40 protein-coding genes are annotated in these 42,985 nt (G+C 40.6%); 19 read left to right on the forward strand and 21 right to left on the reverse strand.

Annotated elements, in window-relative coordinates; genetic code table 11:
* Positions 1-168 precede the first annotated feature (168 nt).
* The 8 genes from hisIE to hisG all read right to left on the reverse strand — a co-directional run bounded on the left by hisIE (position 169) and on the right by hisG (position 7,519).
* Entirely contained in the window at positions 169-789 is a 621-nt protein-coding gene (gene hisIE / locus ACWXWT_RS06060; RefSeq protein WP_456040720.1) for a bifunctional phosphoribosyl-AMP cyclohydrolase/phosphoribosyl-ATP diphosphatase HisIE, read from the reverse strand.
* Positions 790-847: 58 nt separating this feature from the next.
* Positions 848-1,621: an imidazole glycerol phosphate synthase subunit HisF gene (hisF, locus tag ACWXWT_RS06065; RefSeq protein ID WP_456040721.1), complete on the reverse strand. Its 774-nt coding sequence runs from the start codon at positions 1,619-1,621 to the stop codon at positions 848-850.
* Positions 1,603-2,340 (reverse strand): 1-(5-phosphoribosyl)-5-[(5-phosphoribosylamino)methylideneamino]imidazole-4-carboxamide isomerase, encoded by a 738-nt coding sequence (gene hisA, locus ACWXWT_RS06070; RefSeq protein ID WP_456040722.1) that lies wholly within the window; start codon positions 2,338-2,340, stop codon positions 1,603-1,605. Before hisA ends, hisF begins: the two co-directional genes overlap by 19 nt.
* Positions 2,337-2,999: an imidazole glycerol phosphate synthase subunit HisH gene (gene hisH, locus ACWXWT_RS06075; RefSeq protein ID WP_456040723.1), complete on the reverse strand. Its 663-nt coding sequence runs from the start codon at positions 2,997-2,999 to the stop codon at positions 2,337-2,339. Before hisH ends, hisA begins: the two co-directional genes overlap by 4 nt.
* Before the next feature lie 9 nt (positions 3,000-3,008).
* Entirely contained in the window at positions 3,009-4,076 is a 1,068-nt protein-coding gene (gene hisB / locus ACWXWT_RS06080; RefSeq protein ID WP_456040724.1) for a bifunctional histidinol-phosphatase/imidazoleglycerol-phosphate dehydratase HisB, read from the reverse strand.
* Between the two features lie 96 nt (positions 4,077-4,172).
* Positions 4,173-5,246 (reverse strand): histidinol-phosphate transaminase, encoded by a 1,074-nt coding sequence (gene hisC / locus ACWXWT_RS06085; RefSeq protein WP_456040725.1) that lies wholly within the window; start codon positions 5,244-5,246, stop codon positions 4,173-4,175.
* Positions 5,247-5,324: 78 nt separating this feature from the next.
* On the reverse strand, positions 5,325-6,614 hold the full coding sequence (gene hisD, locus ACWXWT_RS06090; RefSeq protein ID WP_456040726.1) for a histidinol dehydrogenase: 1,290 nt from the start codon (positions 6,612-6,614) through the stop codon (positions 5,325-5,327).
* Between the two features lie 5 nt (positions 6,615-6,619).
* Entirely contained in the window at positions 6,620-7,519 is a 900-nt protein-coding gene (gene hisG / locus ACWXWT_RS06095; RefSeq protein ID WP_456040727.1) for an ATP phosphoribosyltransferase, read from the reverse strand.
* 758 nt (positions 7,520-8,277) lie between these two features.
* On the opposite strand from hisG, the gene ACWXWT_RS06100 reads away from it, so the two are divergent.
* Positions 8,278-9,153: a diguanylate cyclase domain-containing protein gene (locus ACWXWT_RS06100; RefSeq protein ID WP_456040728.1), complete on the forward strand. Its 876-nt coding sequence runs from the start codon at positions 8,278-8,280 to the stop codon at positions 9,151-9,153.
* 67 nt (positions 9,154-9,220) lie between these two features.
* On the opposite strand, the gene ACWXWT_RS06105 is transcribed toward ACWXWT_RS06100, so the two are convergent.
* Both ACWXWT_RS06105 and ACWXWT_RS06110 read right to left on the reverse strand, forming a co-directional pair.
* Entirely contained in the window at positions 9,221-11,698 is a 2,478-nt protein-coding gene (locus ACWXWT_RS06105; protein WP_456040729.1) for an alpha/beta hydrolase family protein, read from the reverse strand.
* 735 nt (positions 11,699-12,433) lie between these two features.
* Positions 12,434-13,783, reverse strand: a complete 1,350-nt coding sequence (locus ACWXWT_RS06110) for a hypothetical protein (RefSeq protein ID WP_456040730.1) — start codon at positions 13,781-13,783, stop codon at positions 12,434-12,436.
* Between the two features lie 182 nt (positions 13,784-13,965).
* Here ACWXWT_RS06110 and ACWXWT_RS06115 point away from each other — a divergent pair, with 182 nt between their 5' ends.
* Complete coding sequence (locus ACWXWT_RS06115) at positions 13,966-14,250, forward strand: Fis family transcriptional regulator (protein WP_456040731.1); 285 nt, start codon at positions 13,966-13,968, stop codon at positions 14,248-14,250.
* 90 nt (positions 14,251-14,340) lie between these two features.
* Here the strand turns inward: ACWXWT_RS06115 and ACWXWT_RS06120 are convergent, their stop codons facing one another.
* On the reverse strand, positions 14,341-14,892 hold the full coding sequence (locus ACWXWT_RS06120; RefSeq protein WP_456040732.1) for a DUF1569 domain-containing protein: 552 nt from the start codon (positions 14,890-14,892) through the stop codon (positions 14,341-14,343).
* 284 nt (positions 14,893-15,176) lie between these two features.
* Here ACWXWT_RS06120 and ACWXWT_RS06125 point away from each other — a divergent pair, with 284 nt between their 5' ends.
* The 12 genes from ACWXWT_RS06125 to rnd all read left to right on the forward strand — a co-directional run bounded on the left by ACWXWT_RS06125 (position 15,177) and on the right by rnd (position 27,273).
* Positions 15,177-16,169, forward strand: coding sequence for a permease (locus tag ACWXWT_RS06125; protein ID WP_456040733.1), 993 nt, complete (start codon positions 15,177-15,179; stop codon positions 16,167-16,169).
* 30 nt (positions 16,170-16,199) lie between these two features.
* Positions 16,200-16,430, forward strand: a complete 231-nt coding sequence (locus ACWXWT_RS06130) for a thioredoxin family protein (protein WP_456040734.1) — start codon at positions 16,200-16,202, stop codon at positions 16,428-16,430.
* Positions 16,431-16,840: 410 nt separating this feature from the next.
* Complete coding sequence (locus ACWXWT_RS06135; RefSeq protein ID WP_456040735.1) at positions 16,841-17,866, forward strand: YHYH protein; 1,026 nt, start codon at positions 16,841-16,843, stop codon at positions 17,864-17,866.
* Between the two features lie 34 nt (positions 17,867-17,900).
* The gene (locus tag ACWXWT_RS06140; RefSeq protein ID WP_456040736.1) at positions 17,901-18,428 is read left to right on the forward strand and encodes a hypothetical protein; all 528 of its coding nucleotides are present in this window, start codon (positions 17,901-17,903) and stop codon (positions 18,426-18,428) included.
* Positions 18,429-18,662: 234 nt separating this feature from the next.
* Positions 18,663-20,588 (forward strand): ATP-dependent DNA helicase, encoded by a 1,926-nt coding sequence (locus ACWXWT_RS06145; protein WP_456040737.1) that lies wholly within the window; start codon positions 18,663-18,665, stop codon positions 20,586-20,588.
* A gap of 73 nt (positions 20,589-20,661) precedes the next feature.
* Complete coding sequence (gene tsaB / locus ACWXWT_RS06150; protein ID WP_456040738.1) at positions 20,662-21,363, forward strand: tRNA (adenosine(37)-N6)-threonylcarbamoyltransferase complex dimerization subunit type 1 TsaB; 702 nt, start codon at positions 20,662-20,664, stop codon at positions 21,361-21,363.
* Between the two features lie 59 nt (positions 21,364-21,422).
* Positions 21,423-21,752: a hypothetical protein gene (locus tag ACWXWT_RS06155; RefSeq protein ID WP_456040739.1), complete on the forward strand. Its 330-nt coding sequence runs from the start codon at positions 21,423-21,425 to the stop codon at positions 21,750-21,752.
* A complete protein-coding gene (locus tag ACWXWT_RS06160) occupies positions 21,745-22,422 on the forward strand; it encodes a M50 family metallopeptidase (RefSeq protein ID WP_456040740.1) in 678 nt (225 codons plus the stop codon). The genes ACWXWT_RS06155 and ACWXWT_RS06160 overlap by 8 nt, the downstream gene beginning before the upstream one ends.
* Complete coding sequence (locus ACWXWT_RS06165; RefSeq protein WP_456040741.1) at positions 22,419-23,282, forward strand: class I SAM-dependent methyltransferase; 864 nt, start codon at positions 22,419-22,421, stop codon at positions 23,280-23,282. The genes ACWXWT_RS06160 and ACWXWT_RS06165 overlap by 4 nt, the downstream gene beginning before the upstream one ends.
* A gap of 23 nt (positions 23,283-23,305) precedes the next feature.
* The gene (locus ACWXWT_RS06170; protein WP_456040742.1) at positions 23,306-24,193 is read left to right on the forward strand and encodes an alpha/beta hydrolase; all 888 of its coding nucleotides are present in this window, start codon (positions 23,306-23,308) and stop codon (positions 24,191-24,193) included.
* Positions 24,194-24,396: 203 nt separating this feature from the next.
* Positions 24,397-26,070 (forward strand): long-chain-fatty-acid--CoA ligase FadD, encoded by a 1,674-nt coding sequence (gene fadD, locus ACWXWT_RS06175; protein ID WP_456040743.1) that lies wholly within the window; start codon positions 24,397-24,399, stop codon positions 26,068-26,070.
* 90 nt (positions 26,071-26,160) lie between these two features.
* Positions 26,161-27,273: a ribonuclease D gene (rnd, locus tag ACWXWT_RS06180; protein ID WP_456040744.1), complete on the forward strand. Its 1,113-nt coding sequence runs from the start codon at positions 26,161-26,163 to the stop codon at positions 27,271-27,273.
* Positions 27,274-27,347: 74 nt separating this feature from the next.
* Here rnd and minE read toward each other — a convergent pair whose 3' ends face one another.
* Genes minE through minC form a run of 3 tightly spaced genes read right to left on the reverse strand, consistent with a single transcriptional unit; the run spans position 27,348 to position 29,113 of the window.
* Positions 27,348-27,608, reverse strand: a complete 261-nt coding sequence (minE, locus tag ACWXWT_RS06185) for a cell division topological specificity factor MinE (RefSeq protein ID WP_456040745.1) — start codon at positions 27,606-27,608, stop codon at positions 27,348-27,350.
* Between the two features lie 2 nt (positions 27,609-27,610).
* The gene (gene minD / locus ACWXWT_RS06190; RefSeq protein ID WP_456040746.1) at positions 27,611-28,420 is read right to left on the reverse strand and encodes a septum site-determining protein MinD; all 810 of its coding nucleotides are present in this window, start codon (positions 28,418-28,420) and stop codon (positions 27,611-27,613) included.
* 27 nt (positions 28,421-28,447) lie between these two features.
* Positions 28,448-29,113 (reverse strand): septum site-determining protein MinC, encoded by a 666-nt coding sequence (gene minC / locus ACWXWT_RS06195; RefSeq protein ID WP_456040747.1) that lies wholly within the window; start codon positions 29,111-29,113, stop codon positions 28,448-28,450.
* A 119-nt stretch (positions 29,114-29,232) separates the two neighbouring features.
* On the opposite strand from minC, the gene ACWXWT_RS06200 reads away from it, so the two are divergent.
* The 3 genes from ACWXWT_RS06200 to ACWXWT_RS06210 are packed head-to-tail and all read left to right on the forward strand — an operon-like array spanning position 29,233 to position 31,016.
* A complete protein-coding gene (locus tag ACWXWT_RS06200) occupies positions 29,233-29,511 on the forward strand; it encodes a YcgL domain-containing protein (protein ID WP_456040748.1) in 279 nt (92 codons plus the stop codon).
* Between the two features lie 33 nt (positions 29,512-29,544).
* Positions 29,545-30,513, forward strand: coding sequence for a lytic murein transglycosylase (locus ACWXWT_RS06205; protein WP_456040749.1), 969 nt, complete (start codon positions 29,545-29,547; stop codon positions 30,511-30,513).
* Positions 30,514-30,569: 56 nt separating this feature from the next.
* Positions 30,570-31,016, forward strand: coding sequence for a YcgN family cysteine cluster protein (locus ACWXWT_RS06210; RefSeq protein WP_456040750.1), 447 nt, complete (start codon positions 30,570-30,572; stop codon positions 31,014-31,016).
* Between the two features lie 70 nt (positions 31,017-31,086).
* Here the strand turns inward: ACWXWT_RS06210 and dsbB are convergent, their stop codons facing one another.
* Together dsbB and nhaB are read right to left on the reverse strand one after the other, a co-directional pair.
* A complete protein-coding gene (gene dsbB / locus ACWXWT_RS06215; protein ID WP_456040751.1) occupies positions 31,087-31,596 on the reverse strand; it encodes a disulfide bond formation protein DsbB in 510 nt (169 codons plus the stop codon).
* Positions 31,597-31,746: 150 nt separating this feature from the next.
* Entirely contained in the window at positions 31,747-33,339 is a 1,593-nt protein-coding gene (gene nhaB, locus ACWXWT_RS06220; RefSeq protein ID WP_456040752.1) for a sodium/proton antiporter NhaB, read from the reverse strand.
* A gap of 593 nt (positions 33,340-33,932) precedes the next feature.
* Between nhaB and fadR the strand changes: the two genes are divergently transcribed.
* Entirely contained in the window at positions 33,933-34,652 is a 720-nt protein-coding gene (fadR, locus tag ACWXWT_RS06225) for a fatty acid metabolism transcriptional regulator FadR (protein WP_456040753.1), read from the forward strand.
* A 78-nt stretch (positions 34,653-34,730) separates the two neighbouring features.
* Here fadR and ACWXWT_RS06230 read toward each other — a convergent pair whose 3' ends face one another.
* The 4 genes from ACWXWT_RS06230 to sodB form a co-directional block, all read right to left on the reverse strand.
* Positions 34,731-36,272, reverse strand: a complete 1,542-nt coding sequence (locus ACWXWT_RS06230) for a SpoVR family protein (RefSeq protein ID WP_456040754.1) — start codon at positions 36,270-36,272, stop codon at positions 34,731-34,733.
* Between the two features lie 9 nt (positions 36,273-36,281).
* Positions 36,282-37,547, reverse strand: coding sequence for a YeaH/YhbH family protein (locus tag ACWXWT_RS06235; protein WP_456040755.1), 1,266 nt, complete (start codon positions 37,545-37,547; stop codon positions 36,282-36,284).
* Positions 37,548-37,610: 63 nt separating this feature from the next.
* Entirely contained in the window at positions 37,611-39,545 is a 1,935-nt protein-coding gene (locus ACWXWT_RS06240) for a PrkA family serine protein kinase (protein ID WP_456040756.1), read from the reverse strand.
* A gap of 295 nt (positions 39,546-39,840) precedes the next feature.
* Positions 39,841-40,425: a superoxide dismutase [Fe] gene (sodB, locus tag ACWXWT_RS06245; RefSeq protein ID WP_456040757.1), complete on the reverse strand. Its 585-nt coding sequence runs from the start codon at positions 40,423-40,425 to the stop codon at positions 39,841-39,843.
* 235 nt (positions 40,426-40,660) lie between these two features.
* Between sodB and grxD the strand changes: the two genes are divergently transcribed.
* Entirely contained in the window at positions 40,661-41,002 is a 342-nt protein-coding gene (grxD, locus tag ACWXWT_RS06250) for a Grx4 family monothiol glutaredoxin (protein ID WP_011637214.1), read from the forward strand.
* 95 nt (positions 41,003-41,097) lie between these two features.
* Here the strand turns inward: grxD and ACWXWT_RS06255 are convergent, their stop codons facing one another.
* On the reverse strand, positions 41,098-42,327 hold the full coding sequence (locus tag ACWXWT_RS06255) for a uracil-xanthine permease family protein (RefSeq protein ID WP_456040758.1): 1,230 nt from the start codon (positions 42,325-42,327) through the stop codon (positions 41,098-41,100).
* Positions 42,328-42,985 lie beyond the last annotated feature (658 nt).

Genomic DNA, 42,985 nt, shown 5'->3' on the forward strand with positions numbered 1-42,985 from the left:
AAATGCCAAACAATTTAAGTTAGAAGGCAAGCGAGAGAGGAGTTATCCACGCTGCTTAAAAGTCAGTAAAAACAAGTATCCGGTAGCAAAAAGAAAAAGTGCCGCTCACCTTAAGTGAACGGCATTACGCATTAGCGTCTTTTTTATTGTGCGATTAAAGCGTCAAAGCTATTTGGCTTTATTATGGCGATCTAACAAGTTTTTATTAATATCTGCCATCGATAAACCTTGATCTTCAAGTAGCACGATTAAGTGGTACATTAAATCAGAGGCTTCATTAATAAGCTCTTCTTTATCATGGGTTGCTGCAGCAAGGGCGGTTTCTAAGCCTTCTTCACCGACTTTTTGGGCCATACGTTTAGTACCACGCTCAAAGAGCGATGCGGTATAGCTTGAATCTGCACTTTGGCCTTTACGAGAAATAATCAACTTGGTCAGATTATCAATAAAAGGATGCGCGTTGCCATCTGACCAGCAGCTTTCAGTACCAGTATGGCAAGTTGGGCCGTTAGGGATAACTTGCACTAAAAAGCTGTCGTTATCACAGTCTTTGTCGATAGCAATGAGATCAAGTGTGTTACCAGAGGTTTCGCCTTTGGTCCATAAACGTTGTTTAGATCGACTAAAAAAGGTGACTTGTTTAGTGGCTAAGGTTTTTTCTAATGCGGCTTGATCCATGTAGCCTAGCATGAGGACCTTGCCCGTTAGGTGGTGCTGTACAACCGCTGGGATTAACCCTTGTTGCTTGTCCCAATCTACGCTTGTGCTATCAAATGTAATGCTTGTCATGTGTAATCTCTTATTGGGTGAGGCTATATTTTTTGGGTTTCGTCGTTAAAGCCTAAGCTTATAAACGAATCGCAATGTGATTGGCGTGCAAATATTGCTTTAGCTCACCAATATCTATAATGCCTTTATGAAATACGCTTGCAGCTAATGCTGCATCAACTTTGGCGAGTTCAAACACGTCTTTAAAGTGTTCCATAGTGCCCGCACCGCCTGAGGCTATTAACGGTACATCGCAAATGGCGCGTACTATGCTGAGTTGTTTGATGTCATATCCGCCGCGCACGCCGTCTTGGTTCATGACGTTTAATACTATCTCACCACAACCGCGTTTTTGCACTTCTTCGACCCAATCTTGGGTATACCATTGGGTGTCTTTAGTCGCCGTTTCATCACCGGTAAACTGTTTTACTTTATAGCTATCACTGGCGGCGTCGTAAAATGAGTCAATGCCAATAACAATACATTGGCGGCCAAACTCATCTTGTAGGCGTGATATTAAACTTGGGTCGCTTAATGCAGGCGAGTTAATTGATATTTTATCAGCGCCAAAGGCCAATTTTTCACGGGCTTGCTCAATGGTTTTAATGCCTCCGGCAACACAAAATGGAATATCAATTTGTTCTGCAACGCGGCTAACCCAAGACTTATCAATGACTCTATCGTGAGCACTGGCGGTAATGTCATAAAACACTAATTCATCAGCACCTTCTTCGGCATAACGGGCGGCGAGGGGAACGATATCTCCAACAATTTCGTGATTGCGAAACTGCACGCCTTTAACCACTTTACCTTCGCGTACATCAAGACACGGAACTATGCGTTTGGCCAGCATTGTATTGCCTCCTCAACGGTAAATTGATTAATCAATAAAGCTTTGCCAATGATAATGCCTGAGGCTTTACTGTCGCGTACCGCAGCGACGTTGTCGAGGGTTGCAATACCGCCAGAGGCTTGCCACAGAATGTTTGGATAACTTGCCGCTAACTCAGTGTAAAGTTCGGTGTTAGCGCCAGTTAAAGTGCCGTCACGGCTAATATCGGTCACTAAAGCATGCTTAAGGCCGACCGTTTCAAATTCGGCGACTAATGACTCTAGTGATTTACCGCCACCAGATTGCCAGCCTGATACTGCGACAATTTTTTCGCCTTCATCGTTAATGTTGACGTCCAGCGCTAAACAGATTGCATCACTGCCGTATTTTACAAACCAACTTTTAACCAGTTCAGGCTCTTTAACGGCAAGCGAGCCTATAACCACACGTTTAACACCAATATTGAGGAGCTCGGCAACTTGCTCTTCGCTACGAATACCACCACCGACTTGAATGTCAACATCCAGTCCAGCGGTAAGTTCAGCAATTAATTGGGTTTGACGTTTATTAGGATCTTTAGCACCGGTTAAGTCGACGATATGCAGCAGTTTTGCCCCTTGGGCTTGGTAAGATTGCAACTGGACAAGCGGGCTTAAGTCAAAGGTGGTTTGTTTGTCGTAGTCACCTTGGTACAAACGCACCACTTGGCCGTCAATTAAATCAATGGCAGGAATAATCACTGTGGTGTCCTCATGTTTAACCCCATCTGTAAAAAGTTCTGTAAAATTTGCGCACCCACTTTGGCACTTTTTTCTGGGTGGAATTGCACCCCAAAAAAATTGCCTTTACCAATGGCGGCACTGAATGATTCTCCATATGTGCTACTGGCTAAAGTATATTCGCTGATTGGCGCACGGTAACTGTGAACAAAATACACGTAGCTGCCATTTTCTATGCCGACAAATAATGGGTGATCGCTCACCTCAATTTGATTCCAGCCCATGTGGGGCAAAGGTAAGCCTTTGCTGTCTAAGTCGCCAATGTCAGTGGGCACTAGCCCTAAGCAGGTGATGTTTTGCTCGCTACGGCCGCCATGTTCATTAGACAAAGATGCCAGCATTTGCATGCCTAAACATACGCCCATAACGGGCTGCGTTAAGCTTTTAATTAGCTCAATGAGGTTCTTTTGTTTTAGGGCGTCCATAGCCGCACCAGCGGTGCCAACACCAGGCAGTACTACTCTTGCTGCGCTGCGAATAACATCAAAGTCAGCGCTGACAATCACATTGGCTTTTAGGCGCTCAAAAGCAAACCGTACTGAGCTTAAATTGGCACAACCGGTGTCAATAATCACAGTAAGATCATTGGCAGTGTTTGAAGCATTTGATATTTGTGTCACATGAACTCCTTACAGCACACCTTTGCTTGATGGCAATATGTCACCTTCAACTTTCACCGCTTGGCGAAGTGTACGGCCTAGCACTTTAAATAAGGCTTCTACTTTGTGGTGATCGTTATCGCCTTGTGAGCCAATGTGCAATGTGCAGCGCAGACCATCTGCAAATGAACGGAAGAAATGTGGCACCATTTCAGTGGCCATCTCTCCGACCATTTGACGGTCGAAATCAGCATTGAACTTAATGAATGGACGACCAGAAATGTCCATGAGACATTCACCGCTGGCTTCATCCATTGGTAAGCTAAAACCAAAACGGGCAATACCACGTTTATCACCTAAAGCTTGGCGAATGGCATCACCGATAGCCAATGCCGTGTCTTCTACGCTGTGGTGGTCGTCGATTTCTAGATCGCCGTCGACATTCACATCCATTCTAAAGTTACCGTGGGTTTGAATTTGATCAAGCATGTGGTCAAAGAAACCAATTCCGGTTTCAATTTCACCTTTGGTTTGACTATCAAGATCGATGGTGACTTTGATATTGGTTTCTTTAGTGGTGCGAACAACAGTCGCAATACGGCCTTTGCTGAGTAAAGCATTGGCAATATTGTCCCAGTTTAAGCTGTCACGTTGGTATTTAAAGCTTTTAATGCCCATGGCATTGGCGAGTTCAACGTCAGTGTCGCGATCGCCAATGACAGCCGAAGTCGTAAAGTCGACTTTGCCTTGGGTTAAATAGTCTTTTACTAGACCTAGCTTCGGTTTACGGCAGCTGCAGTTTTCATCATTAAAGTGAGGACATATCAACACATCATCAAATTTAACCCCTTGGCTTTCGAATATTTGCATCATCATGTTGTGTGGTGCATCAAAGTCTTCTTTTGGAAAAGAAGGCGTGCCCAAACCATCCTGATTACTGACCATTACGAGGCGAAAGCCTGCTTTTTGTAATTTAAGTAACGCTGGAATAACTTGTGGTTCAAAAACCAATTTAGCCAAACTGTCTAACTGCTTATCGATTGCAGGTTCTTCAACTAAGGTGCCATCGCGGTCGATGAATAATATGCTCTGTTTCATGTTTACTGCCTTAAATAGGGTGTAATTTTATTAGTATTAATTTAAGCGTTTATCAATCTGTTGTTCACTCTGTCTGTTGAAGCGATTTATTGCACGCTATGCTACTGACTCAGAGAGACTTTTTTCAAACAAAGCGATAATCAAATTTGTTTGTTGTTCATTGGTAAAGCTAAAGCGAATTGCGTCAGCAAGACGCGGATCTTTATAGGCGCGAGCGACAACACCTGAATCACTTAAGCGTTTAGCGGCAGCACCGACATCGTCAAATTTAGCTAGCACGTAGTTGCCATTTGCTGGTAACACTTTGGCACCATAAGCCTGTAGTGCATCACTTAAACGTTTGCCTTGTGCAACTAACGTCGCGACTTGAGTTTGCATGGTGTCAATACCATCTTGGCTTAAGGCTTTAGTCGCAAGCTCTGATACTGGTAACGGCACTGGGTACGGCGCGATTACTCGCATCACTAAATCTATAATCTCATCATTAGCGAGCATAAAACCACAACGAGCACCGGCCAACGCAAACGCTTTAGATAAGGTGCGTAACACAACGAGGTTAGGGTACTTACCCAATAAATCTGCCACGCTGTAGTCAGGGCAAAATTCAATATAGGCTTCATCTACCACTACAATTGAATTTGGTGCCGCTTGTATCGCTTGTTCAATTTTATCTTTAGCAATAACGGTTCCGGTTGGATTATTTGGGTTACAAATAAACACAATTTTGGCATTGTCTATTTGAGTTGACCAGGCATCCGGTAATTGATACTCATCGGTTAAACTTAGCGCCGTAACCGCGACATTAAAAGTTGCTGCGCTAATTGAATACATACCATAGGTCGGGCCAAAACAAGCAATACTGTCGACTCCAGGGATACAAAATGTACGAATGAGTAATTCAATCGCTTCGTCTGCACCGCGGCTGGCAATAATGTTACTCGTCTTTACGCCGGAATAACGGCTGTAAGCATTGATGAGTTCAGGAGGCTGGCATTCTGGGTAACGATTAACTTTATCAAGATCGCTATTATTAAATGGCGATTCGTTAGCATTGACCCAAATATCACCTCTACCACCGATACGTCTGGCACTTTCATAGGGTGTTAACGTCAGTAATTCGGGTCTTGCTAACGTGTTTGGATTAAAAGGCGCTGCTAGGGTCTGACTCATGGCTATGCTCTCTACTTTTATTCTATATAAGGTGTTAACTCATCACTTCAGTTTCAGCTTAAAGCTCAACAATATTCCCTATTGCAAACTGGCTAAACGAATGGCAATGGCATTTTTATGCGCATCTAACAGTTCGTTTTCAGCTAATACCATGACACTTTGACCTAAGGTTTGCAGTCCTTGTTTGCTGAGTTCTTGCACCGTAAACCGACGACTGAAATCGGCCAATGACAAGCTTGATACCGAACGGCTATAACCATACGTTGGTAAAACGTGGTTGGTCCCACTCGCGTAATCGCCAACAGACTCTGGTGTATAAGCGCCTAAAAACACCGAACCTGCGCCGCGCACTTGCTTAAGTACTTCACGAGGCGCCGCTGTTTGAATAATTAAATGTTCTGGGCCATATAAGTTAGATACTTTAGCGGCTTGCTCCATATTACTGACAATAATGCTACGGCTGCATTCTAGCGCTGATGCGGCAATATCTTTACGGCTCAATTGTGCTAATTGCTCCGTTAAGGCTTGGTTTACTTGCTCTGCTAGTGCTAATGAGTCAGTGACTAACATCACTTGTGAGTCAACGCCGTGTTCAGCTTGTGACAGTAGATCGGATGCCACAAAAGCAGGGTTGGCCTCTTTGTCGGCAATAACGAGTACTTCCGACGGACCGGCTGGCATGTCTATAGATACGCTAACACGGCTGTCTTGTGAGACTAAACGCTTTGCTTCTGTCACGTAGCGATTACCTGGGCCAAATATTTTGTCTACGTTGGGTACTGATTCGGTACCAAAAGCCAGTGCCGCGATGGCTTGTGCTCCACCAACTTGGAAAATATCGGTAATACCACAAACATTAGCGGCATAAATAATCGCATCATTAATCGGTGGTGGACTGACTAATACCCGTTTGCCGCAGCCAGCTATTCTTGCCGGTAAAGCCAACATCATTACTGTAGAAATTAATGGTGCGGTGCCACCGGGAATATATAATCCGACACGTTCGATAGGCTCGCTTCTGAGTTCACAACGAATTCCCGCTTGAGTTTCGATATCTACACCCTGAAACACCTGCGCTTTATGAAAGGTTTCAATGTTAGCTACTGCTTGTGCTACCGCTTGCTTCACGTCGCTACTGACTCGTGAACATGCAGCACTAATTTGCTCTGCAGTTAATGCCAATTCAGTGAGATCAACGCCATCAAATTGCTGGTTAAATTTCAGTAAGGCTGTATCGCCTTGACTGTTAACTTGCTCAATAATGTCGCGAACACCTTGCAAGGCACTGGCATCCCCAATGAGTGGAGAACGCGCTAACGTTTGTCGTTGTTTTACGGTTGATAAAGAAGCCCAATCGAGGATTTGCATTTGTGTTACCCCATCATTTTTTCAATAGGCATGACCAGAATTGAGCTTGCACCTAATACGGTCAACTCTTCCATTGTGTCCCAGAACAAATCTTCTGTACTCACAACATGAATAGCCACACGATTAGTGTCGTCATTAAGTGGTAATACTGTTGGGTTTTCAGCACCAGGAAGTAGGGCAACGATTTGGTCTAAGGTTTCAAGTGGTGCGTGCAATAAGATGTATTTACTTTCACGAGCACGGATAACACCATTCATTCGAGATAAGATTTTGTTGATGAGCGCTTGTTTTTCAGTTGATTGAGTTTGATTTGATTGAATGATGCACGCCATTGAGCGGTAAATCACTTCTGTTTCATATAGGCCATTCGCTTCAAGAGTGGCGCCTGTAGACACTAAATCACAAATACCGTCTGATAAACCTGCGCGAGGTGCGACTTCTACTGAACCTTTAAGCATACAATCGCTGTAGTTAATGCCTTTTTCTTGCATAAAGCGGCGTAGCAAGTTCGGGTAAGAAGTGGCGATACGAAGTCCTTCAAGAGATGTTGCATCTTTATACGCAAACTCATTGGGTACCGCTAATGATAAACGGCAAGAACCAAAATCTAACTCACGTAATTTAGTACATTCAGCTGGTTTGCCAGCTAGCTGACGCTCAATTTGCTCTTCTTCAAGTACGTTTTCACCAATAATACCTAGGTCAACAACACCGTCCATAACTAAGCCTGGAATATCATCATCACGCACGCGTAATAAGTCGATTGGCATGTTGTCTGCGTGTGCAATCAAGCGTTGCTCATTAACGTTAAATTTAACGCCACAGCTTTTCAGTAACTGTTGAGACTCTTTTGATAAACGGCCTGATTTCTGGATGGCAATACGTAAACGCTTTGATTCACTCATGTGATACTTCCTTATGGTTTAAATATAAAATGTGTAAATTTAAAAGTTGAAATAAAATATAATTTAGAAAACAAAAAACCCCTGAAATTCCTTCCAGGGGTTTATGTGAAATATTGTTCACCACCAGAAGGATAACGTCCTTCGGCAGTAAGCATCCGAAGGCTACCGCATATGGTGATGATGATGGATTGTAGTCACTTGGATGTTCATGATTATTCTCTTTACTATAATATTGTTAATCAATTTAAATGAGGTTTTATGCACTCATTAAATTTGAATTAATTTGCTTGCAGTTAACTTAACCGCATTTAAACTCGTTTGCAAGGGCTGATAAAGCATTAATGTGATTTTATTACGAATTTTTTTGCATAAGATGTGAATTGTTGTTTGTTGTAGTTAATAGCCCTAGAACAATAAAATGGGTTAACAGTTGAGCTGTTATTGGTCTTGCGGATTGGCCTAGGGTTGTTGAGGTCTAAAACCTTTTAACAGAATGACGCCCTTTATTTATCATCCAGCATTCATTAAGGTAAAGATATTAATTAATCGGTTGATTTTTATGCAACTAAAGCCGTGGGGAAGTCATTTTTTTAATGGATAAACTATGCTTTGGTATGATTAAGCGTATTACCACAGCTTTTACGCATCGAATGGTTCAACCATATCGTTATTAAGGCATTGAGTTTATTTAACGCCACATATGAGCTGACGTGTATTATGTTTTATTAATTTAGCTGACGTCTCGAGGTGTGAATAGTATGAAAACCTTTGATTTAGTGGCACTTAGAGCGGTTATCGATTTAATGTTAGATGCAGTTTGTGTTGTTGATAAAAAAGGATATTTTGTTTTTGTTAGTGCTGCATTTGAAGATATTTTTGGATATTCTCCTGATGAGGTGATTGGCCGATCCATGATAGATTTTGTTTACCCCGAAGATAGTGTAAAAACACTGAAAGTAGTTGAAAGCTTGCTGGACGGAAAACTTCAACCGCGTTTTGAAAATCGCTGGGTCCGTAAAGACGGAAATGTCATCGATATTCTTTGGTCGGCACGATGGTCTGAAGACCATCAATTTAGAATTGCAATCGCTCACGATATTACCGAAAGAAAATTGATGGAGAAGCAACTTCATTATATTGCAGGACATGATCCATTAACTGAACTCCCCAATAGAGCTTTATTATTTGGTCGTTTACAAACATCGATTGGATTAGCGCGCCGCGAAAACACGCATCTTTCATTGTTATTTATTGATATTGATGGGTTTAAAAATGTAAATGATAGTTACGGACATCTTGTTGGTGACAAACTACTTAAGAATATTGCCCAACGTTTGCGTGATTGTATTCGCAAATCCGATACCGTTGGACGTTTTGGTGGTGATGAGTTTGTCGTGGTGTTAAATGGCATTGATTTATATACCAATATACTTGTGATTGCTGAAAATATTCGCGCTGAACTTGAGAAGCCTTATCTCTTCGATAATATGACTCTCCATCTTTCGCCGAGTATTGGCATTGCGCGTTATCCAGATGACGGCGATGATGAACAAGAATTACTTAAACATGCAGATCAAGCAATGTATCGAGCAAAAAATGCTGGCGGCAATCGCGTTGATATTGGAAAAAAGTGAAGTGATTTATAAAAGGGGCTGAAAAATAATCGAGTATAATTCAACCCTAGGCTTATCTTATAAATAACTACTGCTGTTTGGTTTCAGGATAAAGGTTATTCCACCATTCAGGCTGATTTTTTAACTTTAAGTCAAACCAAGCCATGGTAGTATTCCACCAATCAAAGCGAGCTTGACGGCTGTTGATGTGATGGTTTTGACCATTAAACTCAACCAATTCTACCTCTTTGCCTAACAGCTTGAGTGCGGTGTACATGTAATGGCTTTCACCGACAGGCACGTTAGTATCGGCATTACCGTGGATCAACAATAATGGCGTAGTGATTTTATCTGCATGATATAACGGACTTTGTTCTACATACAGCTGAGGGTTATTCCACGGAAAACTGCCACGACTCGCCACACCAGAATAACCATAACCCCACCAGCCATGGCCCCAGTAAGATGATAAATTACTGATCCCAGCATGAGACATTGACGCAGCAAAAATATCAGTTTTGGTAGCTAAATACAGGGTCATAAAGCCGCCGTATGATGCGCCCATGTTGCCCACTCGTTTAGGGTCGACAAAACTATGCGCGTTTAAGAAGGCTTTAGTCCCTTCAATAATGTCATCGGCACTGTATTTCCCCCATGCATTCACGTGGCGACCACTAAACGCTTGGCCATAACCGGTAGCGCCATTGGGTTGCAGTACATACACTACGTACCCCTGGGCAGCCCATAAATTAAATGGCCAACGACCAGTAAAGTGACGCCCAACAGGAGAAGTACCGCCATAGTAATACACTAATGCCGGATACTTTTTATTGGCATCAAAGTCTGCTGGTAAATACACCCGACCATCGATATTTTGGCCAAGCTTATTGGTAAAATCGAAATCTTGGATCTCACCCAAACGGGTATTGGCATAACTGAGTTTTTGGCTGTCGAACAACAACTCTTTACGGCTAGCATTCAATGCCATTTTATATGCTTTTTGTGGCACTGTGGCCGACGTACCCGCAAACACTATGGTTGGGGTAGATTGTTCTGTGGCGACACTAAAGTGAGTTACCATATCAACACTTGTGTCGATTTTACTAAATCGACTTTTACTTTTATCAAATACATACAGCGGTGAGCGGTCGCCTTCAGATACGGTCAGTATCACATCATTATTTTTAAGCTTAGTCATATTGCCGATAGCAGGGTCAAAGTCTTTGCTTAATGCACTCACATTACCTTTGTCATCTCGCCAATATAATTGACCATCATAATCATTCACTTCAATGGATTTGTCCTGAATACCGACACCATCCATAAAGCGAGGACCTGCGGTGATGTACATACCATCATCAGCGTATAACGCACCGCTAAAGCTACGATATTCACCAATCATGGTTTCGGTTAAGTCTTTTAGATCCAATTCAATTAACTGAGTTAATCCATGGGCAGGCTCAGCATAATCAACCGGCGAGCGAGTCAATAACAGCGTATTTTTATCGACATTGCTGTCGACAAAATCGGTGCTAATCTTGTCATCAGTTAACTGACGAATAAAGCCTGAAGCCACATCTAGTTGGTAAAGTTGGCTATTGTCGCGCCAATAACTCCAGCGGTCTTCTAATGCCCTAAAACGCTTTGAGGTCGCTTTTTCATCGGCTTCAAATGGTTTTTGCCAATTAAATAACAGGCTGTCGTCGTACCAATGTAAGCCTGATACATTCTCAATATCGGCTGCGACGACTTCAATAACTAAGTCAGCCACATTGAGTAACTGAATTTGTTTATTGGCCACAAACGCCAATTGTTGACTATCACTCGACCATACAGCGCTGTTTGGGCGGTTATCTTGCCAACGATATACCACACTGTTGTCCGACACCTTGTGTAACTCGGTCACTTGAATGGGGGTATCACCTTGGCTTGGTTGGTATTCGATAGTCGATTGCAATAAGTACTTACCATTAGGTGATAGGGTTAAGTCGTTAATTACTTTGGCATCAAATAGCTGCTCAGCAGAGACTCGTTGCGTTTTTTTCTCAGAAAAAGCGAGACTATCGATATCGCTTTTACCCTGCCAATCAACGCTAAAAGGGACATTTTTTTGTTGACCGTCGGCCAAGATGACAATTTGGTAGTCCCCACTAGTTAGCTTTAAGCTGACTTCATTTGCAGATTTTACTCGTTGATCATTGAGATACACCTGCGGATCTTCAAGTCCGTTAATGGTTAATGTGCCTTGGGTAAAACGATCAGTCGATATAGGTAGTTGATAGACTAACCAGCCTTCACCTTTTATATTTGATGATGCTGCTTTCCAGGTCATTTGTTGATTAAATATTTGAACAGTTTTATTTTTTTTGTAACTTGATTGCTCAATTATACGCCTGACTATATTAGTACGCAGTGTATCTGCATGAGCACTTTTCGACAATGGCGCTGCGGTTAGCTGGTTTACTGGGCCTAAACGTTGAATGTGGTTGAGATCAATTTCCGCCCCGTGTGTCATGGCAGAAATCGCCATAGTTAAACTGGTTAACACCAGTGAAAAACCTTTCATGAAAAGTCCTTGTTGTCGTTATTGTATTGATATTTTATGCTATTTCACCTAAAGACTGTTTAATTATTCAAATATACAGGCCTTAGACGAAAAGAAAACGATTTATTTAACTAACGTATTTAGAAGGCGCGCAAACCGTTTTGATGCTTTTTGAACACGAGCGCCCAGAGTGTATAAAGAAGCTAAAGTGCTTAGTACACTACAATCCAGAATGTGGTGCACTAAGCACCTATTATTGTCAGTTGAATATATTCATTCATTTTTTCGAGTGACTATTTTTAGTAAATTTGAGCATGTTGACGATGTCAATTTATACCAATCCTATTAAATATGTGGTCTTTCAGCGGGCGTTCAAAGTGCTGTAGGCAAGGCAGATGATTGAAGCGAATAGTGATCCTCGGTAACAAGCTCCTGCGTTACTCTACCTCCAGCATCTGACCGCCATGGATGGTGGGAATGTCTTATTTTTTTGGAAAAAAATAGACCATGCCGTCGTATTTTGAAAGCATCTAACGAAGCATAAAGGACTTTGAACCCCACCAGAATGGAGTCTCTCAGGTATTCCACTTCTGTGTTACATCGATTTAAAAGGGAACAACCATTTCTACATCAATGTGCCTTGAATTGAAAAACCTGAGAGACTCTGAACTGATCAGATATTTAATGAGATTGGTATTATTCAATGCCATCAATATCTGTTGCCAGTATTTTAATATGAATACCGCTGCAAATGTACTAAGGGTAAATAATATTTGATGATGTTAACTGTAATTGAATTTGATTAATTATCTTGGCTTTTTGATTGGTAGTTAATTGGGTTGAGTTATCAATCGCCGTTAATGCGGCTTGTTTATTAAAACCACTCCATACATTCACAGTACGAATAATCGATTCTTCACGAATTGTGGCGTCGTTTATACGTTCGGCAATCGTAAATGCCTGTTGGGGAGCAGTTTGATTGAGCAGATTGGCTCGTTGGCGAAATGCGATGTCTTTGTTGTCATCAGACAATGAATCGATTATTTGCAAGAAATTGGACTCTGTATGCTCTGTCAGGGCATAACTGGCATTGATCATAATATCTCGTTGCACATTGGCTTCGTAATTGTCTATTCTCGCTATCATCATCTTTGGTTCAACACTGGCTATTTCTGCAAGTGCACTGTTGAAATAATCTTGATTTAAATCGTAAGCTTGTTTCTGGTCGTTTAAAAATACTAAGGCAGCTTCGGGATCAGTTTCTGCCATTTTACGAGAAATAATGAACACGCCACTGGCGCGCTGTTCGACCGAAATACCGTCTAACCAATCAACCGCATCTTGAATGTTCTTTTCAACTAAATGATAAACCATTGAGGTGATCAAATAATTAGAAGATTCATTTAACGGCAACGATGAAATTAAATTTGCAGCTTCATTTGGTGATTGTTCAATGAAGTAATACATAGTATTCAAATACATCTTTAATGTTGATGGGGTTTCAGGTTGTTGTTTTAACCATTCAAATGTGCTTATTGCATCTGTACTGGCCCAAGAGTCGACAATAGAGATCATGATAGATGATTTCATTGGATCTATTGCCAGTAGTTCGATGTCATTTAATGCCTGTTGTGGGTTGACTGAAGCTAAACCACGCAAGTAACTGTCGAGTAACGATTCGTAATGTTCTGATACTTTTTGTTGCTCAAGCCATGACATTACGCTGGAAAACTGCTTTTTTCCGGCTATCTCTAAAATAAAACCATATAAGTCTTCATGTTGGGTTTCTTGGGCAATCAATAGTGCTTCTAATGGGTCTTGTTCTGCCAATTGCATAAGCTGAAAAATGGACATATAGGGTGTGTCATCATTGTTTAATGATGCTTTTATTGTTTCACGATCATGTTGTGTGGGAGGTAAACTGTTGATTGTGCTAAGCATCAATTGTCCTGAGGATGTAGGTTCTGATTGTATAGGACTGATTGACGGTGTTTGATGAGATAAAACCTGGAATGGTGTTGTATTGTCGGTGTTATTAGCTCCAAGCAGGGGATAACTTATATAGCCAATACACCAACTGAGTACCACAACAATTATCCATTTCATTATTGCTTTTCCTTAAGCCCAATACTTGTGTTAGAAATCTGTATGTTTACGGTATTATGATGTTGTTAATATAGCAATAAAATGTTCGAGAATCACATGATAGACTATCAGTGGGTTCATCAATATTGCTCATGAATAGGTTTGTTGATTGGCTATCACATTGTTTAATATGGTGAATTATTATGCGGAAAACTGACAAGAAAATCGATAATCAACTTAGGCTGGGGCTCACGGCTGTATGCGATTATGCAATGGCAACTTACCCTGGGTTTGTATGGATTACGCATTTAGTTAATTATGGGGCCTTTCCAAGTAGTTTACGCATCATTTGTGTGTTCGATACCGATGCACAACTCAGGACATTTAACCAAAGCGGCCATAAAGCCGGATTATTAAGCGTAATTAAAGACACTCTTGCCAAGGAGCATATTGAGGATAAAAAATATCGAACAACATGTAAGCTTTGATACCGAAACCGCGTGTAAACAGCAACATAATGGTAATTGGGCATCGCGACTCGGTAGTTAATGCCTGTGGTTAGCAAACGATGTTCCTCGTTAACTTATGTGCTTGAAGGTGTCTAAGTGATTATAAAAATGTAACACATGGGCCAATTCATAATCTGCTTTGTTGAGTTCACCATAGGCAAAATGTGGTGATAATGAGCCGTTAAATTTCTTAAAATCATTCAAGGATTTGATCAGTCTTGTCAGTGCTTGATTGACATCTGTATTGGGATGAATACTGGGAGCAGCAGGAATCGGTTCTGCTAAGTTATGTGACATTGCCCCTTTTGTCACAAAAGCTGAAAATGCCAATGCTCCGACAGTGTGCTTAAATAGTGTTGATTTATGTTCAGGAAATCCCGTCATTGAAAATTCAACACTTTGAGCGCAATGAGTCAACACTGTCGCGCAGTTCCATTCTCCTGTGCTTAATGTTGCAAGTTGCTCTGTCGGTAACATTTTTAATTGATCTAACTTAGCTAATAATGCTGCTAGTGTCAGGAGTTTGGGATCATTGCCTTGGCTTAACCACAAAGCACTTGCTCCTGCGACACCAACGGCGGCACCGAGTACTCCCACTTTTAAAAACTGTCTACGTTGCATTACGTGATCTCAGCAGTTGATATTAACTTACAATTTTATATGCACATCATAAACAAATTAATACATATGTGCAGCTTTGGTGTTGATGTGATGGCAGTTACACAGATGATGCTATAAGCCATTTGTCATGTTCATCGGCACAATTGTTCAAATTACCTCAATGATTACACGGGCATTATTGTTGATGTCAGCTAACGTCATGTTTAGAAAGCGAGACCTAGATCTTATATTAGAGTAGATAAAACCGCTATTTTAATAAGACCATGTTTATCGAGTATTGAGTTATGTTTCAGGTTTTCTCTGATTTTGCCTCTTGGCTTATTTTTGGTGCAATGGGCTTGTCGCCAGAAACAAAACTGGGTGATGCATTGCATTTTTTTGTTGAAGATGTGACTAAAATTTTTGCTTTACTTTTAGTGATGATTTATCTCATTGCCCTAATAAGGGCCTCGTTAAATGTTGAACGAGTGAGGGATTATTTAGCAGGAAAACACCGTGGGTTAGGTTACTTAATGGGATCTGGTTTTGGCGTGGTGACACCATTTTGCTCTTGTTCGAGTATCCCGGTGTTTTTAGGTTTCACATCAGCAGGGATCCCTTTGGGGATCACCATGAGTTTTTTGATTACTTCACCTTTAATCAACGAAGTAGCGATCTTATTACTTATGAGCTTATTGGGACTGAAATTTACGTTACTGTATGTTGCTGTTGGGATGAGTGTTGGCATGTTAGGTGGCCTGTTTCTAGACAGCATTAAGGCCGAGCGCTGGTTACAATCATTTGCCGCCGAAGCCTTAAAGCGTGGTCAACAAAAGGGGCTTGTCAATACCGATGAAAATGTGCAAAAAATGTCATTTCCACAAAGACACCAATTTGCCAAAACTGAGATGCTAGATATTTTTGGCCGAGTGTGGAAATGGGTCATTATTGGTGTGGGTTTGGGCGCAGCATTACATGGTTTTGTGCCTGACGGTTGGATTGAAACGCATTTAGGTGACGGGCAATGGTGGTCTGTTCCTGCAGCGGTGTTGCTGGGTATTCCACTTTACTCCAATGCAACAGGGGTTATTCCGGTTATGGAAAGTCTGATTATTAATGGTCTACCAATAGGCACAACATTGGCATTTTGTATGAGTACGGTTGCAGCCAGTTTTCCTGAGTTTATTTTGTTAAAACAAGTTATGCAATGGCGCTTGCTGGCGATATTATTTTGCGTGTTATTAGTCGCATTTACTCTCGTCGGTTGGATCTTTAATGCGTTAGCACCGGTATTATGATTTTTTCATCAACATCTATAAGGATAAATAATGAAGACGGTTAAAATTTTGGGTTCTGGTTGTAAAAAATGTCTTGAAACCGCAGAGCTTGCCCAAGCTGTTGCCGATGAAAAGGGTGTTGCAATAAAAATCGAAAAAGTCACAGATATGGCTAAAATTATGGCTTATGACGTTATGAGTACACCTGCTGTGGTGGTTGATGAGACAGTGGTTCACAAAGGCAGTAAACCCACTAAAGAACAGATGTCTGCGTGGATATAGTTGGCCGCTAAAGTCGTTAAGTCATTAATTTAGTGACATAGTGACATAGTGATTAAAGGGCTAAGGGTAATTAACTGTAAACAAGCCGTTATTGCCCTTGGCATTTTACTGCACAATGATTAAATTACAGAACCTTGTAGTGAAAACCTTATTGATAGACGACCCACAAGTTAATGTTAACCTTTCTACTCAAGTTTACGCGGTTCACATTTTTGGTTACCTTCTCATACCGCTGATGTTTTGCCATAAACATCAGACAGCGAATTATTCCATTAACATCTTATTTACCATATCCACCACTTTTGTGGTTTTTATGCGATTTTTCTGCACATTGTCTCTATATCATCGATAGGTAATTAAGCATTTCCTTCGTTAAACCATTTTACGATCCACTAAAAGGAATCGATGACATGACACTATTCGTAAAACATCGTCAGTTTACTCAATCTCTATTATGTACTTTGGTATTAGCAGGTTTATTAACGGCCTGTGACAGCAGTGATGATGCCACAGCGTCAACCGATGACAGTACCAGTCTGACAGTGGTAGACACTACGACAGATAATGATGTGAGCACCGACAGCAGCACCGATGGTGTGACATGTGATTATTCATACAATGAATTTAACGATTCGGAGTCAGTTGGCTATAACAGCGAATCGCAATGGACGTGTGCTGATGATATGCGTGAGTTAGTCGCCAATGGAATTCCAGACCACGAAGTGGGTACCTTTCCTAATGATGGCAATCCCAACATGATCACTGAGCAAGTGATCACAGCGAGTATAACCTTGTTGCCAGTTCAAACCGATGTGGCTACCCAATTAGGTGGACCGTCAGGGCCGCAGGGGTATGTATTAAACGGGGTGAAAATAGATGCCAGTACTGCCGGTACTTGTGACGATCCAGGTTTAATTTGTGATGCGGCTATGAATGTCGGTAATTGGAACATTGAGGCGCTGGGTCAATCTAGTTTTGATTTTGGTACTGACGACAATAACGCTCATGTTCAGCCAAGTGGCGCATATCATTACCATGGTATGCCAGAAGGTTTTATTGCGCTCCACGGCGGCAGTAGTAACACCATGACCTTAATTGCATGGGCATCTGATGGTTTCCCAATTTACGCCCGTTATGGATATAGCACAGCAGATGATGCAACTTCCGGACTTAAAGTTGTCACAGGCAGTTACCAGTTGGCCACAGAGGTAAGTGATAGCAGACCTTCAACCGATTTATATGCTTTAGGTACGTTTAAACAAGACTGGGAATATATAGAAGGCTCTGGCGATTTGGATGAATGTAATGGCCGAGTGGGGGTCACTCCAGAATTTCCTAATGGCATTTATCATTACTACGCAACAGATAGTTATCCGTTTTTTCAGCGATGTGTTAAAGGTGAAGTTGAAGCTGCTGGCCAATTGCCACCACCGTAATAATCAATCTTATTACGCTTAAAGAGGACATCAAATGTACGTTTTGAAAAACCACATAATGGTGATTGTTTTTATGATGAGTTTACTGCTGGCTACAGAGGCGCAATCGCACATGATGGTGGCTCAACACGGCACCATCAATATGGTTAACAATGGCGCTTTTATGGTGTTGTCATTACCTATTAGCGCATTTGATAATATCGATGATGACAATAGTGGCTATTTATCAACGGTTGAGTTTAATGCACATCGTGTTGAAATAATCTCTCAAATATTGGCCAATCTAAAATTTAAGGATAATAATGGTTTGCGTCCCTTAGAAGGATTAATGTTTTCATTGGGCGATGATCATCATGATTCTGGTTCGACAACGCAATTAATTCTCATGGGGCGCTTTTCGATTGATGCAAAAGCGACTGATTGGACATTGTCATTTAATTTATTTGGGCAGGCAGCGGCCGAAAAAGTCATGAGTATGAGTGTTAAGCGCAATGCTACTAATCAACGAGTGGCGCTTGAATTCACCCCAGAACACTCAATTCAAAAGGTGTTTGCTCAGTAACTGATAAAATATCTGATTGATTATACTTTATCCGCGTCAAAAAGTGCTGTGTCACGCTGGTGGTCAGCATTTTCTGTTTTCAACTCAACTCAATTTAATTAACCGGATAATCGTTATGGATATCACAGCAACCTTGACAACTTTTGATGATAAACAGTTGGATCATGATGCTGTTATCAGCATAATAGCTCAAACCATATTACATCTGCATTACGGCAATAATTTGAGGATGCTTTGAGCGCTACACTTACCCAATCAGTAATCCATGAATTTAGCGATCGCGGTGCGTTAGCGAAACATGTACATCATTATCACAACAGGCAAAGTCAAACCGATATGGCCGTTGCGGTGAGTGATGCTATTGCTAAAAAGCATAATCTGATTTTAGAAGCGGGTACGGGGGTTGGTAAAACCTATGCTTATTTGATTCCAGCGATACTCAGCGGTAAACAAGTGGTTATCAGCACTGGTAGTAAGAACCTCCAAGAACAGTTGTTTTTAAAAGACTTACCTGCTTTGTTAACCATGCTGGATTTGCGTGTGCCAATAGCGTTATTAAAAGGGCGTAATAACTATTTATGCCAGTTACGCCTAGAAAAACAAATGCAAAATGCCAGTCAGTTTGCTGAATATTATATTGATGACTTACTCAAAATTAACCAGTGGGCACATTTAAGCAAAGACGGCGATATCGGTAATCTAACCTCTGTAGCAGAACATTCTGAGGTTATTCCTAACGTCGTGAGCACTAAAGAGACATGCACTGGAAAAAAGTGCGCTCACTATGATGTGTGTTTTACTCGTAAAGCAAGAGTTCGGGCAATGGATGCAAAAGTCGTGGTGGTCAATCATCATTTATTTTTTGCCGACAGATTATTAAAGGACACTGGATTTGCGGAGTTGTTGCCAGACCCTGATGTGGTAATTTTTGATGAGGCACATTTAGTGCCCGATATTTGCATCAACTATTTTGGCAGCCATATTTCCAGTCGCGAAGTTGATCAGTTGCTTAACGGTATCATTAAAATACATAAAGAAGTGATACGCGACAGTATACAAATAGAACAATTGTCGCAACGTGGATTGGTGGCTTTAAGTGATTGGCACAATGCCATGTATGACAATCAAGTGTCGGATTGGCGTAAAGTGCTTGCTAATAAGTACTTAGCTACTGTGTCGTGGGCATTACAGCAAACATTGGCAGATCTTGCTAATATTATGCGTCATCATCTTGGCCGAGATGATCAACTTGATTTAGCGTTTGAACAATTGCATGAGCTGACGGAGAAGCTGCAGGACTATTTTGAATGCAAAGACATGCAAGCGGCTTACAGTGTTGAGTTAGGTCCGCGTTTTATCATGTTAAGGCTGAGTCCAATCAATGTGGCTAAACAATGCCAACAGTTATTTGACCCCGATACACGGTGGATCTTTACTTCGGCAACATTACAGGTTAACCGAACGCTAGCTCACTTTGCTACCGAGCTTGGCTTACTAACAGCACAACAAATTATTTTAGATAGCCCATTTGATTACCCTAATCAAGCGGTATTTTGTGTGCCGCGCCATTTAGGTAAAGTAGGGCAGTCGCAGCATACGGTGAAACAATTAGTTGATGTGTGTGTTCAAGCCATTAATGCCGCTCAGGGACGTACTTTTATTTTATTTACCAGCCACCAAATGCTTGAGCAAGTTGCATTAGCTTTACAAGGTAAAGTGGCTTATCCGTTATTGGTACAAGGCCAAGCAAGTAAACAAAGTTTATTAAATAAATTTAGACAGTTAGGTAATGCGGTATTGCTTGGTACCAGTAGTTTTTGGGAAGGGGTTGATGTTCGCGGTAAATTATTGAGCTGTGTGATTATTGATAAATTGCCGTTTGTGTCACCAGATGATGCGTTATACAAAGCTCGGGCGGCTAATGCCGAACGTCAGGGGCATGATCCCTTTAGTTATATTTCATTGCCGCAAGCTGTTATCAGTTTAAAGCAAGGCGTAGGCCGACTCATTCGTGATGAGAAAGATCGCGGTGTGTTAATTTTGTGCGATAACCGCATCGTCAATCGTGCTTATGGACAAGCATTTGTTAATTCATTGCCACCAATGCAACGCACACGAGACTTAGACCGAGCACTACAATTTTTAAAACAAATCCCTTAAGCTTTTTTATAAGGTCAGTATCAGTTATCATATTGCGCTTATTTGATGCTTTTTTACTGGGTAACCCATCATAATGCCAAAGCCGTTAACCATCCTCGCGCTTGATACTTGTACTGAAACTTGTTCTGCAGCATTAACCATTAATAATAATGTATTTTCGCTTATTGCAGATGCACCACGTGAACACAGTCAACGTTTATTACCTATGGTTGACGAAGTGTTAGCACAAGCCCAAGTAACATTGGCTGATGTTGATTTAATTGCTTATGGCCGTGGCCCGGGCAGTTTTACGGGTATTCGTATTTGTACTAGTATGACCCAAGGTTTAGCTTTAGGTTTAGATTTGCCTGTTATTGGTATTTCAACCTTAGCGGCGATGGCTCAAATAGCAATAGCAGAACAAGGTGCAACCCAAGTCTTGTGCTGTATCGATGCTCGAATGAACGAAGTGTATTGGGGGCAATATGTTGCGAAAGATGGCATAGCCACTCTAGTGGGAGAAGAGCACGTTAGCGTTCCACAAGACATTGAATTAATACTTGATACACAAAATAACATCAGTGTTTGCGGTACCGGATTTGAAACCTATCCACAATTATTGACTATTGCGCCACAGATTACTCAATGTAACCTTGCAAGGTATCCAGACGCCAAAGCCATGTTGATTCTGGCACAACAAGGCTACCAACAAGGGTTAAATACCACTGTAGATGAACTCGCACCTGTTTACCTACGCGATACCGTCACGTGGAAAAAACTTCCAGGTCGAGAATAGCCATTCAGGCCTATTTGACATAAAGTATAAGATACATATTTAGGTAAATGGTGTCGTTAATGACGATAAATGCAGCATTATCAATGGCAAATAACCAATCTGGCCCAGTCAGTTTGAGCCAGGCTGTAGCCGGAAATCGACCGATTTCACCGGCCCAAGACCCCATAGTTGTTAATCCTACCGCTTCACATATTGAACAACAAAGCCTTGAGAACAGTAAAGTAGCCATCGTTGATGATGTTATCTTATCGGCCAAGCAACAAGCCCGTGTTGAATATGACCGTGATACTCATGGCCACCGTGGTGCGATAGCCCAATATTTAACAACTCAACACTCTGCAAAAAGAGACGAAATTCAACAAATGGTTGGTATTGATTTATATGCCTAACGTGCGGTTGTCTGCAACACCCAGTCGTGGCCGTTTTATGATTGAATTACTCTTGGCTTTTTTATTGACTCGCTTGGCTTACATTTCTATTCCTTTTAAATGGTTTGAAAGCTATTTTCATGAGTTATCTCATGGTATTGCCACAATATTGACTGGCGGTTCTGTGAGTCATATTCAATTATTCCCCAATGGTGCTGGCCTTTGTTTTAGTCAAGGAGGCAGTAGCATATTGATTGCGTATGCTGGTTATTTCGGCGCTGCAATATGGGGATATGCCATATTTCTCATGGCCACTCAAAAACAGACTATTAGGTTTACCTTGTCATTATTAGGCATAACGGTAGCTGCCTCACTTCTCTTTTGGGCGAGGGATGTGTTAACTATTATTATTCTTAGTGTATTGATAATACTTTTTTTATTACCACTTAAATTAAAAAATAGTAGCCTGTTAAACACCTTACTGCGTATATTAGGCTTAATGATAATATTAAATGCCATGGCGAGTCCTATGGTGTTATTGGGATTAAACGGTCAGGGTGATGCGGTAATGTTAGCCCAACTGACGTGGATACCCGCTTGGTTATGGGTCATGACATGGCTGGTATTTAGCGGATTCATGTTGTTGCTCTGTTGGCGTAAAGTTGATCAAAAAAAGGGAATATCACAATGAAACGTAACATGATGTTAGGAGCCTTAATTGGCTTATCAAGTTTGGGTATGTCAACCGTAATCAATGCTGCTGATAGTGCGCAAGAAAACACGGTTACCGTACCGCAGATTAATGCTTCACTTGCTAAGGCTGTTGCCAGTAAATTTCGCTCTGAGGATAATAAACTGCGTGACCAATACCGCCACCCAGCAGAAACCTTAGCTTTTTTTGATATAAAACCTGATCAAACCGTTATCGAACTATGGCCCGGTGGAGGTTGGTATGCGGAAATTTTAGCGCCATATTTAGCCGAAAAGGGTCAATATGTGGCTGCCAATTTTGAAACCAAACCAAAAGAAGATAACCCTCGAACGACTTATTATAAATCTGCTGGTCTTAAATTTGAGAAGTGGGTGAGTGATAACAAAGCCAGCGTAGGTAATGTTCAATTTGTAACCCTCGATCCTCCAGCAACGTTCTCACTAGGCAAAGATAACAGTGCAGACCATGTTTTAACGTTCCGAAACTTGCATAATTGGGCTATGAAAGGTGAGTTAGAAGGTGTGTTTAAAGCTGCTCATGATGTGTTGAAAGTTGGCGGCTCATTGGGGGTTGTTGAACATCGCGCTAAGATAGGTATGCCAGCAGAAAGTGGCTATATGGATGAAAACCAAATGGTTGAGTTAGCCAATAAGTATGGTTTTGAATTATTGGCAAGCTCAGAGGTGAACGCTAATCCTAAAGATACCAAAGATTATGAAAAAGGTGTTTGGACTCTACCACCACGTTTAGCTCTGGGTGATCAAGATAAACAAAAATATCTGGATATTGGTGAAAGTGATCGTATGACACTTAAATTTATCAAAACCGCAGCTAAATAGATTTTTTGTAAAGTGAGCCAATCATGCTGAACGTTAATGTAGAACAAATTCAATTGCCATTGGCTCATATTGCACTTGCTGCTAAACGCTACGGACAAGCGGATAAACCAATCATTTTAGCGTTGCATGGTTGGCTTGATAATGCGGACAGTTTCCTTCCTTTAGCGCATGCCTTTTCTGAGCAAGCCTTGTTCGAAAAATATCAACTTCTTTGTATTGATTGGCCTGGACATGGTTTATCTGAGCATCGTCCTGGCCGTTATCCGTTAAATTTGGTTGATTACATTTATGATTTACAAGCCGTTATTGCAGAGATTACTGATGTTGACAGCCCTATTATTGTTATTGGGCATTCTTTAGGGGGGATTATCGCTTCAGCTTACAATGCTTGTTTAGGCGAAAATATTGCTAAATTGGTGTTAATAGAGGCCTTGGCACCATTGTCTGAACCTGCTGAAAATGCAAAGTCACGCTTGCGTAAAGGCTTACAGCAACAACAACGTTTTAATCGTCAATTAGCCCGTCCAATACCCACATATTCATCTATGGATGTAGCTATTCAAGCTCGTCATCAACTTACTGGATTAGCTTTGCCTTGGTGTCAATTGATCACCGAACGTAATATGCAACTCGTTGATGAAAAATATGCATGGCGCAGTGATCCAAGATTGAAACTGGACTCATTGAATCGTTTTACATTTGAACAAGTTGATGCATTAATGTCCACAAGTGATACGCGTACTTTATTTATCGCAGCAGAAGATGGGTATAAGCAGCTCACTCTGTCAGAACAACACGCAAATGCCTGGTTCAATGATATTAAAATGGTAACATTGACCGGTGATCATCATCTACACATGGGTAATGCAAAGCAGGTGGCAGAAACGATTGGAGCTTTTATTCTAAATTAGTGCTTAAGTCAGCTTAAATAGCTGTTATTTTTGATTCATTTATGTGATTATGGTCAAAATTAAAACGCTTGTATGACTTTGCTCACTACAAATACATAAAAAAAGCCTGCAATAACAATATTAATGATATGCAGTCGCTGAAAAAATTTTACCACTGACGGGGAATGCACGTCTTAGCACAGTGGAAGTATTAGGAGACATCTGTGGACCAGCCTTGGATTAATCACTTGCCAGAACATGTTCCGGCCGAAATCGACCCATCTCAATATAGTTCTTTAGTACACATGTTTGAAAATGCAGTAGCAAACTATGCTGATCAGCCTGCTTTTATTAACATGGGCGCGACAATGACGTATCGCAAACTTGAGGAGCGTAGCCGAGCGTTCGCTGCTTATTTGCAAAATGACCTTCATCTAAACAAAGGTGACCGTGTCGCCATTATGATGCCTAACTTGCTGCAATATCCAATAGCTTTGTTTGGTATTCTTCGAGCCGGAATGGTTGTGGTAAATGTTAATCCTCTCTATACGCCACGAGAATTAAAACATCAATTAGTCGATTCTGGTGCGAGAGCCATCATAGTTGTATCTAATTTTGCCAACACCTTAGAAGAAATCGTTGATCAAACACCTGTAGAATCTGTCATTATTACTAGTCTTGGTGATCAGCTTAGTGCTCCTAAGCGTACTTTAGTCAATTTTGTGGTGAAGTATATTAAAAGAATGGTACCTAAATACCATTTGCCGCATGCCTTATCATTTCGTGATGCGTTAACAAAAGGGCGACGTTTACAATATATTAAAGCCGATATTAGCGGTGATGATTTAGCCTTCTTGCAATATACCGGTGGAACAACGGGCGTGTCTAAAGGAGCAATGCTAAGCCATAAAAATGTGGTCAGTAATGTTCTGCAAGCAAATGGAGCCTATTCTCCAGCATTAAAAGATGGTGTCGAGTTTGTGGTTACTGCATTGCCGCTTTACCATATTTTTGCATTAACGGTTAACTGCTTATTGTTTTTACATAAAGGCAGCAAAAATTTATTGATCACTAACCCTCGTGACATTCCTGCATTTGTTGGTGAACTGAAAAAGTATCCATTCACAGCGCTAACGGGGGTGAATACGTTATTTAATGCCTTGGTTAATAATGACGAATTTAGCCAACTGGATTTTTCGGGGTTAAAGCTGTCTATTGGTGGCGGCATGGCGGTACAACGTGCCGTTGCTGAAAAGTGGCAAAGCATTACTAAAACACGTTTGTTGGAAGGGTACGGTTTAACTGAAGCATCACCATTAGTGACTTGTTGTCCATACGATTTAGCGGGCTATAACGGTTCGATAGGGTTTCCTGCTCCGTCAACACAGATCCAAGTTCGCGACGATGACTCGAATGTACTCGCTCAAGGTGAAACCGGTGAATTGTATGCCAAAGGCCCGCAAATTATGCAAGGTTATTGGCAACGCCCAGAAGAAACGGCTACAGTCATCGATAAAGATGGCTGGTTAGCGACCGGTGATATTGGTTACATGGATGAAAAGGGCTTGTTTTACATTGTTGACCGTAAAAAAGACATGATTTTGGTCTCTGGCTTTAATGTGTTCCCTAATGAAGTCGAAGAGGTTGTTGCACTACACCCTAACGTTATCGAAGTTGCCGCAGTTGGTGTGCCGAATGATGCCAGCGGCGAGTTAGTGAAGATTTTTGTGGTTGCAAAAGACAAGTCATTAACTGAAGAAGAGTTAATTAAGCATTGCCGACATCATTTAACGGGATATAAAGTGCCTAAGCTGATAGAATTTAGGGACGAATTACCAAAAACGAATGTGGGTAAAATTTTACGCCGACAACTTCGAGACGAAGTTAAGAAAGCATAAAATACAAGCCGGCAATTAAGCCGGCTTTTTTTATTGTGGTTATATACGTAACCCGCAATATTACCCACCCGTACTATAGCGGAGCCTATTTTGTTAACGTTTGAATATATCAATGATGAAGCCAGCCTTTTATCATTAGTTGAACAATACCAACAAAGCACTTTATTGGTGCTTGATACCGAATTTGTCCGCACTCGCACTTACTATGCAAAATTGGGCCTTATCCAAGCTTACGATGGTAAAACATTGGCCTTGATAGACCCAGTAGCCATTGCTGACCTCACCCCATTTTGGCAGTTGTTGACTGATCCAAATATTGTTAAGTTAGTTCATTCTTGTAGCGAAGATCTTGAAGTCTTTGCTCATTATGGCGAATGTCAGCCTACCCCTCTTTTTGATAGTCAAATAGCTGCTAGCTTAGCGGGCTTAGGGCATGGTTTAGGCTACGCGAAACTGGTTGAAGCTTGCTTGCAAGTTGAAATAGATAAAGGTGAATCTCGAACTGATTGGATGAAACGACCACTCACTGAAGCACAACTGCAATATGCTGCTAATGATGTGTACTACCTGTATAAATTATACCCACAATTACAACAGAAATTGTTTGAAAGTCAGCGTATTGACTGGTTATTTGAAGAAGGCAAACGTATGACTGAAGGTCGCATGTCATTGCCCGACGGCGACACGATTTATTTAAAAGTGAAAAACGCTTTTCAGTTAAATGGTCAACAACTAGCCTACTTAAAAGTATTAGCTAAATGGCGTTTGAATAAAGCCGTCAACCGTAACCTTGCGCTTGGTTTTGTGGTAAAAGATCACGCATTAATTGCGCTTGCTAAAAAGCAACCCACTACACTTGCAGAGTTAAGCCAGTTAGCTGATTTAACCGAACAAGAAAAGCGTATACATGGCAAAGATCTATTAAGTGTTATGGCTACAGCTGATTTGACAAACTTACCAGAAGAAGTTGACATTGTTGCACTTAAATCTGGCTACAAATCTGCCTTTAAAGATATTAAATCTCGATTAACAGAGTTATGTGCGCAGGAAGATGTGGCATTAGAATTTGTTGGGTCTAAACGTCATATCCATGAGTTTTTATTGTGGCTTTACCATAAAAAGCAAACACCAACGCCTTTGCTATTATCGGGTTGGAGAGGTCAGTTGATCGGTGATTTATTGGCAGATATTCGCTTTAGTTAAGCAAATAAAAAAAGGATATTTGCGTAATGCAAGTATCCTTTTCTAGCAAGTTATTACCTCAATGTTCTAGGCTACTATTTTGAATCAGGCAAGGTAACATTAAGTTCTAATACTGACAAATTATCATCGTTTTGGTCAAGTTGCACAGAGACTTGGTCATCTGATATTTGTACATACTTGCGGATGACTTCAATGATTTCTTGTTTCATCTTTGGAAAATAATCAGGTGCACCGCGCTCTCCACGCTGATGAGCCACAATGATCTGTAATCGTTCTTTTGCCAATGATGCGGTATTGGGTTTTTTCTTGCTTCTAAAATAATCAAGTAACGACATAATTAGCTCCCAAATATCCTTTTAAGGAATCCCTTTTTTTCTTCTGTAATAAATCGAACGGGTACATCATCGCCTAATAAGCGCGCGACCGTATCGCCATATGCTAAACCTGCATCACTTTCTTGATCAATAATGACGGGTATACCAGAGTTAGATGCTTTTAGAACCGATTGAGACTCAGGGATCACACCTAATAATTCAATGGCTAATATTTCCTTAACATCTTCAACACTTAGCATTTCACCCGTTTTTACTCTTGCAGGTGAATAGCGTGTTAACAATAAATACTCTTTAATTGGCTCGAGAGATTGTTCGGCACGACGTGAACGGCTTTGTAGCATGCCAAGGATGCGATCGGAATCGCGCACAGAGCTCACTTCTGGGTTGGTGGTGACAATTGCAATGTCTGCAAAGTAAAGTGCCATCATTGCCCCTTGTTCAATGCCTGCTGGAGAGTCACAAACAATGTAGTCGAAGTCTTTGGCTAAATTTTCAAGTACTTTCCCCACGCCTTCTTTTGTGAGCGCATCTTTATCTCGTGTTTGCGAGGCGGGTAAAATAAACAATTTATCGCAACGTTTATCTTTAATTAATGCTTGGTTCAAATTAGCTTCACCGTTGATGACATTGACAAAGTCATAGACAACTCTTCGTTCGCAGCCCATTATCAAATCAAGGTTACGTAATCCGATGTCAAAATCAATAACAACCGTTTTTTTTCCTTTTAAGGCTAATCCGGTGGCAATTGCTGCACTGGATGTTGTTTTACCCACACCGCCTTTGCCTGATGTGACAACAATAATTTGCGCCATTTATTTTTATATCCTTGTATTTGCCGATTATTGGGGCAATGATTCAACTGTGAGCGATGCGCCTTCAAGGCGAACACAACCTCTTTGGCTTAGATCGTATTGTTGTAAATGCTCAGTCAACCAATACTGTCCAGCAATCGATACTAATTCTGCTTCTAACGAGTTAGCAATAATCACACTTTGATTATCGCCCGCAGCACCCGCCATGGCTTTACCACGAAGCGCGCCATAAATATGAATGCTACCATCTGCGATGACTTCTGCGCCATTACCAACCGCACCAAAAATGACTAAATCAGCATTTTTTGCGTATATTTGTTGCCCAGAACGCACATTTTGTTTAACAATTTTAGTAGCCCGTTTAGGTAATTCAGCTTTAGCGGCTTGTTTTCCCGATTTTACCACGGCAATGGCAATGCGTTTTGCTTGCTCAATTTGTGTCGGACTCGCATCAGTAATGCCAACTATAATGAGGTTTCGGTCAACTAATAACTGCTTTAAAGCATTAAAATCAATATCGACATGTTGGATTGCTGATAGATTTAATACCAAGGGAGCACCCAAAAAGAACTGGGGAGCTTGAGCCAATTTGTTGTCTAACTCTGCCGCAATAATATTGAGATCATTATGATTAATATGCAACACGGATAATGTAAAAGACGTGGCTTTTAATTCGAGATTTTGTTTAGCCATCTCGGCGTGATTCTCCAATACTTCAGCGATAAACTGATTTACAATTATTTTCTTGTGGCACCATGTTATAGTGTGCTCAGTTGACTATCAAGTTTGAACCTTTGGAAATTTACACTAAAATGATATGTGCAGTATATAAAAGTGGTCGAAGAGCAGATACTTACCTTTTTGTCAAAAAACGTGATGTTTTTGATGAGGTTCCTGAGCCGTTAATGGAAATGTTTGGTATTCCAACATTAGTCATGATTGTTCCCTTATCTACACGGGAGCACTTAGGTATTGCTGATATTACTAAAGTGAAGTCTGCTTTAGTTGATCAAGGCTATTATTTACAAATACCGCCACCACAAGTCAATTTACTTGAGCAACATAAACAAGATTTAGGGATAAAAAATTAGGCCTAATCTTAAAAAGGAGTCATCAAGACGAATATGATTCAAAAAATCATTTTAAGTGCATTTGTTTACTTCTTTTGTTTCAATCTTGCGACGGCTGAAGACAGTCGTCGTGATTTTACTGACTACTTATTAGAACTCCAGCAAAAAGCCATTGCCGCAGGTGTCGACCAAGGTATCGCCGAGCGGTATATTGCAAATATTAAAATATTTAAAAAAGCTAGCCTTAATCAACCTCAAGATAAACTGACATCTCTAGAAAATTTTATTCCCCAAGTTGTTCCTGCTATTACCGTCAGTACAGCAAGGGCTATGTATCAGCAACATGAAGCACAAATACAACAATTGAGCCGTACCTATCAAATTCAGCCTCGATTTCTTGTGGCTTTATGGGGCATGAACTCCCGCTTTGGAGAGCGGCCAGGGCGTTTCCCTGCTTTATCGGTATTAGCATCACTGGCATATCAAGGTGATAATGAAGAGCTTTACATAAATGAATTTATTGCTGCTCTTACGTTAATCCAGCAGCAAAAAATGACCGAAAATGTATTACGCAGTTCGTCAACTGGTGCGATGGGGCAAATGAAAATGATGCCAAGTCAATTATTATTGTACGGTCTTGATGCGGATAAAGATGGTATTATCGATGTTTGGAGCAGCATGGAGGACGCTTTTACATCGGCAGCGAATATGCTTCATCAACAAGGGTGGCACGTCGACTCAACATGGGGAAGACAAGTGAAAACCACCATGAAAGTCACTCCTAACCTACTTGGTTTACAATCACTATACACATTTTCACAGTGGCAAGACTATGGTGTTAGGCGTTTCAATGGCAACGACTTGCCGAAACGAAATGATATGAAGGTGTCATTAATTGCCCCAGATGGAGCTAAAGGACGATTTTATTTAGTGTATGACAACTTTCACTTGTTGCATCAATTTAATGACAACGTCTATGACACTTTGGCACTAACCTATCTCTCTGAGAAAATTAAACAATAATTTCTGTGTTTTGGGTGTAAAATACAAACAAATTTACATAAAGCTACTTTACACAAATGATGACTCAGTTTTGGACAACGACCCCTTTAGACAATATGACTCCTGAACAGTGGGAGCAACTCTGTGACGGTTGTGGAAAATGTTGTTTAAACAAAATAATCGATGATGAAACAGATGAGCTATATTACACCAATGCAGCGTGTCATTTATTAGATGATACGAGTTGTGGATGTCGTCGTTATAATGAACGATTTGCTTACGTTCCCGAATGTACAGCCATCACGCCTGACAATATCAGCGAGTTGACGTGGTTACCTGACAGTTGCGCATACCGGCGTTTATATGTCGGCAAAGGATTACCTAGCTGGCACCCTTTATTAACAGGTAATAAAGATGCCATGCATGCGGCTGGTATTTCGGTACAAGGTAAAACCGTTAATGAAACCAAAGTAAAGTATTTAGAAGATTGTATTGTACTTTGGCCAATGTTGGACGTTGAGTAATTACCGTTATAATGGGATTTGTTAACCATAAAAAAGACCTCTACGAGGTCTTTTTTATGCACATTGTTTGTTATCTCGCAGGCTTAAGTGCCGGTATCAACATGAATAACCAAATAACACAATAAACAACAAAACCAATCATCATCCATTGCGCCATGCTGACAGACAACCACGACCATGGAGAGTCGCTGCACATGCCTGTTGGAGAGAATACTGAAGGCAGCCAAGTGTCTAGTGGCATAAAGCTAGGAAATTCAGGGTAAAAAGAACAAGTGGCAAAAGGGGATGGGTTAACTTGCATCTCGTTTAGATCATAGGCTAATTTAAATCCCCAAACTCCTGATACGAACCATCCCGACATACCGACTAAGCGAAATAGCCAGATATTAGGTTGGAGCATACCGACTAGGCCTGTCAGAATAATACCGAGTACAGCAACGCGAATATAAATACACATCACGCACGGTGCCAAATCCATACCGTACTGAAAAAATAGCGCGGTTAGCTCCAGTGCTATCCCCGAAAGAGCAAGAATCCCCCACGATAAACGGCCCCGACAAAATGATGTTAATTGTGACACTGTGTAGCTCCTGCATATTATTCGGGATATAAAAACACCCTCAATTGAGGGTGTTCAAGTGGGTTGCCAAGACTTTAAGATAAATCACCTTTGAAGTCCAATCGCTATTATGTTTACCACCTTAAAAAATATTTTAAAGCGGTATGACCATTAATGTCCGTTAATCATTCCACCTAAGTCTTTCGCTGAGTGATGAATAATCAATCCTGTATCATATAATGTATTGGTCATGTCGACTAAGAAACCTGTTTCAATGGCCATGACACCAACAATCGACAATACGATAGTGTAGGGTAATGCCATCCACACCATGCGGCCGTATGACAACCGAATGAGCGGAGCAATGGCAGAGGTTAACAGGAATAGGAACGCCGCTTGTCCATTAGGAGTCGCTACTGATGGGAGGTTAGTACCGGTATTAATTGCTACGGCAAGTAAGTCAAATTGGTCACGCGTAATTTGACCATTCATTAGTGCTGACTTTACTTCATTAATGTATACCGTACCCACAAATACATTATCACTCACCATTGAAAGTAGGCCATTGGCAATATAGAAAATCACTAGCTGCATATTGCCTTCATATCCCAGCGCCCAATGAATGACTGGTGCAAATAAGTGTTGATCAATGATCACGCCAACAATAGCAAAAAACACGGCTAATAAAGCAGTAAAAGGTAACGCTTCTTCAAACGCTTTACCTAATGCATGTTCGTCTGTGACGCCATTAAAAGCAGTGGCCAAGATAATAACTGATAAACCAATTAAACCTACAGAAGCTAAGTGCAATGCCAAACCGACAATGAGCCAAATACCAATTAAACCTTGGATAACCAACTTCATTTTATCTTGGTTAGTTCTGTGGGAGTCTTCATGGGAAGCGTAATCAGTTAAAATGCGGTGTACAGCATCAGGTAATTGCGCACCGTAACCAAATAGTTTGAACTTTTCAACGATAAAACAGGTCAATATTCCCGCGAACAACACGGGAATTGTAACGGGTGACATACGGAGGAAAAATTCAGCAAACTCCCAATGTGCTTGTGCCGCAATAATCAAGTTTTGCGGTTCACCAACCATAGTACAAACACCACCTAACGCAGTACCGATACCAGAATGCATTAACAAATTTCGTAAGAATGCACGAAATGATTCTAATTCATCATTGTTGAGCTGTTCAGATGTTTCAGCGGTATGATCATGACCATCATTATCGCTAAAACTCTTACCCGAGGCGACTTTGTGGTAGATAGAGTAAAAGCCAACAGCAACAGCAATGATGACAGCGATGACGGTTAATGCATCTAAAAATGCTGATAAGAATGCTGATGCGATACAAAACATCAATGACACGACAATTTTTGAACGTACTTTAGTGATCATTTTAGTAAATACATACAGCAATAGCTGTTTCATAAAGTAAATACCAGCGACCATAAACACTAAAAGTAATAACACTTCTAAATTGGCTTCGATTTCATGTAACACTTGCGTGGGTGAGGTCATGCCTATAATGACGGCCTCAATGGCCAATAAGCCCCCAGGTTGAAGTGGATAACATTTTAACGCCATAGCCAGGGTGAAAATAAATTCAACCACCAGCACCCATCCAGCGACAAATGGACTGACATAGAAAAAAAGCAGGGGATTAATGACTAAAAATGCCAAAATTGCGTATTTGTACCACTTAGGTGACTTACCTAAAAAGTTAACAAACAGCGCCTGACTTTTGGTTGCCTGCATAGCAGCCTCTCCGATATTGTGATTGTGACAGTATAGGTACCATTTTCGATAGCTAACAACACATGATTATTTTCAACAGGTTTGGGAGAATAGAGGCAAGTTCACATTGAAAACTTGATGAAAATCAACTTTTCGTTAATTGAGTTTAAAAATGCAATTCAATTAAACCGAGGGTTTTAGCCAATTATTCTCTCATTAATAAAAATATCTTGTTATAGCGAACAATGTGTTAGCAGTAGTTTGTGTGGCTGCTAACAACTCATGGCTCTTATTTTCGTCGTGTAGTGTAGCGTAAAAAAAATCGAATTGTAACGTTGTTGTTGTTGCAACAAATCAATACTCAACCCTAACAAACTAGATACATAAGTATATACTAAACCTGTTGTATTTTATTACTTTAATTGAACATATGCTGATGGTTTTAGTTGTTTAATGTGATAAGTATTCAATTATTGATATTTGAGTTAGTTTGGTCTGTTTAAAAAGTAATCGTAATGAGCGTTATAACTAAACAATGGTTTTTATTTTCTACCGCTCTGGTATGATCAGTAGTAATAGTTTCGCCATTGTTTAGCAATAGGATATGAAGGCTGATGATCATCAATGCCAAAGGGCCAGCGAGTTTTGCCGAGAAATATATTGTTCGTTCGATATGGGAAAACAAATTTCCACCCGGGTCAATTTTACCCGCTGAACGTGAACTTTCAGAACTCATAGGGGTCACTCGTACGACTCTTCGTGAAGTTCTTCAGCGACTTGCTCGTGATGGTTGGCTTAAAATTCAACATGGTAAACCAACCCAAGTGAATAATTTTTGGGAAACCTCTGGGCTTAATATTCTTGAAACGATTGCTGATTTAAATCCTGATGGTTTTCCATTATTAGTTGATCAACTTATGGCTGCCCGCGGTAATGTAAGTAATATCTACTTCCGTGCTTCAATTCGTAACAACCCTGAAAAAGTTGTTGATGTACTCAGCAGTATTCACAGTTTAGAAAATGATGCAGAAGCTTATGCTGAATTTGATTATCAACTTCATCACACATTAGCTTTCGCGTCAGGTAATCCGTTATATGTATTAATCTTAAATGGATTTAAAGGTCTTTATAATCGCGTCGGCCGCTATTACTTTTCAAGCCAAGAGGCGCGAGAGTTAACAATGCGTTTTTACGTTAAACTGGAAAAATTGGCTAAAGATAAAAATTACGCTGATGTACCCGCATTAATGCGAACGAATGGCATTGAGAGTGGCAAAATGTGGCAAAAATTACGCGACGATTTACCCGCTGAAATGGGCCATGATAATAGTTAATTTACTCATAAATAGATAATGATATTAGTTATAAGCCAATCATAATGATTGGCTTTTTCATTTTTACAATCAGCGCAATTATATTGGCGTTCCTAAACCAGATAACGGTTGTTGTGGGGATTCTGGACATGTAGATAATCTGCTTATAACGCCTAAATCATCAATTTGCTCCAAGGTCACTTTAAATCCCCAGAGTCTATGTAAATGCTTTAACATCTCTTGGTGGTTATTTGTGAGCGGAATATTGTCGAATGGTATGTAACGTAAGAGCATCGATCGGTCATCATTAATGTTGACTTGTTGCACCTGAATATTAGGTTCAATATTTGACAGGTTATATTGTTGAGATAACGTATTACGAATATCTTGATAACCTTGTTCATCGTGAATGGCTGATACTGTAAGTTGACTGCGTTTTTCGTTATCTAATATACCAAACAACTTAAAATCGCGGATCACTTTAGGTGATAAATATTGGCTAATAAAACTTTCATCTTTAAAGTGTTGCATCGCAAAATGGACTGTTGTTAGCCAATTGCTGCCAGCGATGTCTGGAAACCATTTCCGATCTTCGTCAGTGGGTTTTTCGCAGATGCGCCTGATATCTACAAACATCGCAAAACCTAAGGCGTAGGGGTTTATACCATTATAATATTGGCTGTTATAAGCTGGTTGAGCAACTACAGCCGTATGATTTTGTAAAAATTCCATCATGAAGCGGTCGGTGACTTTACCAGTATCATATAAGTGATTGAGAATAGTGTAATGCCAAAATGTTGCCCAGCCTTCATTCATGACTTGGGTTTGTTTTTGCGGGTAAAAATATTGAGCCATTTTGCGGACAATACGCACTAACTCGCGTTGCCATGGCGCCAGTAACGGTGCGTTTTTTTCAATAAAATATAAAATATTTTCTTGGGCTTCGCTGGGGAAAATAGTTTTGGTTTCAAGGCTGTCTTTTTGTGGTGATGTCGGTAATGTTCGCCATAAGTCGTTCACTTGGCTTTGTAGATAATCCTCACGCTCTTGCTGCCTTGCTTGTTCTTCCTTTAGTGACACTTCAGCAGGACGTTTATAGCGATCGACACCGTAATTCATTAATGCATGGCAAGAATCTAACGTCAGTTCAACGTGTTCAACACCATAACGCAACTCACATTCCCGAATATAGTTTTTAGCAAATACCAAGTAATCTATAATAGAACTCGCGTCTGTCCATGTGTTAAATAGATAATTATTTTTAAAAAAACTATTATGGCCATAACAAGCATGGGCCATGACCAACGCTTGCATAGTGATAGTATTTTCTTCCATTAAATAGGCAATGCATGGGTCTGAATTAATCACGATTTCATACGCCAGCCCCATTTGACCGCGCTTGTAGCTTTGCTCCGTTTGGATAAACCGTTTGCCAAATGACCAGTGAGTGTAACCAATGGGCATTCCTATGCCTGCATAGGCATCCATCATTTGTTCAGCGGTTATAATTTCTATTTGATTCGGGTAAGTCTCAAGCTTAAAAAAAGCCGCCGCCTGAGCAATTTCATGTTGATATTGTTGCAACAAATCAAATGTCCATTCGGGACCATCATCTAACGGGTTACGTTTTGTGTTAACCATGATAGCCTCCTATTTAGCTTGTTTTTTAAAAAGTTCGCGAAACACAGGGTAGATATCTTCAACTTGGTGAATTTGCTGTACTGCAATGTTGTCAAATTGCTTTTGCAGTTGCTCATATTGGTGCCACAACGTTTGATGAGCTCGATGACTGATTTCTATGTAACTAAAATAACGTACTTTAGGTAAAATATGTTTTGCTAAAATGTCATAGCACGTTGGGGAGTCATCTGCCCAATTATCACCATCAGAAGCTTGTGCCACGTAAATATTCCATTCATTTTCAGGATAACGAGCTTGTTGTATTTGGTGCATCAGTGTTAAGGCGCTAGACACAATTGTTCCACCGGTTTCTTGGGAATAGAAAAACTCGTGTTCATCGACTTCCTTTGCTTGTGTATGGTGGCGAATGTAAACGACTTCGAGATTTTGATAACTGCGGGTTAGAAAAAGATACAATAATATATAAAAACGTTTAGCCATATCTTTAGTGGCTTGATCCATTGAACCGGATACATCCATTAAGCAGAACATTACCGCTTGACTAGAAGGGACTTCACGTTTGGTATAGTTGTTATAACGTAAATCAAAGGTATCGATAAAAGGCACTTTAGCGATTTGTTGTTTGAGTAATATTATCTGTTCTTTAATGGCTAGAATTCTTTCGGCTTTAGCGCCTGGAGTATCTTCTAATAACATCTGTTCGGCTTCCAATGCCTTTAGTGTTTTCTTTTTTCCGCCACTCATGGCAATTCGTCTAGCAAGTGATGAACGAAGCGATCTCACAATATTAATATTGGCGGGTACACCATCATTGGTAAAACCTGCACGATAGGTCTGATATTCAACCAATTTATTAAGGCGATTGTTTTGTAAATTAGGTAGTTCAAGATCTTCAAACAGCAGTGCTAAGTATTCATCTTTTGAGATAGTAAATACAAAGTCGTCATTGCCTTCACCACTATTTGATGCATCGCCTTGACCTGAGCCTCCTTGTCCGCCCTTGGGACGTTGGATTTGATCGCCACGGTTAAATTGATCGTTGCCAGGATGAACTCTGTCTTTTATTCCGCCTTGTCCTTGGCTAAAAATTGGCTCACTGAGATCTCGAGTCGGAATGCTAATCTGCTCACCTTTATCAATGTCAGTAACACTGCGACGTGTTACGGCATCTCCGACGGCTTTTTTGATTTGTTTTTTATAGCGTTCAATAAAACGCTGCCTGTTAACAGTGCTTTTCCCTTTTGCGTTGAGTCGTCTATCAATAAAATTTGCCATACGCCTCTCCCAAGTCTTCTTTTTGGTCGAGTTGTTGATTGGCAACTCTACCAATATTAGTGCTTACGATGATTTACGCACGCGTAAGTACCATTCTGACAATAGTCTGACTTGTTTTTTGGTGTAGCCTTTTTCCATCATTCGATTAACAAAGTCGTCATGCTTACGTTGATCGTCATTGGATGTTTTGCCATTAAACGAAATGACCGGCAGTAAATCTTCAGTGTTGGAAAACATCTTTTTCTCAATGACGGTGCGTAATTTCTCATAGCTAGTCCACAGAGGATTATTGCCTTCATTATTGGCTCGCGCACGCAAGACAAAGTTAACAATTTCATTACGGAAATCTTTTGGATTACTGATCCCCGCTGGCTTCTCAATTTTCTCTAACTCTGCATTTAATGCACCGCGATCAAAAAGTTGCCCAGTTTCTGGATCGCGATATTCTTGATCCTGAATCCAAAAGTCTGCATAAGTAACATAACGGTCAAAGATATTTTGTCCATATTCTGAGTAGGATTCAAGGTAAGCGGTTTGAATTTCTTTACCAATAAATTCAACATACTTAGGAATTAAATAACCTTTAAGAAATTCTAAATATTTTTCACTTATGTCGTTTGGAAATTGTTCTTGCTCGATTTGCTTTTCAAGTACATAAAATAAGTGAACTGGGTTTGCGGCTATTTCTGCACTGTCAAAGTTAAATACACGCGATAGAATCTTAAAGGCAAACCGAGTTGACAGTCCTTGCATGCCTTCATCTACACCAGCGTAATCACGATATTCTTGGTAGGATTTTGCCTTAGGATCAGTATCTTTCAAGCTTTCACCGTTATAGACGCGCATTTTTGAATAAATGGACGAATTTTCGGGTACTTTCAACCGTGATAACACACTAAACTGTGCCAAGGTTTCTAAGGTGCCAGGAGCACAAGGTGCGCTGGATAATTCCGAATGGGCTAATAGTTTTTGATAAATTTCCATTTCTTCCGATACCCGTAAGCAGTAGGGCACTTTTACAATATAAACACGGTCTAAAAATGCTTCATTATTTTTATTATTTCTAAATGTTGACCATTCCGATTCATTAGAATGGGCCAAAATAATGCCGTTGTATGGCAATGCAGATAAGCCTTCTGTGCTGTTGTAATTACCTTCCTGAGTTGCGGTTAATAATGGGTGTAACACCTTAATTGGAGCCTTAAACATTTCGACAAACTCCATTAACCCTTGGTTTGCACGGCACAGGGCTCCAGAGTATGCGTACGCGTCAGCATCATCTTGTGAAAAATGTTCTAACTGACGAATATCGACTTTACCCACTAAAGCAGAAATATCTTGGTTATTTTCATCACCTGGTTCTGTTTTCGCGATACCGATTTGATCCAGCACCGATGGATAGACTTTTACAACCCTGAACTTTGAGATATCACCACCATATTGATGTAGACGTTTTACTGCCCATGGCGACATAATGGTCTTAATATAACGACTTGGGATCTTGTATTCACTATTGAGGAGTTCACCGTCTTCATCAGGGTCAAACAAACAGAAGGGATGGTCATTAACGGGACTGCGAACGCCATCTGCACTTAATATGTAAATAGGAACTTGCTGCATTAATGCTTTGAGTTTCTCTGCGAGCGAGGATTTACCGCCACCGACAGGGCCGAGTAGATATAATATTTGCTTTGATTCTTCCAAGCCTTGAGCTGAATGCTTTAAGTAAGCCACAATTTGTTCGATAGCATCTTCCATACCATAAAAGTCTTTAAAAGCCGGATACCGTGCAATCACACGATTAGAAAATATTCGGCTTAAGATAGGATCTTTGGCTGTATCGATTACCTGTGGTTCACCAATGGCTGTTAATAGTCGCTCAGCAGCTGATGTATAGGCACTTTTGTCTTGTTTACAGATATCGAGAAACTGCGCTAAGGTATATTCTTCGTCGCGTTTTTTTTCATAACGATGTTGATAATGTTCAAAAATGCCCATAATAACCCCCTCAAAACGTACCGTAGTGGACTTGAAAAGCCTGAGTGATTAATGCGATGGTCAAGTAAAGTGATGTTCAGTCTGTTTGCGCAATATTAGGCTTTACGACTAAAGTGTAGGACAGGAAAAATAACTTGGCGACGTTTTCATGAAAAATAAATCAAATAAAAACAATAACAAACAGTAGCATTTGCAATAGTTGCAAAAATAGACGGATGATGAACGACGTTTTATAAGCGGATTAAATCATAAAAAAAGGAGCCTAAGCTCCTTTAGTTTTTGCCGTTAATTGAAATTAAGCAGCAAAGTTTTTGTTAACAAATTCCCAGTTAACAAGTTGCCAGAAGTGAGCTAAATACTCTGGACGTGCATTACGGTAATCAACGTAGTATGCATGTTCCCATACATCTACAGTTAATAACGGTGTTACGGTGTCATCAGTTAATGGTGTTGCAGCATTGCTAGTGTTAACAATAGCTAATGTGCCATCAGCTTTTTTCACTAACCATGTCCAAGCACTGCCAAAGTTATTGACAGCTGAATCAGTGAATTTAGCTTTAAATTCTTCAAAAGAACCAAAAGAAGCATTGATAGCAGCAGCGATATCGCCAGTTGCTTCACCGCCAGCATTAGGTGCTAAACAGTTCCAGTAAAAAGTGTGGTTCCAAACTTGAGCCGCGTTGTTAAACATTCCGCCAGTTGAAGTTTTAACAACTTCTTCTAGTGTTTTGCCTGCAAACTCAGTTCCTTCAACTAAACCGTTAAGTTTAACCACGTATGTGTTGTGATGCTTACCATAATGGTATTCAATGGTTTCTTGAGAAATGTGTGGTTCAAGTGCGTTCTTTGCATAAGGTAATGCTGGTAGTTCGAAAGCCATTAGTATCTCTCCATGGATTCAGGTTATCGTTTTTGTTTACCAATCAGGTAACATTGCTCTAGTGCTATTGTACTGATTATTTTTGTGATGTGAATCATTGTTTAGGGAATTATGTGGATTGCGCTAATCGATTTTCTGGATTTTAAATAAACCCTACAAACTGTGGGATTTTGTTCTTTGTCTAGGTGTCGTACAATAGTAAACATATGTTCAGTCGTCGTACTTAGGAAATCAAATGGAAACTGTAGAAAAGATTAAACAGCAAATTAGCGAAAACCCAATAATTGTATACATGAAAGGTTCACCTAAATTACCAAGCTGTGGATTTTCATCTCAAGTTGCTCAAGTGATGATCAACTGTGGTGAACAATTTGCGTTCGTAGATATTTTACAGCATCCAGATATTCGTGCTGAATTACCCAAATTTGCTAACTGGCCAACATTCCCACAATTATGGGTGGAAGGTGAGTTGATTGGTGGTTGTGATATTATCACTGAAATGTTCCAAAAAGGTGAACTTCAACCAATCATCAAAGCAACTGCTGATAAATTTCGTACAGAAGACGCTGCAGAGTAGTTGTTGAGTGTTTATTGATTGCGTTATGTCATAATGAAAAAAAGCCCCAATGCGACAAGCCATTGGGGCTTTTTTATCGGTTTGTTATTTTAGAATTATGCGTCAACTTCAGGTTTTTTAACGGCAGGTAAAATCAAGTTCATCAAAATGGCGACAATACCGCATAAGCTGATGCCTGTTAGGCTAAATGAGCCGATTCCAAATGCCATACCGCCGATACCAAACACCAACGTGACTCCGACAATACTGAGATTGCGTGGCTCGGATAAATCGACTTGGTGACGGATTAACGTATTAAGACCTACCGCAGCAATTGAGCCAAACAATAAGCACATAATGCCGCCCATTACCGGTACTGGTATGGTCTGCATTACTGCACCCAGTTTACCTACAAAGGCTAGAGTGATGGCTGTGATAGCTGTCCATGTCATGATGCGCGGATCGAAACTTTTGGTGAGTGTGACAGCGCCTGTGACTTCACTGTAAGTGGTATTTGGCGGACCGCCTAAAGCAGATGCAGCAATCGTTGCAATACCATCACCTGTAAGGGTGCGGTGTAGACCAGGCTTTTTGAAATAATCTTTGCCAGTTACATTGGAAATGGCCAAAATATCACCAATGTGTTCAACTGCGGGAGCAATGGCAACAGGTATCATAAATAAAATAGCATGCCAGTTAAACTCAGGGGCAACAAAGTTTGGTATGGCTAACCAAGTCGCTTGACTCACGGGTGTAAAGTCAATAACGTTAAAGGCTAAGCTTACGCAATAACCCACAATAATCCCAGCCAGAATGGGCATTAAGCGCACCAGACCTTTGGCAAAAATTGCCACGATAATCGTTGTAATTAACGCTGAAAGTGAAATCATTAATGCTATATTTTGCTCAACGATAATCAAACTTCCATCACCACTTTTGCCTAACGCCATATTGACAGCAACAGGGGCTAAACCTAAACCAATGATCATAATCACTGGGCCAACCACTACCGGCGGCAGTAAGGTGTGAATAAACCCAGTACCACGAAGCTTGACTGTTAACCCAAGCAGCATATAAACAACACCAGCTGCCATTAACCCACCCATGGTGGCAGGAATACCCCATGTTTGTACGCCATATAAAATAGGCGCAATAAAGGCAAAGGAAGAGGCTAGGAAGACAGGGACTTGACGTTTAGTGACTAATTGAAACAGTAGAGTACCGAAACCGGCAGTAAATAAGGCGACGCTGGTGTCTAAACCGGTTAATAACGGCATGAGCACTAGCGCACCAAAAGCGACAAATAGCATTTGTGCGCCTTGAAGCGGAATTAACACGCGTTTCATATTGTTCTCCATCATTATTTAGAAAGTTAGCGTGTGGTTAAACGGTGCGAATTGTCACATAAAAGTGGTCGTATGCATAACAACTTTGAGGGCGCTGTAGCGATTATAGTTATTTGATATAGCTACAATACTGACTGCAGGATAAACGTTGGGGATGAGAGCCTGCCCGAAATAACGCCATTGATTTACCTAACAAAACGGTGCTAGATGTCATTCTATGTAATGCCGAGGGCCTGTTGATTTTTCAAGGTTGTTTTTGCAGCAAATTGTTGTTCATTATTTAAACATGAGCTATAAGGCAGAGGCTTTGTAGTGTCGTTATTCTACATTAAAAGCCGATAACGTAGGAGAAATGAACAACAAACGTGACCCGAAGGGGTCGGTTAAAAACGTTTTACTCTTTGTTGAGTGCATCTTCTCGACGTGATAGTTGCTTAGATTGCTAGGTAGCAATCTACTCGCCTCTATTAACACGTTTTTATGTTGAAAAAATTTAACCGGCAAAGGATCAGTTGGCCTCGTTATAATACTAATCTCATTAAATATCTGGTCAGTTCAGAGTCTCTCAGGTTTTTCAATTCAAGGCACATTGATGTAGAAATGGTTGTTCCCTTTTAAATCGATGTAACACAGAAGTGGAATACCTGAGAGACGCCAT

The organism is Shewanella sp. A22, from assembly GCF_053850585.1.

Excerpts from the sequence above, each read along its gene's own strand:
- minC (WP_456040747.1), bottom strand. The coding sequence starts at position 29,113 with ATGGCTAAACAAAATCTCGAATTAAAAGCCACGTCTTTTACATTATCC.
- ACWXWT_RS06120 (WP_456040732.1), bottom strand. The coding sequence starts at position 14,892 with ATGCAACGTAGACAGTTTTTAAAAGTGGGAGTACTCGGTGCCGCCGTT.
- ACWXWT_RS06170 (WP_456040742.1), top strand. The coding sequence starts at position 23,306 with ATGCTGAACGTTAATGTAGAACAAATTCAATTGCCATTGGCTCATATT.
- ACWXWT_RS06125 (WP_456040733.1), top strand. The coding sequence starts at position 15,177 with ATGTTTCAGGTTTTCTCTGATTTTGCCTCTTGGCTTATTTTTGGTGCA.
- ACWXWT_RS06165 (WP_456040741.1), top strand. The coding sequence starts at position 22,419 with ATGAAACGTAACATGATGTTAGGAGCCTTAATTGGCTTATCAAGTTTG.
- hisG (WP_456040727.1), bottom strand. The coding sequence starts at position 7,519 with ATGAGTGAATCAAAGCGTTTACGTATTGCCATCCAGAAATCAGGCCGT.
- ACWXWT_RS06205 (WP_456040749.1), top strand. The coding sequence starts at position 29,545 with ATGATTCAAAAAATCATTTTAAGTGCATTTGTTTACTTCTTTTGTTTC.
- hisD (WP_456040726.1), bottom strand. The coding sequence starts at position 6,614 with ATGCAAATCCTCGATTGGGCTTCTTTATCAACCGTAAAACAACGACAA.
- ACWXWT_RS06115 (WP_456040731.1), top strand. The coding sequence starts at position 13,966 with ATGCGGAAAACTGACAAGAAAATCGATAATCAACTTAGGCTGGGGCTC.
- grxD (WP_011637214.1), top strand. The coding sequence starts at position 40,661 with ATGGAAACTGTAGAAAAGATTAAACAGCAAATTAGCGAAAACCCAATA.
- ACWXWT_RS06255 (WP_456040758.1), bottom strand. The coding sequence starts at position 42,327 with ATGAAACGCGTGTTAATTCCGCTTCAAGGCGCACAAATGCTATTTGTC.
- ACWXWT_RS06155 (WP_456040739.1), top strand. The coding sequence starts at position 21,423 with ATGACGATAAATGCAGCATTATCAATGGCAAATAACCAATCTGGCCCA.
- hisF (WP_456040721.1), bottom strand. The coding sequence starts at position 1,621 with ATGCTGGCCAAACGCATAGTTCCGTGTCTTGATGTACGCGAAGGTAAA.
- ACWXWT_RS06105 (WP_456040729.1), bottom strand. The coding sequence starts at position 11,698 with ATGAAAGGTTTTTCACTGGTGTTAACCAGTTTAACTATGGCGATTTCT.
- ACWXWT_RS06160 (WP_456040740.1), top strand. The coding sequence starts at position 21,745 with ATGCCTAACGTGCGGTTGTCTGCAACACCCAGTCGTGGCCGTTTTATG.
- fadR (WP_456040753.1), top strand. The coding sequence starts at position 33,933 with ATGATCATCAATGCCAAAGGGCCAGCGAGTTTTGCCGAGAAATATATT.
- hisC (WP_456040725.1), bottom strand. The coding sequence starts at position 5,246 with ATGAGTCAGACCCTAGCAGCGCCTTTTAATCCAAACACGTTAGCAAGA.
- ACWXWT_RS06110 (WP_456040730.1), bottom strand. The coding sequence starts at position 13,783 with ATGAAATGGATAATTGTTGTGGTACTCAGTTGGTGTATTGGCTATATA.
- ACWXWT_RS06235 (WP_456040755.1), bottom strand. The coding sequence starts at position 37,547 with ATGGCAAATTTTATTGATAGACGACTCAACGCAAAAGGGAAAAGCACT.
- minE (WP_456040745.1), bottom strand. The coding sequence starts at position 27,608 with ATGTCGTTACTTGATTATTTTAGAAGCAAGAAAAAACCCAATACCGCA.
- ACWXWT_RS06130 (WP_456040734.1), top strand. The coding sequence starts at position 16,200 with ATGAAGACGGTTAAAATTTTGGGTTCTGGTTGTAAAAAATGTCTTGAA.
- ACWXWT_RS06140 (WP_456040736.1), top strand. The coding sequence starts at position 17,901 with ATGTACGTTTTGAAAAACCACATAATGGTGATTGTTTTTATGATGAGT.
- nhaB (WP_456040752.1), bottom strand. The coding sequence starts at position 33,339 with ATGCAGGCAACCAAAAGTCAGGCGCTGTTTGTTAACTTTTTAGGTAAG.
- ACWXWT_RS06210 (WP_456040750.1), top strand. The coding sequence starts at position 30,570 with ATGATGACTCAGTTTTGGACAACGACCCCTTTAGACAATATGACTCCT.
- ACWXWT_RS06240 (WP_456040756.1), bottom strand. The coding sequence starts at position 39,545 with ATGGGCATTTTTGAACATTATCAACATCGTTATGAAAAAAAACGCGAC.
- ACWXWT_RS06230 (WP_456040754.1), bottom strand. The coding sequence starts at position 36,272 with ATGGTTAACACAAAACGTAACCCGTTAGATGATGGTCCCGAATGGACA.
- minD (WP_456040746.1), bottom strand. The coding sequence starts at position 28,420 with ATGGCGCAAATTATTGTTGTCACATCAGGCAAAGGCGGTGTGGGTAAA.
- ACWXWT_RS06200 (WP_456040748.1), top strand. The coding sequence starts at position 29,233 with ATGATATGTGCAGTATATAAAAGTGGTCGAAGAGCAGATACTTACCTT.
- hisIE (WP_456040720.1), bottom strand. The coding sequence starts at position 789 with ATGACAAGCATTACATTTGATAGCACAAGCGTAGATTGGGACAAGCAA.
- hisB (WP_456040724.1), bottom strand. The coding sequence starts at position 4,076 with ATGAAACAGAGCATATTATTCATCGACCGCGATGGCACCTTAGTTGAA.
- tsaB (WP_456040738.1), top strand. The coding sequence starts at position 20,662 with ATGCCAAAGCCGTTAACCATCCTCGCGCTTGATACTTGTACTGAAACT.
- sodB (WP_456040757.1), bottom strand. The coding sequence starts at position 40,425 with ATGGCTTTCGAACTACCAGCATTACCTTATGCAAAGAACGCACTTGAA.
- ACWXWT_RS06100 (WP_456040728.1), top strand. The coding sequence starts at position 8,278 with ATGAAAACCTTTGATTTAGTGGCACTTAGAGCGGTTATCGATTTAATG.
- ACWXWT_RS06135 (WP_456040735.1), top strand. The coding sequence starts at position 16,841 with ATGACACTATTCGTAAAACATCGTCAGTTTACTCAATCTCTATTATGT.